Origin of the sequence: Rhodococcus sp. SG20037, assembly GCF_031763325.1 — a bacterium.
GTDB lineage: Bacteria > Actinomycetota > Actinomycetes > Mycobacteriales > Mycobacteriaceae > Rhodococcus_F > Rhodococcus_F qingshengii.
On the sequence record NZ_CP134497.1, the window covers coordinates 1,430,267 to 1,487,937 of the forward strand.

The following is a 57,671-nucleotide window of genomic DNA, read 5'->3' on the forward strand; positions in this document are numbered from 1 at the left end:
GGGTAATCTCGATGCAATCCGCGACTGGGGCTACGCGCCGGAGTACGTGGAGGGAATGTGGAGGATGCTTCAGGCCGACGAGCCGGACGATTACGTGCTCGCGACAGGCGGTAACTACTCGGTCAAGGATTTCCTGACGGTGGCCTTCGAGCACGCGGGTCTGAACTGGGAAGATCATGTGCGCTTCGACGAGCGCTATCTGCGGCCGACGGAAGTAGACGCGTTGATCGGAGATGCAGGTAAGGCGGAGCAGAAGCTCGGCTGGAAGGCGACTGTACATACCCCCGAGCTGGCTCGAATCATGGTCGATGCGGACATAGAGGCTCTGAAGTGTGAGGGCAAGCCCTGGATCGACCGCCCGAACCTGGTGGATTGGGAGCATGCCCGATGACGGGGGAGTACGCGCAGAAGTCCCTCGATCGGAACGATGCGGTGTACGTCGCGGGCCATCGTGGACTCGTGGGTTCAGCGATCTGGCGTCGTTTGGAGGCCGACGGTTTCAATCGCCTTGTCGGTCGCACGTCCGCCGAACTCGATCTTCGCGACCGCGGTGCCGTGTTCGAGTTCTTCGCCGCCGAGAGGCCGAAGAACGTGGTCCTCGCGGCAGCCAAAGTGGGCGGGATACTGGCGAACAGCACACTGCCGGTGGACTTCATCTCCGACAACCTTCGCATCCAGGTGAACGTGATGGACGCGGCGGCCGAGTTCGACGTAGATCGCCTGCTGTTCCTCGGATCATCCTGCATCTACCCGAAATTCGCTCCTCAACCGATTCGCGAAGAATATTTGCTGACCGGTCATTTGGAACCGACGAACGATGCATATGCCATCGCCAAGATCGCGGGAATCCTGCAGGTACAGGCTGTTCGAAAGCAGTTCGGGCGTCCGTGGATCTCCGCGATGCCGACCAATCTCTACGGCCCGGGTGACAACTTCTCTGCCAAGGGCTCTCATGTGCTGCCAGCCCTCATCAGACGCTTCGACGACGCGCGCCGTGATGGAGCTGCTTCAGTCGTGAACTGGGGCAGCGGGACGCCGAGGCGCGAGTTTCTCCACGTCGACGATATGGCGGATGCCTGCCTTCATTTGCTCGACCACTATGACGGAGCAGAACACGTCAATGTTGGTACAGGCGAGGACCAGAGCATCGCGGAGATCTCTGCGATCGTGGCGGACGAGATCGGGTTCGACGGCGAGATCGAATGGGATCATTCGAAACCTGACGGGACGCCGCGGAAGTTGCTTGACATCGGGAAGCTTCGAGATTTGGGGTGGCAGCCCAGGATTGATCTTCGTGCGGGGATCGCATCGACCGTGGAGTGGTATCGACAGAACGTCGATTCGATCAGGACATGAAGTACTACAGCATTATTCGACGTAAACTCGACTTCGACAGGCAGACATCGTTATGACTTCTCGTATTGCGGTATTCGGCACAGGCTACCTCGGGGCGACACACGCAGCTTGCATGGCCGAGTTGGGTCACGAGGTTCTCGGGGTGGATGTTGATCCGAACAAGCTCGCTATGCTCGAAGCTGGGGAGGTTCCTTTCTACGAACCGGGACTCGAGGAAGTACTGCGCCGCAACATAGCCGCGGGACGTCTTCGATTCACGGCTTCCTACGAGGAGGCCGCAGAGTTCGCCGACATCCACTTCCTCGGCGTCGGTACGCCGCAGAAGAAGGGGGAGTTCGCGGCCGACATGCGTTTTGTCGATTCGGTGATCGAGACACTCGCACCCCTCTTGACCAGGCCGACCGTAATCTTCGGGAAATCAACTGTGCCAGTCGGTACAGCAGAGCGATTGGGTGCGCGGGCACGGGAACTGGCGCCTGCCGGACAAGACGTGGAGGTGGCGTGGAACCCGGAATTTCTCCGGGAAGGCTACGCGGTGAAAGACACGCTTCACCCGGACCGGCTTGTGCTCGGGGTCGACCGCAATCGACCCGGACGTGCGGAATCGATTGCGCGTGAAGTGTACGAGCAACTCTTGAACGAAGGTATTCCCTTTGTTGTGACCGACCTTGCGACTTCGGAGTTGGTCAAAGCATCAGCCAATGCATTTCTGGCAACGAAGATCTCGTTCATCAATGCGATCTCGGAGGTGTGCGAGGCTTCAGGTGCGGATGTGACCGTTCTTGCCGATGCCATCGGCCATGACGAGAGAATTGGTAGGCGATTCCTCAACGCCGGAATCGGTTTCGGTGGGGGCTGCTTACCGAAGGACATCCGTGCTTTCATGGCACGTGCTGGTGAGCTGGGAGCAGATCAAGCACTCACATTCCTACGCGAAGTCGACAATATCAACATGCGTCGTCGTACTCGGATGGTCGAACTGGCTCGAGAAGCGTGTGGTTCTCTACTCGGAGCCAATGTGGCGGTTCTCGGTGCAGCCTTCAAGCCTGACTCCGACGACGTGCGCGACTCACCTGCGCTGAACGTTGCCGGGCAGATTCAGCTGCAAGGCGCTGCCGTCAATGTCTATGACCCGAAGGCGATGGGAAACTCGAAGGCGTTGTTCCCCACCCTCACTTACACTTCGAGCGCACTTGAAGCGTGTGCAGGCGCTGATGTCGTCTTGGTTCTGACCGAGTGGGCCGAGTTTCGAAAGTTGTTGCCGTCGGACCTCGAACCTGTCGTCCGCAAGAAGGTCATCATCGACGGACGTAACTGTCTGGAACCGACCACCTGGCGCGACGCAGGGTGGACCTACCGAGGTCTCGGAAGGCCGTAAACCGGTGAAACCTTCACGGAGGGTGGGTGTTGTAGGCATCGAGGGGAAGTGGCCGTGTGCCCAGGACCAAAGTCCGTCAGCGAGCGAGCTGTGGCCGGGGGAGATGCTGGGATAGCCGCTCGTGCATCACAGGGTGAGGGGCATGTTGCCTTGTTCGGTTGGTATGCATCAACTTCCGGCGGCAAGTTGCGTAGTTGGTCGTCGACGGACGTTGGTCCTACGGCCCGCTGTGGTATGTGACCCTTTCATGGTCGGCACAGTCGACTGACGATGTCTAGGAAGTTTCGAGGCTCCGTTGCGGTGGTGAAAAGACCAATGACGCAGTAGAGTTCAGCCTGGCTGCACGTTGTGTCTGCTCTGCGCGATGTGCGAGTGGGCCCGATGTCAGTGTCGCGGGTTTGTCAGTGTCGCGGGTTTGTCAGTGTCGCGTGTTCGCCACTTCCCGATCATGCATCGGCCAGGAAGTGAGATGTGTGAGATGCCGTGAAGGCCTCTCCCCCCTGGCTGTTTCGGCAAATACCTCGCGCTGTGACGCAGGGACACGCGATAGAAGATTGGCTGCCTCGTTCAGCCTGCATTGAGTGCAGCGGCTCGACAGCGGCTGTCGATTACTACTCGAAGACGTGATACGTGTTCGAGCCGAAGGAGATTCGACGATGGATGTACGGGACTACCTGAAGATTTTGCAGGCACGGTGGAAGATAGTCGCTGTCGTCACTGTGGTCGTGATCTTGGGCGCATTGGGCGCCTCGTTGATTGCCACGCCGATCTACCAGGCTTCCACGCGCCTGTTCGTGTCGACTTCTACCGGAACAACCGTGAACGAGGCTTACCAAGGTAACCAGCTCTCACAGCAGTTGGTCACTTCCTACGCCAAGCTCCTTACCGGCGAGACACTGGCACAGAGAACGATCGATTCAGTCGGGCCCGATCGACTCGGCGGGCTTTCCGCTGCGGAGATTTCGTCCAAGGTGACCGCCACATCGGCGCCGGATACAGTACTGCTCGATTTGAGCGTGCAAGATGCGTCGCCTGAACTGGCACGTGAAATCGCAAATGCGCTCTCGGACGAGTTTGTCGTGATGGTCAAAGATCTGGGTACGCCCGCAAATGGTGGCACAGCACCTGCGCGCGTCGTTGTCGAACAGCGAGCACAAACTCCCGCGGAACCGGTGTCGCCGAAGACTTCGCGGAACGTGGCGCTCGGTGCCGCGATCGGGCTTCTGCTGGGGATCGGGTTGGCTGTGGTGCGTGATCGCCTGGACAACACCGTCAAAGAGCGCAAGGTGGTCGAAGACATCGCCGGCGCGGCGATGGTGGGAACAATTCCGTTCGACAAGGAACGCGAAGTTCATCAAGCGATCAACTTCCACGAGGGCAACTCCGCAAGTGCCGAGGCGTACCGCGAGCTGCGAACCAATCTGCAGTTCCTGGCCGTGGATCGCCCACCGAGTGTCATCGTCGTTACGAGTTCTCTTCCCTCCGAGGGAAAGACCACGACTGCGGTGAACATCGCACTCGTGTTGGCCGAGGCAGGCAAGAAGGTGTGTCTCGTCGAAGGTGACCTCCGTAAGCCTCGCGTTTCGAAGTATCTGGGACTTATCGGAAGCGTTGGTCTGAGCTCGGTCCTGGCCGGGCAAGCAGATCTCGACGACGTACTTCAAGTCACGAGCAATGCTGACCTGACGGTTCTTGCCTCAGGTCCGATTCCCCCGAACCCGAGCGAACTTCTGGGCACTGACACTGCCCATGCGGTCTTTACCGATCTCCGCAGAAGGTTCGACTACGTCATCATCGACGCCTCGCCGTTGCTTCCGGTTACGGATGCTGCAGTTCTTTCAGCGCTGGCGGACGGTGCGCTAGTGATTGCTCGTCACGGCACGACGAAGAGGGAACAGCTGAGCAGGGCGGTCGGCAATCTCCACAGTGTGGGCGCGACGATTCTCGGTACTGTCATCACGATGACCCCGCTGAACGGTCGTGGTGTCTACGAGTACAAGTACTACTACGATTCCGATCCGGTTGTCGCTGACGTGGCCGTGGAAGGGTCCGTGGACAGCAATCCAGTCGGCGAACGAAAGGTCACGTCGACAGTCATCTGACCTGGTCGTACGGTAAATCCCGACGCCTCACAGGGCCCTCGAGCAAAGCTCGAGGGCCCTTCTCTGTGTGGTGAATCGGACGCAATTCTCTAGTCGGGTCCTCTGAGTCTGCGACGCGCAGTGCGGAATACGGGTTCATCGGCCGTCGCAGTAATTGGGTAGGCACGGGCATGCGGGATGTGACGCTGCGGTCTGAGCTGTCCCTGCTTGACCAGTGCCTCTATGACTGTCGATCTGGTTGCGCCCGACGGGGCCTTGGGCGTCTTGGTTGGAATCGCGTAGCGAGTGTGGCGGACCGCAGGCGGACCAGCCCGATTCGGCCTCGAGAGTTTCGCAACGCCTAGATGTCGATCTGGCATCCCTCGATGGATTTGGACAGCGGGTGCGGGGGTTGTCGGCCAGCTGCGACTCAGCATGAACGAGTTCTTGGCCGATGTCGGTGGTCATATCGGCCACGGGTCCGTCGGTCGGAGGGCCGGAAAGGGATAGCGTCGACTGCTCTGGGTGAGGCGCTCGCGTATGTCGGCGACCCGGTGGGGCTCAGTCGCGTCCTGGTTACCTGCGACGAAAGGAACCCGGTTTCGCGTAAGGCAATCGAAGCGTGCGGGGGTTTACTCGAGAGCGTGCGCCCAGCTGATCAGTTGTCCCGCAATGTCGGTTGTTCGAGAGACACGCTCCGCTACTGGGTGCGAACGAGCGTGTCGAGCGTCCGTTGACCCTACACGGCCACACACGTTTGCCATGGCCATAGCCATAGCCATCGGTAGCAGTCGCCCCGCTTTGCAGCCGAGCGGCTGCGCAACTCGCATGTCCCTAATTGGGCTGTGCTGCAACTATTTCAGGACATCACCGGCGATCGCTGGCGGTCCACACTCCTCCTTTTGCATGTCTGAATTCTCGGTGTCGCCCGATCGTAGGTTCGCGCAATGCCGGCCAGGAGTAGGTAAGACGCCCAGAGGCGAAGTGTCGAACAATCGTCCAGGGCTGAGTGGATGCTGAGCGCATCAAAGTATGGATTGCAGAGTGTTTACCAACCGCGTGCTGGTTTCCGTCCAAACGCGGAGCCCAAATGGGCTAGGCGATGAAAACTATAGGTACGCAATGGTAATGGTGAGCAATGCTCACTCCTTCTTGTCGGAGGGTGAATAACTGACGTCAATGCTGGCGTCGGGAAGAACTTCGGAAAGCGCTATTGCCACGCTGTCCGGAATGTGGCAAACTCCTCACTGGTACTGACCAGCTAGCCGAAGAGTTGCCAAGATGTGAGTCCTGGCAATATCGAGGCCGGCGACGTCAGCGGGCGAGGAGAAATCGCCGATCGTCCTGTGTTTGGGTTGTTAGTGGACTCTGCTTCAATCATGGGGTGTGAGCTGCGGCAATGCCGCAATAATAGACAGTTGGGCCGAGGCCTGACAATAGTCGCCGGGTTAACTGCAAGGCGCACGTAATGCGACCATACGCACTGAACGCAGCAATGCGGAGCAGTTGCTTCGCTGTCGAAGTTTCGGGAATCGGCAAGGCGGTCCGATGGACCTCGGCCGGTGAACATCTTCAGGCCGAATTCTGTGCATGGGGAAAGGTTTCTGAACACATGACGGTTCTCGAGATGGCCGCGCCCACGAAAGAGCGGCCACAACAACACCGACGAGTAACGCCGGAGAGGGCCGGTGGAGTTTCCGCACGCAGGAAATGGCAATCTGCGTATCTTGGTCGTCTGGCGATCACCGACACGATCATCGTTGCGGCAGTTGTGTTTCTGGCTCAATGGTGGCGATTCGGTAGCGACGCGGATGTCGTCGACGGTGAAGCATTCGGCCATTTCAGCTACACCGCACTGTCTTTCGCCCTGATTATCGGCTGGTTTGCCGTACTGACGGTATTTCGGACCAGATCTCCTCGTGTGATCGGAAGCGGCCCTGAAGAGTACCGATTGATCGCTGTCGGAACGCTCCGCCTGTTCGGACTGATTGCGATCGCCAGCCTTCTCCTTCACCTGGAGATCGCGCGCCTGTACCTTGCCGTGGCGTTTCCGATGGGATTGACCGCCTTGATCGCGAGTCGTTGGATCTGGCGACGGGTGATTGCTCGTGAGCGAGCCCGAGGTGAATTTCGAACTGCCGTACTTGTGGTCGGTGTGCGAGGGGCGGTTGTCGATCTTGCACGCAACCTCGAGCGCGACGATGCCCATGGATACCGAGTTGTCGGAGTCTGCGTACCCGGCTACGGAGGAGACGTGGGCGAAGTTGTCACAGTGAACGGTCGGGACATTCCGGTGCTCGGAGACGAGCACAGTGTCACCGACGCACTCGAACAGGTCGGTGCCGACACGGTGGCGGTGACGGCGTCGGAGCGACTCGGACCGGAAGGGCTGCGCAAGCTGGCCTGGGATCTCGAGCGCGATCATGTGGACCTTGTTGTCGCACCGGGGATTCTGGATGTGTCCGGGCCGAGGCTCTCGATGCGCCCGGTCGCAGGATTTCCGCTGATTCATGTCGAGCGTCCGCGCTATCACGGCGCACAGAAGTTCTCGAAGACGACCTTCGACGTTGCTTTCGCGGCGCTCGTGCTGGCCGTGATCAGTCCGGTGCTTCTGGCGGCTGCGATCGCCGTCAAGCTCACGAGCAAGGGTCCGGTTCTGTACAAGTCGGAGCGGATGGGGTTGGACGGTCAGCCGTTCCCCATGCTCAAGTTCCGCTCGATGGTCCAGAATGCGGATTCACAGGTCACGGCACTGATGAAGGAGAACGAAGGCGCCGGAGTGCTTTTCAAGATGCGAGACGATCCGCGTGTGACGACGGTAGGTCGATTCACGCGCCGATACTCGATCGACGAGTTGCCCCAGTTCGTCAATGTCCTCCGGCGAGAGATGAGTGTTGTAGGACCGCGGCCACCGCTTCGGCGCGAGGTCGAGATGTACGACGACGCGGTCAGTCGTCGGCTACTGGTCAAGCCCGGTGTCACCGGCCTGTGGCAGGTCAGTGGACGTTCTGATCTTTCGTGGGAAGACACTGTCCGCCTGGACCTTTCCTACGTCGACAACTGGTCGATGATGGGTGACGTCATGATCGTCGCGAAGACGCTCAAGGCGGTGGTGGGAAGTGATGGCGCCTACTGACAAGAAGGCGGTACCGGCGCCTTGCGAAAATGAGGCACCGAACAATCCGCTGATCTTGCGAACGACATTGGTGATCGCGGTCATCGGCGCGAGCGGAGCCTTTCAGGCGTACACGCAGAGGACAGCGCTCGGATCGTTGCTCGTACACGGTTCGGCCGTTCTTTCGGCGACAATTGCGTTGGTCTACTTCCTCGACCGGCGATACTCACGCAATACGACGTGGCCTGTCTTCACGCTTATGATCTCGGCCGGCGTCCCGGCAACCAGTTGGCACTGGTCGACACTGCCCCGGAACTCCGCCGTCGCCGGCATCGTCGTCGTGTGCCTGGCGATCACGGGAATCATCGTCGCCCGTGAGTTGACCTTCGCGGTGCGAGTGCGGACTGTTGCCCTCACCTTGCTGGTACTTCTCGTGCTGTCGCTGATGGTCGTGTTCCTCGATCCTTCGACTGGCATCGACGTGGACACCCGCGCCGTTGCTTATCGCGGAATCTTCACGCACAAGAACACTTTGGGACGAATGGCTGCCATCGAAGTTGTACTTGTCGGTGTCATGCTCATGCTTCCCGACGGCAAGCGTATTCCGTGGGTGGCGGCGCTGGCTGTCGCCGGCATCGTGTTGTTCGAGGCCCGGAGCCAGACCGGTCTCGTCGCTGCGGGGATTGCGCTGGCGACAATGCTTGCTCTGAGGTGCTTTCGACGGACACCGAACGCTCACCTCGCCTCGACTGTGATCATCGGCCTGTACCTCGGGGTGTCCGGCGCGATGAAGGTGCTCGGACCCGATGTCGCGGCGCTACTCTCGCGAGATGTCACGCTGACCGGCCGGTTACATCTCTGGACGGTATCCGACTACTACGCCGAACAGCGGCCTCTGCTCGGATGGGGCTTCGGCTCGGTGTGGGCGCCGGACAGTGCAGTGGGGCAGATGATTCGGTCAAAGCTGTCCTTTCCGGCGACCAGCGCACACAACGGAATGCTCGACATTCGGCTGCAGATCGGTTGGATCGGATTCCTGCTGCTGTTGGCCGGCTATTACCTGCTTCTGAGCACGGCGCTCGGGCGAGCCCGCAGCAGAACGGAGTACATCGCCGTCGTCGCGATCATGGTTCTCGTCTTCTCGATGGACTTGACGGAGTCGACGCTCTTCTTCGGCGCCATGTGGCTGATCGCATGGGTCTTCCTGGCGCCGTACGGACCCTCGACCCACCGCTCTCACAGTGCGGGCAACGCCGAGTTGTCGATCCGTGGGGTTCGTGCCGACAAGAACGACGCGTACAGGTTCGCTCCGGAGCGAAGAGGAGGTCACTGAGATGTACAAGTCGTTCGATGTAGCGCGTTCGAAGCCTGAAGTGAACCCGACGTCCACCGGTGGATTCACGCCGCCGAAAGCCTTGATGTTCCATGCGATCTATCGGAATCCGGGTGGTGAGGAGCAGAGCTTCGCCAACGAATCCAAGCTCCTGAAATCGATCGGATACGAGACGGTTCAGTGCACCACCGAGAATTCCAAGATCTCCCGGGGACCGTGGGCGGCAGTCACCGCAGTGTTCAGTCCTCGCGTACTCGTCGATGCGTTGCGCATCATCCGTTCGGAGCGCCCCGACGTCATCTACGTGAACAATCTCTGGCCGGCGTTCTCGGCTTCGTTGCTCGTGGCCTCAAGAGCCGCCGCAATTCCTACATTGCAGGCGGTTCGGAACTATCGCCTCGCCACACCGTCAGCCAAGTTGCGCGCAGATGGCACGTGCACCGAATGCGGTTCCACCAAATACTTCACGAGTTGTGTCCGCAACGGATGCTACGGAAACAGCCGACTGCAGAGCCTTGTCTGCTACCTGAGCGCTACGGCGGTCAAGCTGAGCGTCTTTGGGTGGAAGCAGCACAGGTTCGTCGCAACGAGCGCGATGACAGCACGTCTGGTCGAAGGACGACTGATCAGTTCTGGCCGAGTCGTGGTTCGTCCGAACTTCGGATTCGAAGAAAATGAACCCGAGTTTCGGAGCACTGATTCGGTTGTGTGCGTCAGCCGACTGACACCGGAGAAGGGCGTCCTGGATTTGGTGCGCAACTGGCCGCAGGGCGCTGGAAGTCCCTCGCTCACAGTTCTCGGTGACGGACCGCAGTACGGCGAGATCTCCAGCATAAGCGCAGCTCTCGACAACGTCACGCTGGCCGGATTCACTTCGCACGAAGATGTGATCGAGATACTTCGCGACAGTGCGGCGTCCGTGGTGCCGTCTCAATGGGCAGAACCGTTCGGACGCGTTGCGATCGAATCGATGTCGGTTGGCACCCCGGTGATCTACGCAACCAACGGTGCACTCGCGGACATCGTCGGACCGGGCGGAACGCCTCTCCATACCTTGGAAGAGTCGTCGATACGCGAGGCCCTCGATCGAATCTTCGGAGCGGACGATCGATCGGCGATACGCAGATCTGCTTATCGTCACTACTCGAATCGCTTCACATCGCGCAAAGCGGCGACGTCGATGCGTGAGCTCATCGACGAGGTGAGATCGTGAAAGATCGCACTCGGCATGTGACATTCATGGCCGATCAAGGGCTTTCGAGCGTCCTCACTTTTGTCGTTCTCACCTCGGTGGCACGACTCGGTGGTCCGATCGAAGTCGGCCAGGTTGCCGTGATTCAATCGGCGGGTCTGTTGGCACTGGCACTGGGGAGAGCGATCGGCGTCGACGTCTGGCTGTCGCGAGGGGCGGGGTCTGACGAGCGTGGACCGGCGTTGGCACCCACGATCGTGCTGGCGGCGGTATCGGTGACATCGGTGTGGGCACTGTTCGTGATCGCCGGCTCGGACTCGATGAATATCACGGTATACGCCTTGGCTGCAGCTGGTTTCGTGGTGTTGGACGTGATACGCACGATGCTGATGCACGACGGTGCGAGTTGGATCTCTGTGTCGATACAGATCGTGACACTCTCGTTCGTCCTTATTGCAGCTTTCCTGCTCGAGAATCTGACACTTGCACTCGTGACCTATACGGTCGGTGTCTTCGTCGCGCTCGCTCTTGGTCACGCATCCATGCGTCTGGTACCGCCGGTACCGTCGATCAGGTACTCGCGCACTCACCGATATAGATCCGTGCCGTTTGCGATCGAGATATTGATGGGATCAGCTGCGCAGCAGGCGATGTTCTTGATACTCACTGTGGTGGCGTCGATCTCGATGATCGGTGAGATCAGAACTGCCCAGACACTGCTCGGTCCACTGTCCTTGATGTTCGCGGGCATCTCGCCAATTCTGATGCGTAAGTTCGGCAGTGGTGTCGAAGCGATGAGCCCGAGCGAGTGCATGGCACTCGGCCGCCGAGTGGGCTTGCAGATCTTCTGGGTTTCGATCATCTGCGTTTCGCTGATCTGTCTCACGCTCGAGATTCGACTCTCGGGAGTGCGATTGATGGATCATCTGGTCGGGTCGCACTTTCCGAACTTGATACCGGTCATTCTGCTGTGCGGGTTGGCGGTGGCGTTCAACGGGATTCTTCTGGGCGTCGGTACCTCGATCCGCGTCGTGGACAAGACGGGAAACCTCAACAGATTTCGCGCCTTGCTGTTACCTCTGCAGTTTCTGATCGTTCTCGGGACGGGACTGACCGACAGCGCCGTACCCGTCGCAGGAGCATTGGCCGCGTCGGCGTGCGTCAGCGCGAGCGTCGCACTTCTGGTTTCGATGAACCGTGACGCCCGACCGAAAGTTGACCTCTCATGAAGAATCCCAGCGGCGTCGTAGTGGCGATTCTGACCTTCCGTCGTGAATCGGAACTGGCTGTCTGCATCGACAGCGTCCGGGCATCGATCCAGGCTTCCGGTGCCTCCGCCCAGGTCGTAGTAGGCGACAACGATCCGGAATCCACCACGCCGACGTATGTTGCCGACGGGATCGAACGACTGCATCTCGGATTCGGCGGGGTATCTCCGGCGCGACGTGCGCTGGTCGATCTCGCCCGTGCACGAGATCGTCGTTACATCGTCTTCGTCGACGACGACGAGTACGTCGATGTCGACTGGCTGTCGAATCTCCTCACCTGCGCCGCAGATTTCGACGCAGGTGCTGTGGCCGGTCCTGTGATTCCGGTGGGTCTGCCTGCCTCGGAACTTCCATTGCACACTCGCGTTCGCCATTCGACCGGCACCCCGGTTGCGTCTGCAGGCGCTGGAAATCTGTTGTTGGACCTGAAGGCTTTGAACGGCTTGAACTTCAGTGACGACTGGGATCTACCTGGCGGCGAGGACACCGAGTTCACGCTCAGGATGAGCGCCGGCGGTGTCCGGTTGGTGTGGTGCGACGAGGCGCTTGCGTACGAACCGGTAGACGAGGATCGGCGTCGGGATTCCTGGCTCTTCGCCCGGTATGTCAACAACGGACGAATCCTCGCGGTCTGTCAGGGACAGCTCGAGCTGCCACTGTTGGCGGCTCAGAGTGCCAAACGCGCTCTGCTCGTACTCGCGTCGGCGACGTTGATCCCCGTTGCCTTGATCAGTCCACGGATCAAGCGCGTGGTTCTCGACAACGGTGCACGCAACATCGGTTGGTTCTCAGAGCGATTCAGCCGCAGCGATTCTCGGACGCCGCGCGCACAGAGGCTGGTGGTAGCGCGATGACACGGTTGTTGATGACGGCATACGCCTGCGATCCGAATCAGGGGAGTGAATCCGGTGCGGGTTGGGCGCTTCTCTCGGCAGCTTCCGAACTGTGTGAGTCGATCACGGTGGTGACTCGCTCCGGTGAGGCTCCCGAATTGGAATCAGAGTGTGAACAGCTCGGTTGCGAAGTTCGTGTCGTGCGAATAGCGACTTTGCCCGCGGAAGAAGCCGGATCGTACGGTCGATACCTCCGATGGCTCTGGCACACCTCACTGTTCGTTCGGCGTGAAGCGGCAAACTTCGACGTCCTGCATCATGCAACGTTCGCCTCCGACTGGTTGCCCCCACCGGTGCTGTTCGGTGGAGCCGGCGGAGTACGACTGGTATGGGGGCCTGCCGGGGGCAACACCTACCCGCCGATGCCGCTCGCCAGGCGCATCGGTATGCGGTACCTGGCAACCACGGCAGTTCGGACCTGCTCCACGAAAGCCGTTCGGTCACTGACACACATCTTCATGTCCGGACGAGTCGACACTTTCATCGCGATGAACTCCGACAGCGGACGAGGCGCACCGCGGGCACGCAATGTCGTCGTCCAACCCAATTGTGTTCTGGACTACGACGGAATCGAGAAGCAAGCGGTACCCAGACCGAAACGAAGACTCTTGTTCGTAGGAAGACTGTTGCAATACAAAGGAATCGACCTGATTCTGGATGCGCTCGAGCAGCTGGGCACCGATTGGTCCATGACCTTTGTCGGGGACGGACCCGCCCGCGGGCGGATCGAGAAGTCGCTTCCGTATCGGCGCGGTCAGGTCACGCTTCGCGGATGGCGCGACAGATCGGAAGTGGTAAGCGAGATGGGGGCCTCCTCCGCTCTGCTCTTCCCGAGCATGCACGATTCGGGCGGCTGGGTGGCGGCCGAAGCGGCTGCGGTGGGCCTGCCGGTGGTCTGTTTGGATCTCGGCGGTGTGCCGACACTGGCAGGTAGGAACGCCGTGACGATCCCGGTTGCTCCGGCGTCGACTCTCGCCTCTCGTATCGCTCGATCGATTGTCGAGACCGAGCTTTCTCTCTTTGAACCGCAACGTGATTGGACTCGGTCCCGGTTGACATCGGTGTTGTCGCGCAGCTACGGCCAGTGCAATGAACGTCGACAAACGAACTCGGAAAAGTGGTGAGACAGATGAGCAGTCCGTTCGAGGTCATCGAGGTGGGTGGCATTCCGTTTGCCGCGACCAATCTCGAGAGAGCTACCGATTGGGTGGTCAACGACAGACGAGAGGGAGCCGGAACCGGAGTCTCCGTGAGGTTGTCGAATTCCTACTGCGTGTCGGCGGCGCACAGTGATCGCGACTACTCCGCGGTTTTGAAGGGTCCCGGTGTGAACTTCGCAGACGGAACCCCGGTCAGCTGGGTGATGCGCCTGATCGGCGGCACCGCCGATCACGTCGGTGTTCGACCAGTCCGGGGTCCGTCGTTCTTCGAGGCCACCCTGGACAAGGGACGCCGCTACAGCCTTCGTCACCATTTTGTCGGCACGACAGAAGAGACGTTGATTCTCTTGACGGATCGAGTCGAGGAGTTGTACCCGGGAATCAAGGTGGCCGGCACATATGCCCCGCCGTTTGCCGCGTTCAGCAAGGAGTTCGTCGACGACATCATCACGAAGATCGATCCGACGTCACCGGACATCGTGTGGGTCGGTCTGGGTGCGCCGAAGCAGGACTTTGTCACGAAGGCGATAGCGGATCGAACCGACTACGTGGCCGTCGGTGTCGGCGCGGCCTTCGACTTCTTGGCCGGAACTGTTTCGGAGGCACCATCTTTCGTCCAGAACTCGGGTTTCGAGTGGTTGTATCGACTTGTATCCGAACCCAAACGTCTGTGGCGGCGCTACCTGTTCGGTAACTCGACATTCATACGGCTGGCATCACGTGACATACGAAAAGTCTTCGGCCGTTTGGGGGGACGCGCATGAGCGAGATCAAGACTGCCGAGCGATTCGGAGGACTACGGACCACGACCGTGGTTTCGCAACTATCAGGCGGGCTGTCCCGCAACGGAAGGAACGCAGGATGAAACGCGCACTGATTACCGGAATCACGGGGCAGGACGGCTCTTACCTTGCCGAGTTGCTGCTCTCCAAAGGCTACGAGGTTCACGGACTGATCCGTCGATCCTCGACGTTCAACACTTCGAGGATCAACCACATCTACGTTGACCCGCACGATGCGGATGCTCGACTTTTTCTTCACTACGGTGACCTCAGTGACGGAGCGCGCCTGGTGACACTACTCGCGCAGATCAAGCCGGACGAGGTGTACAACCTCGCTGCGCAGTCTCACGTCAGGGTCAGCTTCGACGAACCCGAACACACCGGGAACACCACTGGCGTCGGGTCGATCCGACTACTCGAAGCGGTTCGGATGGCCGGACTCGACTGCCGGTTCTACCAGGCGTCGAGTTCCGAGATGTTCGGTGCCACACCGCCACCGCAGAACGAGGAGACACCGTTCTACCCACGTTCGCCCTACGGTGCGGCGAAGGTGTACTCGTACTGGATCACCAAGAACTATCGTGAGGCATACGGGATCTTCGCTGTGAACGGAATTCTGTTCAATCACGAATCCCCGAGGCGTGGTGAGACATTCGTGACGCGGAAGATCACGCGCGCGGTCGCACGCATCCAGGCAGGTATCGAGGATCATCTGTACATGGGCAATCTCGATGCGATTCGCGACTGGGGATATGCGCCGGAGTACGTGGAGGGAATGTGGCGCATGCTGCAGGTCGACGAGCCTGAGGATTTTGTGCTCGCCACCGGTGGCAACTACTCGGTGCGCGACTTCCTGACCGTCGCGTTCGAACATGCAGGTCTGAACTGGGAAAACCACGTTCGATTCGACGAACGGTATCTTCGGCCGACCGAGGTGGACGCACTGATCGGGGATCCGAGTCATGCCGAGCGCAAACTCGGTTGGAAGGCCGGCGTGCACACACCCGAACTGGCCCGGATCATGGTCGAGGCAGACATCGAAGCGCTCGAACACGAAGGGCGACCGTGGATCGACACTCCGGCACTTCCCGACTGGTCGGCGACGCGATGAGTGATTCATTCGCAGCGCGACCACTCGATCGAGGCGCACCGTTTTACGTGGCCGGCCACCGAGGTCTGGTCGGCTCTTCGGTGTGGCGACACCTGGAATCTGCGGGCTTCACCAGGTTGCTCGGAAAGACGTCGGCCGAACTCGATCTACGTGACCGGGAAGCTGCTTTCGATTTCTTCGCCCGCGAAAAGCCGACCAACGTGATCCTCGCAGCAGCAAAAGTTGGGGGGATTGCGGCGAACAGCACTTTCCTCGTCGACTTCCTGTCGGAGAATCTGCGCATCCAGGTGAACGTGCTCGACGCTGCCCTCGCACACGGCGTCGAGCGTCTCCTGTTCCTCGGATCATCGTGCATCTACCCGAAATTGGCACCGCAACCGATCAAGGAGGAATACCTGCTCACCGGGCATCTCGAGCCGACCAACGACGCCTATGCAATAGCAAAGATCGCGGGAATACTCCATGTTCAAGCTGCCAGGCGGCAGCATGGTCGCCCCTGGATCTCAGCTATGCCGACCAACCTGTACGGCCCGGGAGACGATTTTTCGCCGCACGGATCGCACGTACTTCCCGCCCTCGTTCGGCGTTACGACGAGGCGCAGTCGTCGGCAGTCCAGTCGGTTGTCAACTGGGGGAGTGGCAATCCGCGACGTGAATTCCTGCATGTCGACGACTTGGCGTCGGCGTGTCTGCATCTGCTCGACAACTACGACGGTGCATCGCATGTCAACGTGGGAACCGGCGAGGACCACACAATTCGCGAGATCGCCTCGATGGTCGCCACGGAGGTCGGATACACCGGCGAGACGCAGTGGGACACCTCGAAGCCTGCCGGAACGATGCAGAAACTGCTGGACGTGAGCATGATTCGGGAACTCGGATGGCGGCCGACAATCGGATTGCGCGAAGGAATCGCGTCGACGATCTCGTGGTACCGCGACAACATCGGTGCCGTACGTACCTGAATCACTTTTCCCATCAACACACTTCGCACACTCTCGAGAAAGCAGATCGAGCAACATGAGCACTCGCATAGCAGTATTCGGCACGGGATACCTGGGCGCGACACACGCGGCCTGTATGGCCGAACTCGGTCACGAGGTCCTCGGAGTGGATGTCGATGCGGCAAAGCTGGAGAAACTGGCAGCAGGTGAAGTTCCGTTCTACGAGCCAGGGTTGGGCGAGGTCCTACGAAACAACATCGATCGAGGGCGACTGAAGTTCACGTCGTCGTACGAGGAAGCCGCAGAATTTGCGGACGTGTTCTTCCTCGGGGTCGGGACGCCGCAGAAGAAGGGTGAGTTCGCCGCGGACATGGTCTACGTGGATGCCGTGATCGAGACTTTGGCGCCGCTGCTCACCAAGCCCGCGGTCATCTTCGGCAAGTCCACGGTACCGGTGGGAACCGCGGAACGGCTCGGTAAGCGCGCGCGGGAACTGGCACCGATCGGTGACAGCGTCGAAGTCGCGTGGAATCCCGAGTTTCTGCGTGAAGGATTTGCCGTCCAGGACACGTTGCACCCGGACCGACTTGTGCTCGGAGTCGATCGAAATGTCCGCGGTCGAGCGGAATCTGTTGCGCGCGAAGTTTATGCAGAGCTCATCGATGCGGAGATTCCGTTTCTCGTCACGGACCTTGCGACGGCGGAGTTGGTGAAAGCGTCAGCGAACGCTTTCCTGGCCACCAAGATCTCGTTCATCAACGCCATCTCCGAAGTGTGCGAGGCCGCTGGCGCCGACGTCACAGTGCTTGCCGACGCGATCGGGCACGACGTTCGGATCGGACGTCGATTCCTCAACGCGGGAATTGGTTTCGGCGGAGGGTGTTTGCCGAAGGACATCCGCGCCTTCATGGCTCGCGCCGGTGAACTCGGTGCCGATCAAGCACTGACGTTCCTGCGCGAAGTCGACAACATCAATATGCGCATACGTACACGCATGGTCGAACTGGCGCGGGAGGCATGCGGATCGCTTCTCGGTGCGAGAGTCGCAGTTCTGGGTGCCGCGTTCAAACCGGACTCGGACGACGTTCGTGATTCGCCGGCGCTCAACGTCGCGGGTCAGATTCAGCTCCAAGGTGCTGCAGTGAACGTGTACGACCCAAAGGCCATGGACAATTCGCGCGCGCTGTTCCCGACGCTGACCTACTCGGCAAATGCATTGGAGGCCTGCGAAGGTGCCGATGTCGTCCTGGTATTGACCGAGTGGCCCGAATTCTTGAAGTTGCAGCCGTCCGATCTCGATTCGGTGGTTCGCAAGAAAGTGATCGTCGACGGGCGCAATTGCCTTTCCCACGACGAGTGGCGAGGCGCAGGTTGGAACTACCGCGGACTGGGACGCCCGTGAGCACAGGACGTCTCGTCCGTCGCAGCTGATCTATATCGAAATGAGAAAGCCCGGTTCGCCCTCGCGGTCCGACCGGCAAAGACCGCTCAGACCCGCAGTGGACATGCGTGAGCCGAAGGAGACATCAAGATGGAAATTGTCGACTACCTGAAGATATTGCAAGCCAGATGGCGAATAGTCGCTGCTGTAACCGTGCTCGGAATCCTGGGAGCCCTTTGCGCTTCTCTTCTTTCGACGCCCGTTTACCAGGCCTCGACGAGGCTGTTCGTTTCGACGTCGGCGGGTACCTCGGTCAACGAGGCACTGCAGGGCAGTCAACTTTCACAGCAGCGAGTTCTGTCCTATACAAAACTCCTGACCGGCCGAACACTCGCACAGCGGACGATCGACGAACTGGGACCGAGGGTGGTCGGCGGGATGTCGGCTGACGAGTTGGCCTCCAAGGTCACTGCGACGTCGGCGCCCGACACTGTGTTGATCGACCTCGCAGTCAAGGACGCGTCACCGGAACTCGCACGCGAGATCGCGAACACTCTCTCATCCGAATTCGTGGCATTGGCAAAGGAACTGGAGACACCCGAGAACGGCGGAACACCGCCTGCACGTGTGGTCGTCGAACAGCAGGCTCAACAGCCGACTGTTCCGGTGTCACCCAAGACTTCGCGCAACCTCGCGCTCGGCGCAGTGGCGGGACTGGTTGTGGGGATCGCGCTTGCGTTGATTCGTGATCGACTCGACAACACGGTGAAAGATCGTCGAACTGTAGAAGAGATCGCGGGTTCGGCGATGGTGGGCACGATCCCGTTCGACAAGGACGTCGAAGTCAATCACGCGATCGCTTTCAGTGACGGAAGTTCCGTGAGTGCCGAAGCCTTCCGTGAGTTGCGCACCAACCTTCAGTTCCTCGAGGTGGACCATCCACCGCGTGTCATCGTCGTCACGAGTTCGCTTCCCTCCGAAGGTAAGACGACCACGGCCGTGAACATCGCTCTCGTCTTGGCGGAGGCCGGCAAATCAGTGTGCCTGATGGAAGGCGACCTCCGGAAGCCGCGAGTATCGAAGTATTTGGGATTGCTCGGAAGTGTCGGCGTCAGTTCGGTGCTCTCCGGTCAAGCGACGCTGGACGATGTGCTTCAGCCGACCGAGTTCGACGGGCTGACAGTGCTCGCCTCCGGACCGATCCCGCCGAACCCGAGCGAACTACTCGGCACGGACACGGCCAAACATGTTCTCGAGGAACTGCGGGCGCGATACGACTACGTCATCATCGACGCCTCGCCGTTGCTACCCGTCACGGATGCCGCGGTCCTGGCCGCGATGTCGGACGGTGCCCTGGTGATCGCCCGACACGGCTCCACGAAACGCGATCAACTGGCGCGCGCGGTCGGAAACCTACAGAGTGTGGGTGCGCACGTCCTGGGCACTGTCATCACGATGACGCCGTCTCGCGGACGCAATGCGTACGAGTACAGCTACTACTACGAGTCGGACAAGTCGCTACCGCAGTTGACCGCGGTGCCCGCGCTCAACGCTCACCGAAGCGAAGTCGGCTGAGCAGCGGGCCGAGGAGATCGGCGATCTCAAGTCCGATCTCGTGAAACACGTTCTCTTCCTTACCCATCGGATCCATGACGTCCTCGGGTTCGGTGGCACGAAATCGGGGTCTGGCGGCGGCGAGGTCCTCGACAGTTCCTGCATCTGCGAGCGAGCCCAACCGTGCGGCTTCTCGAAGTGTGAACGTGCGCTTGAGCCGCGCCGGAGCCATCGCCAGGACTTTGTCTCGCTGACTTTCGGTCATCGTGAGAATGAGGTCGGCGTCCGAGGCCAGCGCTGTTGTCATGCGTCGGGCTTGAAACTCCGTGGGGTCGCCGCCGAGCCCCGCGAGAACCCTCGCAGCAGTTGGCTCGATCGGGTGTCCGACCATCGCCCGGGTTCCGGCACTCGAGGCGGTGAATCCGGTGACCCCGGCTTCGGCGGCATAAGCACGTGCAAGGCGTTCGCCCGTGGGTGATCGGCAGATGTTTCCCGTACAAACGAAGAGAACGTGCATGGCAGAAGCATAGGTTGCACACGCGACGCACTCGTCGTACGCCCGATGTTGGTTTCGCGCCCACCTGGCGTACGCGTTTCGGAAAGTTCGGACGCATACCAACAACACATGAAGATGACCGTGTTCGGAACGGGATACCTGGGGGCGACCCACGCAGTGTGTATGGCCGAACTTGGCCACGACGTGCTGGGAGTCGACATCGACCAGTCCAAGGTCGACAAGTTGTCTCGTGGGGAGGTCCCGTTCTTCGAGCCGGGTCTGACCGACATGCTGGAGAAGAATCTGGCGTCGGGTCGGCTGCAGTTCACGACTTCCTACTCCGATGCCGCGGATTTTGCGGACATCCATTTCGTCGGTGTGGGGACGCCTCAGAAGAAGGGGGAGTACGCCGCAGATCTGAGTCATGTTCATTCGGTGATCGACATGTTGGCGCCGTTGTTGCGAAAGCCTTCGCTGATAGTCGGGAAGTCGACGGTGCCGGTAGGCACGGCAGCGGCTCTCGGCGAGCGGCTCCGAGCGACTGCGCCGGCGGGTGGCTCGGTAGAGGTGGCCTGGAATCCGGAGTTCCTGCGTGAAGGACACGCGATCGCGGACACCTTGAGCCCTGACCGGTTGGTTCTGGGGATCGATCGTGACCGGCCGGGAAACGCCGAAGGCCTTCTTCGCGAGGTGTATGTCGAGATACTGGACGCAGGGGTGCCCTTCCTCGTGACCGATCTGGCGACGTCCGAGTTGGTCAAAGGATCTGCGAATGCGTTTCTCGCGACCAAGGTGTCCTTCATCAATGCGATTGCGGAGGTGTGCGAGGCGACCGGGGCCGACGTCACGATGTTGGCCGACGCTCTCGGGTACGACGCTCGGATCGGTAGACGGTTCCTCAATGCGGGCTTGGGGTTCGGCGGTGGTTGCCTGCCGAAGGACATTCGGGCGTTCATGGCACGCGCCGGGGAGTTGGGTGTCGACCAGGCGCTGTACTTCCTCCGCGAGGTCGACAGCATCAACATGCGACGACGGACAAAAGCTGTGGAACTGGTGACGGCAGCCTGCGATGGCAGTTTGCTGGGAGCTAACGTGTCGGTGCTGGGAGCTGCGTTCAAGCCCGAATCCGACGATGTGCGCGATTCGCCTGCGCTCAACGTTGCAGGAATGATGCAGTTGCACGGGGCGGCGGTCACCGTTTTCGATCCGAAGGCAATGGATAATTCTCGCCGACTGTTTCCCACCCTTCACTACGCAACCTCCACGTCAGAAGCTTGCAGGAATGCTGATGTGGTCTTGATCGCCACTGAATGGGACGAGTTCGCCTCACTCGTGCCCGCCGATTTGGAACCACTCGTTCGGCGGCGGGTGATCGTTGACGCCAGAAATTGCCTCGATCCGGACCTGTGGCGCTCCGCCGGTTGGAACTATCGCGGATTGGGGCGGTAGGTCGAACGTCCAGGTAGCGAAAAAATAGCTGCGAGAAGGCCTTAGGTGAGATGCGCGAACCTCGCAGACCATGCCCAGTGGGTAGACTTCCGGCCGGGGAATGACGGGGTCTGGTGACGGAACCCGTCGACGGTCGACGAAGGTGGATCATGAACTTGGTTTTGGGTGTGACGGTGGGAGCCAGCGCTGTGCGTTTGGCGCGCCCGGGGACGCCCGACCACAGTGGTCCGGTGTTCCGATCCAGAGCGGTCGATCGAGGCCGCGAGATTCCCGAGGAAGTCGCAGCGGAGGCAACCGGCGTGGCCTTGACCGAGAATGCCGACCTCGGCAGCAATACGGTCGTCGCTTACCGGGATCAAGCGCAGGCCGGAGCACTCCAAACAGCGTTCGAACAGAAAGGCATCGACAACTTCGAGCTGGTTCCCGAAGTAGTCGCGACGCTTCGAATGCTCGAGGAGTCCGGTGCGTTGACCGACCAGAGCACACTCGTCGTCGTCGACATCGGTAGTTCTGGATCGACGATCAGCATTGTGGACAGGCAGATGCGGTCTACCGTCGTCACCGCCCGGTCGACGCGGGTCAGTGGAGATCACTTCGACGAGCTCGTCTACTCGGATCAGACCGTGCGTCGCCGTATAGCTACGCCGGCCGACCCGGGCGGCGATGCCGAACTGCAGGCGCGATGCCGACTCGCGAAGGAACAGCTGTCCTCACGAAGTGCGGTGTGCCTGCCCGGCCCCGGCGGGCTTCTCCTGCTGTCGCGGGAAGTTTTCGATTCGTTGGTCGTCACGTCGGTGGAGGCCTTCGCACGCGAGATACGAGAGGTCATCGCAACGTCCGGCCGTAACCCCGACGCGATTCTCCTGATCGGTGGCGGTGCACGCATTCCGATCGTGCGGGCGACCCTCGCCGCGTGGCTGGAGTGCCCCCTCATCGCGCCCGAGCAGCCGGAACTCGTGACTGCGCAAGGTGCTGCGCTGATCGCGGAGTCGTCGATGACGCCATCGGCGCGCGCGGTATCTGCCCCGGTTCAGGTTCCGGCTGTAGCGCCGATCTTTGCGCCGTATCCGATCCACACCCCGGCGGAGGTACCCGTTCCGGTTCAGGCGTTCAGCCACGGAGGGGTGGCAACGCTCGCGGAATCGGAGCGGCCGAATGCCTTGTCCGAAGCCGCTTCCGGTACGAAGTCCGTTCCGCAGGAACAGGTGCCGAGCCCTTACGCGGCGGAACTGCCTCAGCCGCGACCGAACCGACACGAGCAACGATTCGATCCGGCCGCAGATCTCGTGGTCGCCGACAGCGACCAGGCCACGGACGGATTCGGCACAGAACGTGACGCAGACACCGAGGCCGTGATGGTTGACGCCCAGGCGTACTCGGCGATGTACGAAGGCGAGGGACCCGGGGCAGGAACCGCACACCCGTCCTGGCTCGCCGGGACACAACCCGTTGAATCGACATCCAAAGAGCCGAGAAACCCGCTACGGTTCGCGGGCCTCGGCGCCGGTGTGATCGCGGCGATCGTGATCGTGGGGCTGGGATTGGGCTACGGAGGAAAGGTCTTCGATTCCGAGGACGCCGGACCCGTGGCAACCGAGGTGACCACGACGGCACCGACGACCACGACTACTCCGCCGCCGACGACCACAACGACCGCGCCCCCGACGACGACGGAGGAAGCCCCTCCGGTCGTCGAGGCTCCGCCAGTCGTGCAGGACACTTACGTGCCTCCCGCGCCCGCGCCCGCGCCCGCGCCGCCACCGCCGGCGATCTACATCCCGGGGCTTCCGCCGATTCTGTTGCCGGTTCTCCCACCGATTCCCGGACTCTGAGGCTCGCTTTCAGCGTTTGGAGTGTCGGCCACCTGACGTGGGGCCGGCCTTGACCGCGCTACCGGGCGGACGGGCGAGAATCACGGCGATGGCAGTGGTGAGTGGAACCGAAAGCGCCAGGGCTATTCCGCCGACCGCGGACCGTACGATTTCGATCGCTACAGCGTCACCGACCAGGACGTCCTGAAGAGGGCGCCCGCTGACGCTGAAGAGCAGTAGCAGTGGCAGCGCCCCACCCGCGTACGCGAGAACCAAGGTGTAGACCGTGCTGGCGATGTGATCACGTCCGACCCGCATCGCACCGCCGAAGACTTTTCGACGGGACGCATGCTTGTCGAGTTCGGCCAACTCGAATGCCGAGGATGCCTGGGTGATGGTGACGTCGTTGAGAACGCCGAGCGAGCCGATGATGAAGCCCGCCAGCAGCAGGCCGGTGATGTCTATGTGCTCGATATAGGTCTGAACATTGGTGTTCTGCTCTTCAGACAAACCGGTGAGGTGTGTCAGTTCAATGCAGAGGTAGGAGAGAACCGCGGCGAGCACCATGGCGGCAAGGGTGCCAAGCAAAGCAGAACTGGTCTTGAGTGAGACCCCGTGCGCCAGATAGAGAACCGCGTACAAGATCACCGCCCCGGCGACCAGCGCAACCGGTATCGCAGGCTTGCCGTCGAGCAGAGCGGGTAGGAGAAACCCGACGACTACGCCGAAGGCGATCACCAGGCCGACGAGTGCGCGCAGCCCTCTCCACCGTGCGACTGCGATGATGACGACGGCGAACGCGATGACGATCAACGCCAGCGGGAGCCCACGCGAATAGTCTTCGAAGGAGTACTGCGTGTTTCCGTTCGGGTCGGTCTGACGCACCAGGCGAATGTGGTCACCCACGCGAAGGTCCGGCTGACCGGCGCCCGGAATGACCTCGAGCAATGTCTTCGTTCCGGCATTCGGCCCGGATTCGATATCGACGATACTTCGCTGGCACTGGTAGGCGGAGGTAGGCGGCGGTTGCGGGGCACCGACGAATACCCTTCCGGCAGAGGAACTTCCGCAGTCACCGAGATCCTGCATCGTGACGGTGCCCGCCTCGGTTTCCACCGAGCTGCCGTCGGCATTCTGGAAGGGGAGTGGGACGGGAATGGTGTTCTTGTCCGGCCACAGTGCGACAGCTGCCGCGACGACGACCATGCCGATGACGACGAGCAACCCGATGACGACGCGTGATGCGGTGGGGCCGATCTGAATGGGGCCACCGTGGCCGTGGCCGTGACTCATCGGAAACTGAGTGTCGGACTGGGGATTTGCACCGGTGCAATGTTATCGGCTCCGAAGCGAATGGTCAGCTTCTGACGGCAGTGTCGGTGAAAGGCAGTGTCGCTGCAAGGCAGAGTCGGCGAAAACCGGTGCTACCGATGAGGGGTTGTGAAACTGGGATTGGTCGAGCTGGGTGGCGGGGAACAGGGGGGGTTGTCCCCGCCACCAACCTGGTATCCACAGGGGGGGGAGGGATACCAGGTGCTCGCGGCACCGAAGTGCTGCTAACTAATGTACCCAATTTCAAACCGATTTGGCGCGTTGTCCAACTACCAATTTCACAACGAATCACGTACCGATTGGACCGTTTTCACATCGGGGCAGGTCACTAAATAGTTAAAGAGTCAATCAAACCGCATGGTTTGCGAAAAATGTGACCAAGGTCGCACAAATGCCCCGCAGTTTTACGTTTACGGGGCATTTGTACAACGAATTGTTTACTCGATTTCAGCCGGATTCAGCGTGAGAATCTACTGTTTGTAACTGGTGAGGAAGTTGCCGAATCGCTCGATGGCCACGGCGAGATCTCGGGCCCACGGAAGGGTGACGATCCGAAGGTGATCGTGATTCGGCCAATTGAACCCGGTGCCTTGAACCATCAGGATCTTCTCCTGGAGAAGCAGGTCCTGAACCAATTTCTCGTCGTCGTGGATCTCGTAGACGTTCGGATCCAGACGAGGGAACGCGTAGAGCGCGCCGCGAGGCTTCACACACGAAACGCCCGGAATCATGTTCAATCGCTCCCAAGCGACGTCGCGCTGCTCGAGCAGGCGGCCGCCGGGCAGGATCAGGTCTTCGATGCTCTGGTGACCGCCGAGGGCGACCTGAATGGCGTGCTGTCCGGGGACGTTGGGGCACAGACGGGTCGACGCCAAGAGATCGAGTCCCTCGAGGAAGCCGGCCGCGTGATCCTTCGGGCCCGTGATCGCCACCCAGCCGGAGCGGTAGCCGGCGACGCGGTAGGCCTTCGAGAGGCCGTTGAACGTCAGGCACAGCAGATCAGGGGCAAGCGTTGCCAGCGAGATGTGCTTGGCGTCGTCGTAGAGGATCTTGTCGTAGATCTCGTCGGCGAGCAGCAGAAGCTGATGCTTGCGTGCCAGATCGACCAACTGCTGCAGAACCTCCATCGAGTACACCGCACCCGTGGGGTTGTTCGGGTTGATGACGAGGAGAGCCTTGGTCTTGTCGGTGATCTTGGATTCGATATCGGCGATATCGGGATTCCAGTCGTTGGCCTCGTCGCAGAGATAGTGGACGGGCGTGCCTCCGGACAAGCTCGTCATCGCAGTCCACAGGGGATAGTCCGGTGCTGGGATCAGAACCTCGTCGCCGTTGTTGAGGAGGGCCTGCATGGTCATCGTGATCAGCTCGGAAACACCGTTGCCGAGGTAGATGTCGTCGACGTCGAGCTCGGGGAAGCCGGGAACCAGCTCGTAACGCGTCACGATTGCGCGCCGCGCCGACAGAATGCCCTTCGACTCCGAATAGCCCTGTGCATAGGGCAGGGCGGCGATCATGTCCCGCATGATCACATCGGGGGCGTCGAATCCGAACGGTGCCGGGTTGCCGATGTTGAGCTTGAGGATCCGGTGTCCTTCCGCCTCCAACCGGGCGGCATGCGCGTGTACCGGTCCACGGATTTCGTACAGGACGTTCTGGAGCTTCGACGACTGCTCCAGCTCGCGCTGCGGCTGACGGTGGCGGACGGGTTCTGGTGTGCTCACGAGTTACATGATTCCACCACTGTGCAAGTGCATTGTCGGGGACCGTGTCGCACGCCCCGTTGGCTATTGTCGAGCGATGACCCCCAGCGAGCAGATTGCAGCCCCGTACGGATCGTGGACTTCTCCGATCGGAGCAGCTGATCTGGCTGCAGGTGGGCACCCTGTCGAGGGTGGACGATACGTCGGTGACGAGATCTGGTGGGCTGAACTTCGTCCGACCGAGGGTGGTCGGACCTCGATCCGTCGATCCGGTCTCGACAACCAACCCGTCGACATCCTCCCCGCGCCGTGGAACGCGCGTACCAGGGTTCACGAGTACGGCGGTGGCGCCTGGACGGTCACCGAGTCCGGAAAACTGGTCTTCAGTGAATTCTCCGATCAACGGGTGTACATCCTCGAAGGAGTCACTCCACGGGCTCTGACGCCCGAACCGGCGTCGCCGGCCGCGTGGCGATACGCAGACCTGCAGATCGTGAACGGCGAGGTGTGGGCGGTTCGGGAAGCGCACGCGGAGGACGGGGCGATCACTCGCGATATCTGCGCGATTCCGCTGGACGGTTCCGGCAACATCCGCTCGATCGTCGGCGGCTCGGACTTCCTCTCGTCACCGAGGCTTTCGCCGAGTGGAACCAAGATCGCCTGGATCGCATGGAACCATCCGCAAATGCCCTGGGACGGTACCGAACTGCGGGTAGCTCCACTCGTCGACGGCGTCGCTCAGGCGTATTCCGTGCTGATCGGCGGACTTGAAGAGTCCGTCCTGCAGCCGGAGTGGATCACCGACGACGAACTCTACGCAATCAGCGATCGCAGCGGCTGGTGGAACATCTATCGCGTCGGCGGCAAGATCAGCCCGATTTGCCCGGTGAACGCGGATTTCGGTGGCCCGCAGTGGCGCTTCGGTGGGCGCTGGTTCGTCGAACTCGGCAACGGGCACCTTCTCACCGCACGCACCGTCGGAACCGACACGCTGGCGGTACTCGACCCGGCGTCGGGGGAACTGCGCGACATCGCGACCCCGGGTGTCACCAGCATCGGCCTCATGCAAGTTCGCGGCGATCGGTTACTGCTCATCTCGGGAGGCGCGAAACTGGCGGGCGCGCTACGTGAACTGGACCTCGGTACCGGCGAACTCACCGAAATCCGTTCGTCGGTCGAAGAATTGCCCGAGTCTGCCTACCTTCCGGAAGCGCGAGCCGTCGTGGCTCACGGACACGGGCGAGAAGTTCACGCCGTTGCGTATCCGCCGCGCAGTCCGCGATACAAAGGGCTCGACGATGAACGACCGCCGTATGTCGCGTTTGTTCACGGTGGGCCGACGGCGCACGTCGCACCGGCCCTCAACCTCGTCTACGCCTTCTTCACCAGCCGCGGAATCGGCGTCGTCGACGTGAACTACGGCGGGTCGACCGGTTACGGACGTGAGTACCGTAATCGATTGCGTGGTCAGTGGGGTGTCGTCGACGTGCAGGACGTCGTCACCGCCGTCAACGGGTTGGCCGAGCAGGGGCTTGCCGATCCGGCCCGCCTTGCCATCGAAGGCGGATCCGCCGGTGGTTGGACCGTTCTGGCCGCACTGACGACGTCCGACGTGTTCGCTTGTGGTGCTTCCTATTTCGGCGTGGCCGAACTGGACCTGTTCGTGCAGGAAACTCACGATTTCGAATCGCGTTACGTCGACGGTTTGATCGGCCCGCTGCCGGAATCTGCCGACCTGTACGCGGAACGTGCTCCACTCAACAACGTCGACGGGTTGAACTGCCCGGTGTTGCTTCTCCAGGGTCTCGACGATCCGATCGTGCCACCCTCGCAGGCGGAGCGATTCCGGGATGCTCTGGTGGCCAAGGGCATTCCGCACGCGTACCTGGCCTACGAGGGTGAATCTCACGGATTCCGCAAGCAGTCGACCATCATCAGCTCACGCAACGCCGAGCTGTCCTTCTACGGGCAGGTGCTCGGATTCACTCCACCCGGCATTCCGACGCTCGAGCTGTGGAAGCCTGCGATCAGTAGCTGACGGCCCCGTGGCTGCGCGCGAAGGCCGCCAGGATCCGACTTGCCACCAGTGACGGGGTCGACAGGTCGGCCCACGTCCACCTCGCGACCTCCCACCCTGCGTCACGGAGTCGGTCTTCGCGGAGCTTCTCGTTCCAGAGCGCGTCCTCGGGGCTGCGACCGGCGGGCACCAGTCGGCCGTACTTGATGCGGCCGTCGAACTCTCCGATGGTGCGCTGCTCACGCCACAGGAAGTCGACGCGGCCGGCGAACCCTCGAGCGTCGTGGATGTCGACCTGGGGTTCGGGGAGCGGCAGGTGTTCGTGCAGGAACAATGCGAGGCTCCGTGATTCACCGACGCTTTCGATACGGGAGTCCATCGCGGTGAGCGCGTGGAGCGCATGTCGATGGCGCGGATGGTTCGGGCTGAGTGCCAGCGAGGCTGCAACCGCGTCCTTGGTCAACCTTGAACGGTGCAACGCTGAATTGCCCACGACGAGAGCCTGTTCGAAAGTGAGTGTCCTCGCGAGATCCGCAACAGTTCGTGCCGGAGTCGTGACGCGCAGCCCATCGACTTCGGTGATCTCGTTGTCCGCCAGCCATGTCGAGTGCACATGACGTCGAGCGGACTTTCGGCCACCACCTCGCCGGTTCCGGGACAGGTGAACGACGTCGAGCGGAGTGTTCCAGAGTTCGAAACCGTGCAGAACCGCAGCCGAGACGTGGCTGACAGTGGCACCGGGTGAAGCGGCGCAGGCCACGGCCTCTGCCCGCAATCGATGTCGTCCGTATGCGTCGAGGCGGGACAGGTGGCCGCTGTCCACGTACGCACCACGATGGATTCTGGCCCAGGTTCCACTAGCGCAGGCCTGTCGGATCTCGGCATCGGTGCGACCGATCGACAGTTGGTCCGGCCTGCGGATGATATGTGTCTGTTCCCCCATGTCGATCGATCTTGCTGCGCCCGGCGATGGAAAGGAAGCCGTGACCCCGGGGGTGTGGATAGCCGTGAGTGAACACCACTTGTCCACAGTTCGAACCGGTTTCGCGTCGCTGGAGAGGGTGTTCGGTATGGGGAAACGGTGGCAGGTTCCCGGTGTCGCGCTCTAGGAAACCCTTGCGTCCGGAGCGTTCGCGTGCCAGGCTGTTCAACTATGACTACAGGAAAGGCGGACACCGCCACCGTCTCGTGAGCGCCGCACCGATTCGCTCGTCGGCATCACATCGAGCGACATTGCCCGAGAACTTCAATCTCTTCGATGAAGACAGTCTGGCCCTGGAAAAGATCCGCGACGTGTGGCTGAAACGCGGATTGTGTACTCGTCCTGCTGATCGAAACACCGCAGAAGCCTCTGTCGCGCAACTGTATCGACGCTCCGGGCTCCCGAAACCGGAGTTCGTCTGGGTCCCGTCGCCGTCTGCTGGTTCGGACCTGATCGTCACCGAAGGACTGTCGACCAAGATGTCATTGGACGGCACCGGCCTCGACTGCGCTTCCGGGTATATCGCGAGCATGTTTGCGGCTTCGCGCCGACGCATGGACGCGCGAATCGAATGTCGGAGAACTGGCTGGCAGATGGAACGCCGGCAGGGGGAGCGCCTGATCAGGGCGTCCATTTGGGAATCGTTGCACACCACGCTGTTCGACGGCGTCGCAGCTGCGATACGAACGATGTTGACCCCGGTGGCCGGGGAAGTGACCTGGTACGGGCAGCAGGACGCACATCGAATCGCGTACTACGACACATGCCATCGATTCGGTCTTGCGACCTTCCGCTCGGAAGACCGTGAACTCCTCGACGTGCAGACCGCACTGGCTGACTCGACCGGGTGGTGGTGGGCGTTCGACGACGTGTGCATCATGGCGGAACGACCCACTGCCTTACATGCCGAACCGATTCCGGGCAGCGCGCAGGGGGCACGGCGCTTGCATCATTCTGATTCCCCCGCAATCGAATTCGTAGACGGTACAAAGGCGTTCGTTCTACACGGAGCGATCGTTCCAGACTGGGTGGTGCTCGACCCCACCGCCGAACGCATCGCACACGAGCGCAATGTAGAGATCCGTCGATGTGCAATCGAGCGGATCGGGTGGGATTCCTACATCGAGCTGGCGGGCCTGACACTGGTCGACCAAACCGACGATCCCGGTAACGCCGGTTGCCTGCTGCAGCTCTACGCGTCGCCGGAGGGCTGGGGTCGAAGTGGACGGATTCTCCTCGCGGTCAACGGTTCTCTCGAACGCGACGGGCATCGGCGTCGATACGGCCTTCACGTACCCGGATGGTTTACCTCCGCGTTGGATGCCGCCGGATGGACTTACGGCATCACCGGTACCGACTATTCCCGTCTCGTTCGTCGAACCTGAATCTCGAACCCTCTACCCTCAATCCTCAAACCTTGGGTGATACTTATGAACTCGAACATGACCTTGTCCGCTCTCACCAGCCTCACCGGCCTCGATGTCTTCGACTACCTGGACCAGGAAGTGTCCATTCCTGTGATCGACGGACTTCAGGCGCAAGGCGATCTCATCGTGATCCCGTTTTCGCTGCTCGCAAATATCGTGGCGCCTCTGCCATGGACACGCTCTGTGAGAGTGCCGCTCTCCGGCGTGGAACTGCTGCGAAGTGCGGCGGGAGGGAACCCCCACAGTCTGGTTGCAGACGAAGGGGAGTGCACGTGGTCGACGCCGGTGAAAGATGCTCGGGGCCTTGCACTCGGCGTGCTTGACACCCGGGTGACCGCGTACCTCATCCACCCGGAGCACGGCGCGACCGGCATCGCTCCGGGACGATACGTCATCGGCCGGCAGCAGGAAAGGGGCGTCGGGCGTGCGCGCGGTGCGGTGATGCTTGTCGCCGATTGACACGCCGGCCTCGAGTTGGCGGGGGAGTGAGCACCACTTGCACAGGGCGAGCACCGGTTTCCGTGTGCTGGACGGTGTGTCGGGTCGAGGGAAAGGGTGCTCGGTCGGCAAAGGCTCCCGCACAAACACGAATGCCCTCACCGTGACGGTGAGGGCATTCGCGTGTGGTGCGCTTACTTCTTGCGGCCAGGAGCCTTCGCGCCGGCCTTGAATCCGAGTCCGCCTGCCTTGGGGGCGGGCGGCGCGGCAGCAGGGGCCGGAGCTTCCGCGGGTGCGGACGCCTCAGCAGGCGCTTCAGCGGGTTCTGCCTTCACAGGTTCGGCCTCGGGAGCCGGGGCCTCTGCAGCCGGCGCCGGGGCCGCAGCGGGAGCTGCCTTCCGGGCACCGGGAGCCTTTGCGCCCGACTTGAATCCGAGTCCGCCGGCCTTGGCAGCAGGCGGAGCCTTCGGGGCTTCCGCCTCGGCGGCCGGAGCCTCTGCCGGTGCAGCCGGAGCCTCTGCCAGAGCCTCTGCCGGAGCAGCAGCAGGTGCTTCAGAAGCAGGAGCAGCCTTTGCACCAGGAGCCTTGGCCCCACCCTTCATCTGCAGTCCCTTGCCGCCGGGTGCCTTGGCGCCGGACGCCAGGCCCAGACCCTTCGGCTTGGCGACGGGTGCAGCAGCTTCGGGTGCAGCAGCCTCAGCAGCCGGAGCTTCCGCTGCCGGCGCGGCAGCGGCCTTTGCTCCGGGTGCCTTGGCGGCGCCCTTCATCTGCAGTCCCTTGCCGCCGGGTGCCTTGGCCCCGCCTGCCAAGCCGAGACCCTTGGGCTTTGCGACAGGTGCTGCCGGTGCAGCAGCTTCGTCAGCGGGAGCTTCCGCGCTTGCGGCGGGAGCCGCCTTCTTGGCGCCGGGAGCCTTGGCCCCGCCGGCCATTCCGAGCCCCTTGCCGGGTGCCTTGGCGCCGGGAGCTTTTGCACCTGGTGCTTTGGCGAGGCCCTTCATGGCCAGACCCTTGCCTGCCGGTGCAGCCTTGGCTTCCGGAGTCGCGGCAGCTTCCTCGACTTCGGCGACCCGATCCTGCTCGACGGTCTCAGCCTTTGCCTCAGCAGCGACCGGTGCCTTCTCGCGCGGGATCACCTTGATGTTCTCGCCGAGCTGGGCGGGATCGAGACGAGTGACGGAGTTCAGCATCAGCTGCGCGACGTCGACGACCTCGACGCCTTCGCCCTGGCCTTGCTCCTGGCGGGCAGTGACGCCGTCGGTGAGCATGACGCGGCAGAACGGGCAACCCGTGGCGATCTTCTTGGGGTTGGTGGAGAGCGCTTCGTCGACGCGGTCGACGTTGATGCGCTTGCCGATGTTCTCTTCCATCCACATGCGAGCACCACCGGCACCACAGCACATGGAACGTTCGCCGTGACGCGGCATTTCGACGAGCTTGGAGCCTGAGGCTTCCATGAGTTCACGGGGAGCGTCGTAAACCTTGTTGTGGCGTCCGAGGAAGCACGGGTCGTGGTAGGTGACGTCTTCGCTCACGGACGCAACCGGGATCAGCTTCTTCTGGCGCACCAGACGGTTGAGCAGCTGAGTGTGGTGCACGACCTCGTAGTCGCCGCCCACCTCCGGGTACTCGTTGCCGAGGGCGTTGAAGCAGTGCGCACAGGTGACGACGATCTTGCGCTTCTTCTGCTCGATACCGTCGAAGACCGAATTGAGCATCTCGATGTTCTGCATCGCGAGCTGCTGGAACAAGAACTCGTTGCCGGCACGACGTGCGGAGTCGCCGGTGCAGGTTTCGTCGGCGCCGAGGACCATGAACTTCACTCCCGCGGTGGCGAGGAGTTCGGCAACGGCCTTGGTGGTCTTCTTGGCACGGTCTTCGTAGGCGCCGGCGCAGCCGACCCAGAAGAGGTACTCGTAGTCCTCGAAGCTGTCGGCGTCCTTGCCGAAGACGGGGATCTCGAAGTCCATCTCGTTGATCCAGTTGAGGCGATCCTTGGAGTTCTGACCCCAGGGATTGCCCTTGTTCTCGAGGTTCTTGAACAGGCCGGCGAGCTCGGAGGGGAACTCCGATTCGATCAGGACCTGGTAGCGACGCATGTCGATGATGTGGTCGACGTGTTCGATGTCGACGGGGCACTGTTCGACGCAGGCGCCGCAGTTGGTGCAGCTCCACAAGGTTTCGGCGTCGATGACCGGGGCCATCTCGCCTTCGACGGTTTCACCGACGAGCTTGCGGTCGGCCTCGAGGCGTGCGGCCTCGGGGATGGCTGCGAGGGCGCCTTCCTTGACATTGCCTTCGCTGTCGACGAGACCGATCTCGTCGCCGCCCATGTCCTTGCGTCCACCAGCGAGCAGGTACGGGGCCTTGGCGTAGCCGTGGTCACGCAGCGACATGATGAGCAGCTTGGGAGAGAGCGGCTTTCCGGTGTTCCACGCGGGGCACTGGGACTGGCAACGACCGCACTCGGTGCAGGTGGTGAAGTCGAGCCAGCCCTTCCAGGAGAAGTCTTCGATGTTTCCGGCGCCGAGAGTGTCGGTGTCGGGGTCGACGTTCTCCATCGTCAGGACTTTGCCCTTGGACATCATGGGCTTTGCCGCGCCGAGCGCGACGGTGCCGTCGTCTTCACGCTTGAAGTAGATGTTGAAGAACGCCGAGAAGCGGTGCCACGCGACGCCCCAGGTGATGTTGCGGCCCACGATCGCGAGCCAGATCATGCCGGTCATCAGCTTCACGAATGCGAACACCGAGATCATGACGGGGCTGGCGGGAAGCAGTTTCGCGACCTGCATGGTGAAGAAGTCGGTCCACGGGTTGGCGTGACCGTAGGTCGCGATCTTGCCTGCCTTGACCATGATCATGCCCAGGCCCTCGAGCAGGACGATGCCCTCGATGACGTAGGCAGCCTTGAAGTTGGAGCCGCCGAAACGGGACAGGCGTGCAGGCAGACGCGGGTGGTTGAGCTGACGGATCACGATCAGCGTGGTGATACCGATGACGGTGCCCAGGCCGAGGATCTCGTCCCACAGGTGCCACGCCCACGTGTTACCGAAGATGGGCCAGTGGAATTCGGGGTTGAACGTCTGGCCGTAGGCCTCGAACCACAGCAGGAACCCACCGAGGAAGCCGACCATGACGAGCCAGTGGGCCCAGCCGACGCTGCGGAACTTGTTCATGCGCGTGTGCGCGATGAACTCGATGATCATCTGCTTGAAGCGAGGGAAGAACGGGCGCCATCGATCGGGTGCCGACTGGCCGATGCGCACGGTGTTGAACATCCTCAGCGCGCCTGAGAGGAAGATGTACCAACACACCAAGCTCAGCAGAGCACCAATCGTGCCCAACGTAATCGTCAGGGCATTCATGTCGCGGCCTTTCGTTTCAGGGCGACGCGTCGGCCACCTCGGGACAGCCCACTGATACTAACCTGCGTTATGTTACCCGCCAGTAACTAGCATTACCAGCCTGTAGGTACCGGCTGGTAACCGCTCGTGGCCTGGAGAGATCGATCTTCTGCGTCGGACGGGCTGGGCCAGACGCAGACATGTCTGGTCGTCACGTTAGGCGGTGCCCGTCAGGTGTCCATCTGTCAGGCAGCCCTAAGTCGGGTTCCGAGCAGGTGAGAACAACCGACCGGCTGTTATCGTTACGCCCGTCACGCACAGGGGAAACGGGTGGTGTGAGTCATCGACTGACGCCCGCCCGATCCCGGGGAGGATCAAAAATGTTCATTCGAAAAGCTGCGGCCGTCGCAGCGATGACCATTGCCGCTACGGGCATCGCTGCAGGTACTTCTTACGCAGCTCCGGAGACGTCACCCGACGTTTCGTACACCGCCGAGGTCGTCGACCAGGCCGTTGTCACCACCATCGACGCCGGAGCATTCCGGGTCTCGGGCGACGGAACTCACGTCGACTTGCAGAACAGCCAGGGCGCAACTCTCGTGAGCCTTCCGCTCGCGTTCAACCTCGGCGACGTTCAGTTCCCGTTCGACGAGACCGTCAGTGAGGACGGCAAGACCCTCACCCTCAAGCCGAACCTGGACCCGGCCAGCTCCAAGCCGAAGTCGGTCGCTGCCGAGTTCACCCCGGTTGCTTCGCCTGACGAGGATCAGAAGGCAATCGAGAAGTTCCAGTCACAGCTCGGGCTTGCCACGCAGATCGGTAGCCTCACCGGCACGATCGTCGGGGCGGTCATCGGTTGCATCGTGGGTCTGCCCGGCCTGGTCGTCGGCTGCCTGCCCGGCATGGTCACAGGGGCCGGTATCGGTGGAGTCGCCGGTACCATCCTCGCCGGCGGCGGAACTGCCGTCGTCGCGGGCTTGGACCTGATCAAGGTTCTGAACGCTCCGGCTGGAACAACTCTCTTCCAGTAGAACGTCACGAACGCCGAAACGGGCGCCACACCTTCAGAAGGTGTGGCGCCCGTTTTGCTGTCTCGAGTAATGCGTGTGATCAGTAGTCGCGAACCTTCAGGCCTGGGTTGGCGGCGAGGATGTCGTTGATCGGCGTCGCGTACTGGGTCGGGGCTTCTTGCCCGAACAGTGTCTCTGCCTGAGCGATCTCGCACAGGGGAGAGGTGGCGACGTTGGACGCACTCGTGATGCCCACTGCCAACGTTCCGGAGACGATCGGGCCACCGCTGTCACCCTGCAGGACGCAGATGTTGGTGGTGAAGCCGTTGTCGAGGGTGTGATCCAAAACCTTTGCGACGCGGTTGACGCCGGTGACGACGCCGCAGCTGAAGCCTGTGGTCGATCCTGCCTTGCAGACCGGGGCGCCCACGACAGGATCGGCGGTACCGGTGATGTTGACCGAGCGGTTGAACGGGACCCGCACGCTGTTGTTCTCGAAGCGGTACTTCGCGTTGTCGTCGATGTTGATGATCGAGTAGTCGCGCCCGTCGAAGCTGCTCTTGGCGAAGTACCCGACGCGGGGCCCGGTCTGGTTGTTCACCATCGGGAAGACCTGGCTGGAGTTCGAGGTGCCGGCAGCGGCACGGTTGGGATCGCAGTGACCGGCGCTGATGTTGACTGTGCGTCCTGAACCGTCGGTGCCGTTGAAGCCGAATGAACAACGCAGTCCAGTGTTACCGGAGGTTGCGCCGAAGGCGTCTCCGCCCAGTGCAGCGTCGCCGGTTGCGGATCCGGTTGCGGGGATGAGGTCCGCGACGATCGGGGGAACCAGTAGCGGAGCAGCGGTATGGACGACGGTCCGCTTCAGGAATTCAGGCAATTCGATGCCGGCGGCAGGATCGGCCGTGAGGGCGACTCCGTTGCCGACGACGTCGACGGCGATGCCACGCACGAGGTCTGCGACCTCGGCAGGCTGCGAATCGAGCCAGGTGTTGAGTGCCGAGAGTTGACCTTGCAGAGCCTGCTCGCTCTGCGCGACGTCCTTGACCTCGAAACCGGCCTTCTCGGCGGCCTCGCGGGCAGCATCCTTGTCGCGACCGTCAGCGAGAGCGACGATGCCCTTGCCGAGGTCGTCGAGCCACACTCCGGCAAAAGAGTCGGGAAACTGGACGCGCGCGATGGCGGCGAACTCCGCGAGCTTCTGCGCGAGTTCGGAACGCGAGACGAACTGGTCGGGCGTCAGCGCCAAGTCGTGCTGTAGGGCTTCGGCGAGTTCGACGGGCAGATGGGCTGCCTGATCGGATACCCCGGATTCGTTCGGTTCTGCGTTCGCGACCGCGGTAATCGGTCCGAGGAGCAGCAGCGCGGCCGAACCGAACACTGCGGCGCGACGTGCGATGGAGCTTCGCATGTGGGCCTTTCCACTTCGTTGACCGCGTACCACCCCCCTGGGAGCACACGGATACGGCTCACGGACTTGTGGTGAGCCGATCACAGTCGACCATGACTATATGGGTTCGAACGCGCTATTCCCACCCGTTACATGAGCAGACAGCGCTGACCCCGACCGACAACAGCACTGTGCCCGCCGATCGCGAAACGGATCGGCGGGCACAGTGTGTGAATCAGTGGTTGGTCAACCTGCAGTGCGGACGCGGATTCCGGCACCGACACCGCCACCGGAAGCGCGATCTGCCGCGTCGAGGATGTCTCCGACCGGAATACCCAGATTCGAGGTTCCACCGGAGGTCGCCAGTACCAGGTTCGCTTCGTTGCAACTGGGTGCTCCGCTGCTGTTGGAGCCGCTGGTGATGCCCAGAGCCAAGGTTCCGGAGACGATGGCGCCGCCACTGTCCCCGGCGAGGGTGCACGCGGTGCCGGCGAATCCGCGAACGGTTCGTGAATCACCGTCCGCCATGACCAGTTGAGTTTCGACGCGATCGGCTGCCACGACACCACAGGTGAAGGACGACGTCTGGCCGGACTTGCAGATGGGAGCGCCGATCACGGGACGTGCTGTTCCGGTGATCGCGAGGGTGGTCCCGTTGGCACCGCGGACGGCAGCACGGTCGAGGCCCGCGTCGATGCCGGACTGGTCGAACTTGATGACCGAGTAATCGAGATCGCCGGCGTTGTTGCCGACGGAAGACTGTGAGAATGCTCCGATCAACTGACTGTCGTCGACGTTCGCGTGATTCGGCAGGTAGACGGGCGACTTCGAACCCTCGGCCGGATTGCAGTGTCCGGCACTGATATTGAGAGCATTGTTCTGATCGTCGACGGCGTTGAACCCGAACGAGCAGACCGAGATGTTCTCGGTCGGTGTCTCGCGAATGGGGCCTGTCGACGTGATGTAGGTATCGCCGCCGAGTGCTCCGGGATCAACCGATCCGCCACCGCCCGGGCTGAGAACGATCTTGGTGTTCTCGAGCAGGGTCGGAAGATTGAGCGCCTGCCCGACGGGGCTGTTCGCGACGTCGATGACGACCTGGTTGTTCAGGACGTCGATAGTCGCCGAATTGACTGCGCGTGAGATTTCCTTGGGCAGCCCGGCAATCCATCCGTTGACGTCGGCCAGCGTCTTCTCGAGGGTGTCGGCGGAGACGGGGGCGACGTGCGTGCGGTAACCGTCGTCGGCCGCGATGCGTGCAGCTTCGGTGGTGGTGACGGCTACGACGGGTTGACCGTCGAGTCCCATCCACGAGCCGGCGTAGTCGCCAGGGCGCTCGGACTTGAATTCCTGGGCGTATGCACCGAGTTCCTGAGCTTTGGCAGCGCGGTCCAGATACTCCTGTGGGGAGATCTTCAGATCGCGTGTGATCGCCTCGACCAGCTCAGCCGGAAGCTGATCTGCCCCGAGCTGTTCGACATGCGTGTCGGAGGCGGGCTCTGCCGATGCCGTCGTGGTGAATGGAGCTGCGAGCAGTAGTGCCGAGGCGCCGACCACAGCGGTGCGGATCGCCAACGAGTTACGCATGAAATCCCTTCAAGTCCCCGGCACCGAGCCGGTAGGTACCGCACCCACCATAGGGGAAAAGTTTCGACGAGGAATATGTGCCTGTTGTCGGCAAGTCGAATTATTCTGTCTAACTTGGCATTCCGGGTCTCGGGGCCAATGGCATGACGGGCATGTCGGGATTCGGAACCACCGGATCGGTTGTGTCGGTCGGGTTGGACGGCTGCGTCGGCGTTGTCTGTGTATCAGTGGGGTCGGTCACGGCGGGAGTGTCCGGGGTATCCGGATCGACCGGATCCAGCGGTCCGACGACCGGCGGCAGGTTCTCGATCCGAAGGGGATCGATCTGGATGGTGATCGGCGATCCCTGTTGCGCGGGGACGTTCGCCGTAGTGGATTTCTCTGTACCGGTGCCCGGACTCACCGGAATGGGCTGGGATTCGGATGAGGTCGATTCTGCTTCGGATGCCCACGACTGCGCCGTCGGCTGCGCGCCGAGAGCGGGTACTTCCGGTGGAGGTGAGGTCGCTGATTGCGTGCCTGTCCCGGATGAACTCGTCGGGGTGGCAGCTGTGTCCGTCCCGGGGGACAGGGAAGATTGTGCGTCGAGAATCCTGGGTGCTGAAATGGTCGGAGTGTGTCCGATGATGACCGCGGCCGCGCAACCCGACACCGTCAGAAAGACTGCGGCGGCTGCTGCGGCGATGATCGGTCGGCGCTCCGACCGCCATTGGCGATTCAGCCAACCGTCGATGCTCGGTTCTTTCGTGACCGGTGCCTCCACGCCGGATTCCGGCTCCGGTTCGATCAGAGCGAACGGCGGAAACTCTTCGGGGGTGTCCTCTGGCTCGGCAAAATCGGTTGGCTGGGGTTCGGGACAGGTAGAGGTGATCGAGAAGGGTGCGGCCAACGCTGCGGCTCCGCGAGCAGCACGGTCGTCGGCGTCAGGATCCGCGAGCCAAGCCGCAGAGGCTTCATCTTCTGAAATCAGTTCGACGCCGTCGAGATTCATGCTGTCGAGTGCGCCGCGCAGTACGTCGATTGAATCGCTCGACCAACCCGCGGGGATCACCGCAGAGATGTTCAGGTTCTGATCGGTGAGTGTTCGGACTTCCTTGACCAGGCAATACATCGCTGTCGCTACCAGTTCCTCCCCTCGCGTCATGTGCTCGGAGAAGTTGTCGGTATCGTCGGTGCCGACCCTGTCGAGGAACCCGCGCAACCCGGTGGACCCCGCCGCGGTTCCGCCTAGCTGCACGGTGCCGTCGGGGGCGTGGTGCAGAACCGATTCGCGTTCGAGGGTCACCAGCTCCGAGTCAGGTCTCGCGATCGCAGCAATGCTTCGTTTGTTGCCGACGGCGAGTCCGACTCCCCACTTCATAGCGATCCCCGTTTCACAGTTACCGAACTTTGCTCGGCAGGCATGTCCTGATTCCTGTGAAAACTATCACTTAAACGGATATATGCAACCCTCTGGACAATATGCAGCTAACTACTTGTTCGGCGGTGTCATGCTGCGAAGGATGGTGAGCAGTTCCGAACGAGACTGCGCCGCGACGCGCCGCTTGATCCGTGCGACATGGTGCTCGACGGTTTTAGCGGAGATGTAGAGGCGTTCGCCGATTTCCCGATACGTCAGTCCGACGACGACGAGTTCGGCAACTTCTTGTTCGCGCTCGGTCAACACCGACGGTGGCGCCGCACTTGTGGCGGTATCGGTTGCACTTGTCTCGGCCGTCGACGTTGTGCGTAGCGAGCGCGCAACGTGGAGCAGTGCCGTGGCCGATTTGGTGTCCGGGGTGCGCAGCGCTGCTTCGCCGGCGAGGCGAGCGGCGTCCCACGGGAGTCCGATCCGACTGAGCGTTCGTGCGGCGGCTTCGACACCGTCTGCGTCGACGTTGCCTTGCATCAGTAGGAGCCACTGGCGTCCGGCGATCGCCAAACCGGCTGCGTAAGTGTGAGTTTTGGCTGATTCGGCGAGTGTGTGGGCGTGTGGGAGGAGATCGGCCGGCGACTGCGAGAGGATCGACGCCTGGACGCCGTACCAATGCAGCGGCGACGACCACAGCGGCGGCTCGCCGAGCGCGCGGAGGAGTGAGCGCGCGTCGTCGACGAGATGCTCGACCTGCTCGGTCTCCTCGAGCCGTACTGCCGCAAGCCACAGTTCGCCGATGGGAAGCAGATTGAACAGATCAACGCTGCAGGACGAGAGGGTGCCTGCCGCGCCCGACCAAGCTCGACGCAGCTGGGCGAGATCGCCGGAACGCCGAGCGAGACCCACGATCAGAGCATGCAGAAACAGTGCGTCACGCTCACGGAGGGGGCCGCGGACTACCTCCTGCGGTAGGTCTTCGAGAATCGTGTCCTGCCCGCGGACCATCGCGATCCAGGCGCCGAGAAGGTGAAGTCGCGCCCACGTGTGGCTGCTTGCGTCGTCGGCGGCGATCGCGGACGTGACGACAGCGGCGGCCCGTTCATGGGCGCCGTTGTGCAGGAGTGCGAGAGCTACCAGCGCCGGGGCGGAATCAGGCTGGAATTCAGATGTGTCGGCTCCGCCGGGGAGCGAGAGTGCGCGCGACATCGTGTTGAGCGCACTCGGTGCGCTCCCGGTGACCGATTGCATCAGTCCGTTGGCCAGTGTGGTAGCGCCGACCGTCGAGCTCGACGGTGATCCGGTGTGTCCGGTGAGCGCCGCGTTCGCGTCATCGACCTTGCCGATGCCGAGGAAAGTGATTGCGGCGAAGGGGGATTCGTTTCCGGTGCGCCCTGGCCCCAGCCAGGTGTAGAGATCTGCAGCGGCGCCGAGTTGGCCGCATGCTGCGGACGAAGCTGCGCGGATTCGCACCGCCGCAGCCAATCTCGCGTCGTCGAGATCGGGTGCGGCGATGACGGAATCGGCCAGACGGCAGGCAGTGTCGAGGTCACCACTGCGAGCCGAGACCTGGGCGTACAGCAGCGTGTCGGCCACGCCGAGAGGCTCGATCGAATTCACGCGGCGAAAGAGATCTGCCGCGACCGCCGGCGTGCTCGCCTCGACTGCGTCTCGTAGTACACCCGTGAGATCGCGGTGGCGGATTCCGGAGTCGAAAAGTCTTCGTGCTGTGTCGATATCGAGGGTTCTCGTGTGTGCGCGTGATTCGACGATTCTGATCAGCTCGCTGCGGATACGCCCGGTGCTCGTCGACTCGGCGAGCACGCTCGCGACGAGTGGTGATCGCGAACCGAACAGTCCGGTCGCCAGTGCCCGGTCGAATGCAGCTGTGAGGCTGAACTTCTCCTGTCCCAGATCGAGCTCGAAGGCGTCGATGTCCGGGACGGCGAGTGAAACTTCGAGGATCTCGCGCTCGATCGGATGCAGAGCGGTGACCTGGTGGAGGATGTGTGTGCGTATGGCGTTCGGCATTTCCAGGCGGCCTGCCGAGGCGGCGGCGAAGTACGCTTCGATCGCCCCGAAGGAACCACCGGACAGATGCTCGAGCGCCACCACGGCGCGGTCGTCGAGCGGGACTCTTCGCTCGGCCGCGATCTTCCGAATATCGTTTCGGTTCAACGGGTTCAGATGCAACACGGTGCCGAAACTCGAGATGTTCGAGTAGATCGGTGCGAGTGGTGGATCGATCCGATCGGAGGCTACGACAACTCCGAGGTCGTCACGTTGGACAAGCTCTTTCAGGGCACGGATTTCATCGGAGGTCAGAGCTTGCGCGTCCGCGATCACCACAATCGCGTCGGCGGGGACGTCATGCGTGACTGCGGTGACCACGGGCTTGTCACCCGATTCGATTCGCTTCCGTACAACCCTCGTCACTTGGGGCCGAGCGCTGGCATCGGTCCCGGTGACGAATAGGCGCAGTGGCGATGCAGTCAGGTCGACGTCGCGCAAAAGTCCTGCGATGAAAGACGATTCGGTGCCGTTGTCACGGTTCATCGAAAGACCGCCGGTCAGCGGATCGGTGCGGTGACGCCGCCGACGACACCACCGACCACGTTTCCGACACCACCGACGACGTTACCGAGACCTCCGACCACGCCGCCGACTCCGTTGCCGACACCGTCGACCAGACCGCCGACTCCGTTTCCGATGCCGGTCGCAGCGTCACCGACACCGGTCCCGACGCCGGCTCCAGGCGCGGGTGCGGGTGCGGGTGCCGGGGCGGGAGCAGGTGCGGGCGCCGGGGCGCCGGGTGCGGCAGGCGCAGGCGCCGACGGAGCGGTCTCGCCCGGTGCGGGCGAGGATCCCGCCGGTGCGCCGGCAACCGGAACTGCCCCCGGCGCCGTCGTCGAGCCGCCTGCGGCAGCAGGAGAACCGGGCTGATTGCTTCGAGTGCCGTTGTTCGCAGCCGTGGATCCGGTGCCTGCCGCTTCCGCTGCCGTGGTGCTGCCGGGAGTAGAGCCCGCGGTGGTCGAAGCGGTCGAGGAGGTGGACTCGCTGGTGGTGTTCGCCGAACTGGACGGAACGTTGATCTTGTCCATGGCAGTTCCGATTCCGAGCCCGCCTGCGGCGAGCACGATGAATGCTCCCACCACTGCAGCAACGACGCCGACCCTCGACGAGCGTCGAGTCGCCGTGTTCTCTTCTTCGGTCGGCTCGGCAAGCAACGGAGTGGAGAAGGCGGGAACCGGTGCGGGCTTGCGAGACGGCTCGGCGGGAATCACTGCAGTGGCGGCGGCCGGTACTTGCGAGTCTCTGGCGTCGAGTGCGAGGGCCGCGGCGCCGGACGCCGCGCTCGACGCTGGATCGGCGTCGGCGATCACCGGGACACGAAGCTCCGCCGACAGTAGTTCGGCGACAAGGGGAATGGACGAGCTTCCGCCGGCCAGGACAACCTGATTGACGTCACTGGACTCGACGCCGGCAGATCGCAGGCTTTCGCGAACCAATGCCACCGATTCGATGAGGGCGGGCCGGATCAGATCTTCGAGTTCGGAACGAACGAGTCGAACGTCGCTGACGGCACCGGGAAGCGCCACGCGGGCAACGGTTTCCGTCTCGGTGGAAAGTTCCTCCTTGGCTGCGCGGGCATGCTCGCGCAGAGTTTCCAGCGCTGCAATCGTCTCGGGTGCAAAGGGATCAAGGGTTGCGAACTGGTCGGAAACCGCATCGAGCAGGTGAACGGTGACGAGGTGATCGAATTCGTCGCCGCCGATGTCCTCGCTGCGCAGCGGCTTACCGAATATCTCGCTTCGTCCGTCGGTCGTGGACATCATCGTGACGTCGAGCGAGCGAGCACCGAGGTCGTAGACGACGGTCAGACCGTCGCTGACGACAGTTCCGGAAGCGGCGAGCCACGCCATGACGGCTGCGGGTTCGGCGACGAGAGTCGCCCCGTGAACCCCGGCGTCGTCCAGAGCGGACTCCATGGTGCGTGCTGTGTGGCGGTTCCACCCCACCGGGTGAGCCAGGACGACAGTTGGCCCTTCGTTGCCGCCTGCCTGGTCTACCAGTGCGCCGACAGCCGTCGCCGCGAGAGCCTCGCCGCGGTACTCGGTACCGTCGGCGGAAAGTATCGGAATCGGGTCTCCGACGCGCTCGACAAATCCGGTGATGACGGATCCGTCGTCCAATTGCAGCGCACTGGGTAAGCGGACCTGTTGCGTTTCACCGGTCGAGCCGTCGGTGACAGCTACGAGAGTGGCCGAACCGATGCTGATGCCGAGCCCTGCCGCCATGAACGAACTCCCCTGGTCGTGGGCGACAGAAGGACTGTCGCGGTTGTCTGCGATGTCGGTTTCAGGACCTAGATCGTTACCGGATCGGAGGCGTCGCGACGAAGTAGGGGACCGATCCCCTAATCGGGGCAAATCCCCTATTCCGACCGGGCGTAGCCCAATGGGGGGCTTCCCCACCTGTCCCTGGAGAAGAGGGGGGTGCTCCCCGTTGGCCCCAGTCGCAAAAGTTCTTAGCGTTGATTCCACTCGCTACCTCTGGCAGCGCACCAGTTTCCGGACCACCGGCAACTACCCACCGGCAACAACCCGGTCAACGAACTTCAGGAGAACCCGCCATGGCAACGAACGCCGTACTCGAATTCATCCTCGGGCTACTTCGTGACGACGAGGCAGCTGCCAACTACTGCGCCAACCCGACCGCGGCACTCGATGCTGCCGGTCTGTGCGACGTCAGCCCCGCCGACATCGTCGCGGTCGCTCCGCTGGTCGCCGAGTCCGGACTCTTTGCCGGTGGCGGCGCCGACCTGTCCGCGATCGTCAACGCCGGTGCGTCCGCTGCCGGTGCAATCGGCGGCGGTCTCGGACTCGGCGGTGGTCTCGGTGGTGGACTCGGCGGTGGTCTCGGTGGTGGCCTCGGCGGCAGCCTGGGTCTCGGCGCCGGTGCAGGAATCGGAGTCGGAGGCGCCCTCGGCGGCCAGTTCGACCTGGTCGGCGACTTCGCAGCAGCCCTCAGCGCTGCGCTTGCCATCGGTGGCGAGATCAGTGCCGAACTCGGCGCAGCCTTCGGCGCTGTGATCGAAGCCGGTCTCGGTTTGGGCGGCGCACTCGATCTCGAAGGAGCTCTCGATCTGGGCGCACAGCTCAGCGCGGCTCTGGGCGGCGCCCTCGGTGTGACCGGCGGCCTGACTGCGGAGCTGGGAGCAGCCCTCGACGCCGCGATCGGCGCAGTCGGCGGACTCGACCTGACGGCAGGGCTCAGCGGAGCTCTCGCACCCGTCTTCGCCATCGGTGGTGACCTCGGAGCTGATCTCGGCCTGGCTCTCGGTGGACTCCTCGGCGGCGCAGCAGACCTCAGCGGTCTCCTTGACATCGGCGGCGAACTGGGCGCGAGCCTGACCGGCGCACTGGAATCCGCTCTTGCACTCGGCGGCGGCCTGGATCTCGCCGGCGCTCTGACAGGCGACCTCAGCACGGCATTGTCCGGCGCGCTCTCGGGCGTCCTGGGAGCCGGCGGCACGATCGGCGCCGATCTGGGTGCATCGCTCGGTGGCGTCCTCGGCGCGATCACGGATGTCAGCGTTCTCACCGATATCGCGGGCGGCCTCGATCTCGGTGCTGCCCTGAGTGGCGCCCTCGGCGGAGCACTCGGCGTCGGCGGCGGTCTGGAAACTGCATTGGGCGGCGCACTCGACGCAGCACTGGGTCTCGGCGGCGGACTCGACCTCGACGCCGTACTCGGCGGCGGCGCAGACCTCGGCGCGCAGCTCAGCGCGGCACTCTCCGGCGCCCTCGGTGCCGGGGGAACGGTCGGAGCCGACCTGGGTGGCGCACTCGGTGGACTGCTCGGGGGAGCACTCGACCTCGAAGGTGGTCTCGGCGCAGACCTCGCGGCAGCTCTGGGCGGAGGCGCGAATCTGTCGACGGCCCTCGAGGGTGTTCTCGGTTCGGCACTCGGCGTCGATGCCGGGCTCGCGGGCGGTCTCGGCGGCGCTCTCGACGCAGCGCTGGGCGCAGGCGGACTTACCGGAATCGACCTCGGTGGTGCACTCGGTCTGGGCGGTGAAGCAGGCTTGGCAGCCGGTGTCGCTGCGGCTCTCGACACCGCCCTCGCAGGTGCAGGCGGCTTGGGTGCTGTCGGTTCCGTGGGCACGGACCTGACCGGCGCGCTGGACGGTGCGCTGGGCGCGGGCCTCGGGCTGGGGGGCTCTCTCGACAGCGTTCTCGGTGCCGAAGGTGCACTCGGTGGAGCGCTGGACACGGCACTGAACCTCGGCGGAATCGACACCGGTTCGATCGGTGCCGACTTGCCCTCCGTCGACCTCGGCGCTGTGAACCTCGGCCCGATCTCCGCTGAACTGCCTTCCGTCGACCTCGGAAGCATCGCGGCAGAAGGCCTGAACCTCGGCGGTGTGACCGGCGACCTCGGAGCAACTGTGGGCGGCGCGCTGGACGCAACAGCAGGTCTCGACGCAACAGCAGGTCTCGACGCGGCCACGAACGCTGCGGCCGGTTTGGGTGGGTCGCTCGGCGGCGCACTGAACGGCGTCACCGATCTCGGTGGATCGCTCGGCGGGGCTGTCGGAGCAGTCACCGACGTGACGGGTTCGATCGGTGCCGACGCAGCCGCAGCTGCCGGTGGCACAGTCGACGGCGGCGGTACCGTTGGCGGCGGCGGAGTCGCTGACCTGGGCGGATCCCTCGGTGGAGCAGTGAGCGGAGTGTCCGATCTGACGAGTTCGTTGACCGGTGCGCTGAACCCGTGGTCGTCGATCGATGCGACCGATGCTTTCGGTTCGGGTTCCACTTCGGGTCTGAGCGCCGATACCGAACACTCGCTCTTCGCCGAGGATTCGGTTGCAGCGCCGGTCGATCACATCGACCCGGTAGCGGTTGTCGATCACCTGCATCCCTGATCTGCTGACGCAGGAACTGAAATCGGTCAAAATGACCTGATGTAACAAATCCGGCCCTGCGTGCGCTATGCGTTCGCAGGGCCGGATATTCGAGTCGGGAAGAATTGCGGGTCAACGTAGCTCATGAGTGATTCAGCGAGTCAGGTAAGCAGCCGGAAGGCGCGCGTCGCGTCGTCGACGGCGTCGTTGCTCGAACGAACAGCCGTCGTGGCGAAGGATTTCGGGCGCACGGATCTGGTGCGTCGACTCGAGAACGCTCAGGTGAGGGTCAACGACCCGCGTATTCGCATCGTGGTGGTCGGACCCCTCAAGCAGGGCAAGAGCCAGTTCGTCAATTCTCTGCTCGGCATCGACGTGTGCTCGGTCGGTGACGACGAGACCACGGCCGTGGCGACGGTAGTTCAGTACGCGGAGACCGCGGTCGCCGAACTGATTCTCGCCGATCCGGGTGCGGCGCCCATTCGGGTGCCCCTCCCGCTCGAGGAACTCATGGGGATCACCCCGGCCACGCCTCGCGCCGAAGGGCGTGAGGTTCTGCGTGTGGAAGTGGGTGTTCCCAGTCCGCTGTTGGCCGACGGTTTGGTTCTGATCGACACCCCCGGTGTCGGCGGTCATGGAAATCCTCATGCTGCAGGAACATTGGGATTGATCACTGCGGCCGATGCAGTGTTGGTTCTGTCGGACTCCAGCCAGGAGTTCACCGAACCGGAGCTGGGATTCATCCGCCAGGTCGTCAATCTGTGTCCTGCGGTAGCCGGGCTGATCAGCAAGACCGATCTGTACCCGCACTGGCGGCAGATCTTCGACGCCGATCGCGGACATCTCCAGCGTGCCGGGTTGGATCTGCCGCTCATTCCGATCTCCTCGGTACTGCGCTCGCACGCGCTGAGGCTGGGGGACAAGGAACTCGAAGCGGAATCCGGATTTTTGGACCTCTATCAGTTCTTGCGGGACAACGTCGTTGCGCGTGCCGAATCGAATACTCGACGCGCAGTTGCGATGGATGTGCGTTCTGCGGCAGCGCATCTGACGTTGGAGATGGGCAGTGAGCTTGCGGCGCTGAAGGATCCGTCGACCGCTCAGGCAGCGGTCGCGGGACTGCAGCGTGCCCGGGCAGCGGCCGAGGAACTGCACAAGAAGACCTCACTGTGGCAGCAGAGCCTCGGTGACGGCATCGCAGACCTCGCCGCCGACATCGATCACGACCTCCGGGACCGGTTGCGCCGGGTGACCCGCCAGGCCGAGGAGACGGTCGACGAAGGCGATCCCGGTAAGGACTGGGACGTCGTGGGGGAGTGGCTCGAACAGGAGATCGCCACCGCGATCGGTGACAACTTCGTGTGGGCGCATGATCGCGCACAGTGGCTGGCAGAAGTTGTGGCGCAGCACTTTGCGGAGACCGGTGACGTCGCGCTCCCGCATCTCGACGTCGCCGACACCGACGGTTTCCTGGAACCGGTCGGTGCATTGGCGGACCTCGAATCCGGCCGAATCGGCATCACTCAGAAAGTCCTGGTCGGCATGCGCGGCTCGTACGGCGGCGTGCTCATGTTCGGCTTGATCACCACGATGATGGGCATGGCTCTGGTCAACCCGATCTCCATCGGCGCCGGGGTTCTGCTGGGCACCAAGGCTTATCGTGAAGACAAGCAGGCTCAGGTGCTCAAGCGTCGCGCTGAGGCGAAAGCGGCCATCCGACGGTTTGCCGACGACGTCAGCTTCCAGGTGGGCAAGGAGTCGAAGGACCGCCTGCGCCTGGTGCAGCGGCTGTTGCGGGATCACTTCACCGACATCGCCGAGCAGGCGTTGCGCTCGATCAACGAATCCCTCCGCGCCACTCAGGAAGCCGCGCAGTTGGAATCGAGTGAACATGCCGCTCGGATCAAGCGTCTGGAGACCGACATGCGCGTCGTCGCGGAGCTCGACGCCGTTGCCGGAACGCTGATCGGCGAAACTCCCGCTCCTGCCTCGGCAAAGGTGACCAACGCATGAATGCCACGACCACCGTGACCGCAGTGGAGTCGGCACACGCCCTGATCGACCACGCCAGACGTGCCTACGCCGATCAGCCGCAGACGCGCGCCCAGTTGGAAGAATGTGCGGCCAGGCTCGACGAGCCACTCCGGGTGGCGCTCGCCGGCTCCCTCAAAGCGGGTAAGTCGACGCTGCTCAATTCGCTTGTCGGACAGGATATAGCGCCTACCGACGCGACGGAATGCACACGCGTCGTCACCTGGTATCGGAACGGGACGACGCCGCAGGTGACCGCGACGGCCGAGAACGGTGCCGAGTTCAACGTGCCGGTGACGCGCCGCGACGGCAGGCTCACGTTCGATCTGGGCGAGTACACCGCAGACTCGGTGGACCGCATCGACGTCGACTGGCCGTCTTCGGCATTGGCTCGTACGACGATCATCGACACACCGGGCACCTCGTCGCTCTCGACCGAGGTCTCGGCCCGCACCTGGGACATGCTCGTTCCCGACGGCGAGGCACCGGGCGCGGATGCAGTGGTCTACCTCTTGCGGGCTCTCAACGCCAGTGACATGCAGTTCCTCGGGAAGATCGCGGATCACGTGGGCGGAGAATCCGGGCCACTCGGAGTGATCGGAGTGCTCTCGCGTGCCGATGAGGTCGGCGCAGGCAGGCTCGACGCGTTGTCTTCGGCGAAGGACGTCGCGGCGCGATTCGCCGAGGAGTTGGAGCGAACCGGCCTGTGCCAGTCGGTGGTTCCGGTGGCAGGTCTACTCGCGCTCGCTGCTCGGACGATGAGGCAGAGCGAGTTCGCGGCCTTCTCGGCGCTCGCGCAGGTTCCGGCCGAGGATCTGAGCCTTGCACTGCTCTCCGCGGATCGCTTTGCCAGGCAGGACAGTCCGCTGCCGGTCGATGCGGCGATGCGGGCGCAATTGGCCGATCGGTTCGGGCTCTTCGGAATTCGCCTCGCCGTGACGTCGATCAAGTTGGGGGCGACCGATTCACCGTCCCTGGCGGCCGAATTGTTGGAGCGCAGCGGCCTGGACGAACTGCGTCAGGTGATCGACGTTCAATTCGGGCAGCGGGCAGATCAGCTCAAATCGCACACGGCGCTGGTGACGCTGGGAAGAATCCTCGAAGCCGATCCGAGCGAGGAAGGCGATCAGATCGCGGCGGAGGCGCAACGGTTGCTTGCCGATGTTCACGGCTTTCACGAACTTCGCCTGCTCGGGCGTCTTCGTTCGGTACACACGGATCTGCCACCCGACGACCTGGCACAACTGCAAAGACTGATCGGCGGCTACGGAATCCGGGCAAGTGACCGGTTGGGCTGCGAACCGGAAGAATCGCCGGAGGTGCAGCGTGCGCGGGCCACGGCGGCTGTCCGCAGATGGCGCGAGTTGTCCAGACATCCGCTCTTCGACAGGTTCACCTCGCGCGCCTGCCTGGTCGCCGCCCGCAGCGCCGAGGGCGTCCTGGCTGAAATTGTGCCCGAATAGGGACCCGTTCACTATGCGAGCGCCGGACGAGGGTTCTATCTTGAGTTCGGGATGATCCGGACATAACTCCCAGGTTCGGGTCCCACCTCGATGGGAGCACGCGCATGGCGAGTGACATCAAGTCCGCTTCACCGGATCGAGCCACCCTCGTCCTGGGGACGCTCATCCTGGTCGCTGCGGTCGCGAACCTCAATCTCTCGGTCGCGAATGTCGCTTTGCCCGATATCGGGCGGGCTTTCGACGCCAGTCAGACGCAACTGAACCTGATCGCGGTCGGCTACTCGCTGGGCCTGGCCGGAACGGTGCTCTACCTGGGGGCCTTGGGAGACCGATACGGCCGCAAGATGTTGCTGGTCACCGGCATGGCGCTGTCCATTCCGGCGTCGATCGTGGCGGGATTCGCCGGGAACTTCGAAGTGCTGTTCCTCGCTCGGATAGTCGGAGGCGTCTCGGCAGGTCTGGCGTTCCCGACCACGCTGGCAATCATCACGGCGTTGTGGGCCGGACCGGCACGAACCAAGGCGATTGCCATGTGGTCGGCAATCGGTGGCGCGATTTCAGCACTCGGTCCGATCGTCTCGGGGGCGCTGCTCGAGCAGTTTCACTGGGGTTCGGTCTTCTTCGTCACCCTTCCCTTGGCCCTTGTGGCACTGATCTGTTCCCTGGTGTTGGTTCCCGCTCACGTCAACGAGACGACCGAGCGAGTCGATCACCTCGGCGGCATAGTGTCGATCGTCTTCATCGGGGCGCTGGTGTTGTCCATCAACTTTGCGCCGGTGAAGGGTTCGGGCACGTTGGCTCTGGTGCTCGGGGCGATAGCAGTTGTCGCGGGTATCGGGTTCTTCCTGCAACAGCGACGCGCGGCCAATCCGCTGTTCGATCTTCACGTAGCTGCGCGCCCGACGTTCTGGGTCGCGGCGGTGGGTGGGTTGGTCGTGTTCGGTTCGCTCATGGGCGCGATGTTCATCGGCCAGCAGTTCCTGCAGAACGTCCTCGGGTACTCGACGCTGGCAGCCGGTGCGGCGATCATTCCGGCTGCGCTGGCGATGGTGATCGTCGCGCCGCGCTCGGCGACCATGATCGAAAGGTACGGCGCCCGCGTCACGCTGCTCGCCGGCTACCTGTTCGTGGTTCTCGGGTTGTTCGTCGCGCTGTTCCTGTGGAACGAATGCACACAGTATTGGCAGGTCGCGCTGGCCTATGCGCTTGTCGGCATCGGCGTCGGTCTGGCCGGCACACCGGCATCGCGTTCGCTGACCGGATCCGTTCCCGTGCACCGCGCTGGTATGGCGTCGGGAACCTCGGACCTGCAACGCGACCTGGGCGGCGCCATCATGCAGTCGATTCTCGGCGGAATACTCACGGCCGGGTACGCAAAATCGTTGGGAAATGCGATCTCGTCCTCGCCGAACGCATCCGAAGTGACTCCCGAAACTCAGGCCGCGCTCACCAAATCCTTCTCCAGCGCCGAAGTTCTCGCGGAACGCTACCCGCAATACGCGGACCAAATCATGACCGCCGCCAAAAACGCCTTCCTGGACGGGGATACAAACGCCTACATCGCGGCGATCATCATCGTGTGTGCCGGTGCCGCGGTGGTGACGTTCTTCTATCCGCGTCGCGAGCGCGAACGAGTCCTGCTGGCGCAGTACGCGGCGGAATCCGATCTAGCCGCGGAGAAGAGTTGAGCGCGCTCTGGTAGTGATGAGGGATGCCACAGCTACTTCACATCGATTCGTCCGCCGAACTCCACCACTCGACCTCACGTGATCTGACCGCACTGTTCGCTCAGCAGTGGTCGAAGAACAGTCCGGATCACACGACGGTGACGTTGGACCTGCACCGGGATCCCTTGCCGCACCTCGCGGACGCGGCCCTGCACTATGCACCACGCTTGCGAGTCGAGGGCGAGATTCCGGATCCCGCCGCGGAAGCACTCCAGGCTCGGGTCATCGAGCAACTTACCGCTGCAGACGTCGTCGTGATCGGTGCGCCGATGTACAACTGGTCGATCCCGTCCACGTTGAAGGCGTGGATCGACTACGTACACGTCCTGGGGACTACGGTCCCTTTCGACACGCGTACTCAGCCTCTGGCAGGTAAGCCGGTGGTGATCGTCTCCAGCCGCGGAAACACCTATGCGCCGGGCTCGGGAAACGAGGCCAACGATCACACCGTCCCGCCACTCGTTCAGGTGCTCGGGGTGTCGATGGGAATGGATGTCTCCGTCATCACCGCGGAACTGACTTTGGCGCAACGTATTCCGGCAATGGCACCTCTGATCGAGCAGGGTGACGCGAGCCTGCGTGCTGCCCGGGAATCGTTGACCGAGCTGGCCCGTACCTTGGGGGCCTGATCAAGAAGTTCGACCGGGTTCAGGTGAGAGACGAGATCATCGACGCCACGTCTGACGGTTCTACGTCGTAACCGGGGAAATAGCAGCACACTTCGTCGGCATGTTCGCCGAACCGCCGCCGAATCTCGGTGGCGCACTCTTCGGGAGTGCCGACGACGGCGAGTGTGGTCAGCATCGGATCGGTGATCAGCGACGCCATCTCGGTGTAGCCACCTCGCTTCGACAGGGCATTGAGTTCCGGTTGGACCTCGCCCCACCCTTCGACGTCGAGCACCGGACGGTATGCGGGCGTCGAACCGTAGAACGAGAGCAGGGCTCGGACGCCTCTGGCGGCCGCGGCAAGTTGATCGTCGCCGCGGCCGACGCCGACGATGACCTGCGGGATGATCGTGAATTCGTCTCGGGTGCGGCCGGATTCGCGAAGACCTGCATCGACGGCCGGAAGTGTTCGTTCGAGGAAATGACGTTGCGTGTGGAACGGCATGACCAGTAGTCCGTCGGCCACCTCGGCAGCCGTCCTGGTCATCACCGGTCCGAGCGCACCCATCAGGATGGACGGCGGCCCATAGGGGTTGGGGCCGGGATCGAACGTCGGAGGCATCAACGTGTGGGTGAAGAACTCGCCGCGGAAGTTCAGCGTCGAGGTGTTCTCCCACGCAGTGAAGATCGCCTTGACCGCTGCGACCGTCTCCTTCATGCGGGCCGCCGGACGCGACCACGTTGCGCTGTAGCGTTTTTCGATGTGCGGTTTGATCTGCGATCCGAGACCCAGTCGAAAGTGGCCGCGACTGAGCAACTGCAGGTCGTTGGCCGAATGCGCCAGATGCATGGGACTGCGGGGGAATGCGATGGCGACGTTGGTCATCAGGTCGAGGTCGACGGCCGATGCTGCTTCGACGAGCGGGAAGAACACGTCGTGTGGTCCCTCGAACGTGAACAGGCCACCGGCGCCGGTCTCCGCGAGTTCACGGCTACGAGCAGCGCCCGCGCCCGGCGCGGAGTCCAGTTGTACGTGAACCTTCATCGGCGTCCCCGCAGCCAGGTGCTGACACCGGGAGCGAACGGAGCGATCGCCGCCACCGCGACCAGGGCGCAGTAGAGAATCGGGCCCCATCTCAGAACTCCGGCGCCGATGTCTGCTGCGCCGTCGACCAGAGACATGAAGCCGAGTCCGGCCGCGATGCTCACGACTCCCACGATCGCCGTCATCACCCGCCCGGCGTTCTTGCGTGCGCGGAGGAGTTGAAGGCTCATGAGTGCGAGCAGGACCAGGACGAGAGCGCCGCCGCCGCTGCCCGCGAGTACGACGGTCACGGCATCGGAGATGTCGGTGGACGAGTATCCGGGATTGTCGCGCGCAGTCGATTCTTCGAGAGCCGACCGGACGTCGTCGAGGCTGGTGACTACCACTCCGGCGATTCCGGCCAGGACGACGAACGAGCCGATCCAGGCAGAGGTAGACAATGTCACGGCTTTGGGTGTCTCGTCGCTCGCTGCAGGTCGGAGCGGCCGAACCGAGACGTCGGGTCGCTCGGGTGCCGGGCGTGGAGGTGACGGGCGAGGAGGTCGCGCGGGAGAATTGTCGGGATCGGTCACCGGCCGATCGTAGCCATTCGGAGAGATACGGAAGTGATGTGGCGCACTTTTCCGGCTTTTCGGGGAAGGCGGGAACAAATCTACGTGGGCTGTAGTTGACCATTTCGACAAGCTTGAGCGCCCTCGGCTCAACTTCAAGTTGACTCCCGGCCACGGTCGGAGGCAAACTTGAGCGGAGGACGCTCACCAAGCGAAAAACTCGCGGTCATGTTCGAGATCAACCACTCGGGCAGAGAACCGCAGAACGAAAGGTAGGAACACTATGGCTCGTGCAGTCGGTATCGATCTCGGTACGACCAACTCGGTAGTTGCAGTGCTGGAGGGCGGCGAGCCCGTAGTGGTCGCCAACGCCGAAGGCTCACGTACCACCCCCTCGGTGGTCGCATTTGCCAAGAACGGCGAGGTTCTCGTCGGTCAGCCCGCGAAGAACCAGGCAGTCACGAACGTCGACCGCACCCTCCGCTCCGTCAAGCGCCACATCGGCACTGACTGGAACGTGGAAATCGACGGCAAGAAGTACACGCCGCAGGAAATCAGCGCCCGCACGCTCATGAAGCTCAAGCGTGACGCGGAGGCTTACCTCGGCGAAGACATCACCGACGCCGTCATCACCGTCCCCGCGTACTTCGAGGACGCACAGCGTCAGGCAACCAAGGAAGCCGGCCAGATCGCCGGCCTCAACGTCCTTCGTATCGTCAACGAGCCCACCGCGGCTGCACTGGCATACGGACTCGACAAGGGTGACACCGAGCAGACCATTCTGGTCTTCGACCTCGGTGGCGGCACCTTCGACGTCTCCCTGCTCGAAATTGGCGACGGTGTCGTCGAGGTTCGCGCAACCTCCGGTGACAACCACCTCGGTGGCGACGACTGGGACGAGCGCGTCGTCGCTTGGCTGGTCGACAAGTTCAAGGCTCAGAACGGCATCGATCTGACCAAGGACAAGATGGCCCTGCAGCGTCTGCGTGAGGCTGCGGAGAAGGCGAAGATCGAGCTCTCCAGCTCGCAGAGCACCTCCATCAACCTCCCGTACATCACGGTCGACGCGGACAAGAACCCGCTCTTCCTGGACGAGCAGCTCACCCGCAGCGAGTTCCAGAAGATCACCTCGGACCTGCTCGATCGCACTCGTGCGCCGTTCCAGGCAGTGATCAAGGACAGTGGAATCGCCGTCAAGGACATCGACCATGTCGTGCTCGTCGGTGGCTCCACCCGTATGCCGGCCGTCTCCGATCTGGTTCGTGAACTGACCGGTGGCCGTGAGCCCAACAAGGGCGTCAACCCGGACGAGGTCGTCGCCGTCGGCGCCGCACTCCAGGCCGGTGTGCTCAAGGGTGAGGTCAAGGACGTTCTGCTCCTCGACGTCACGCCGCTTTCCCTCGGCATCGAAACCAAGGGTGGCGTGATGACCAAGCTCATCGAGCGCAACACCACGATCCCCACGAAGCGTTCCGAGACCTTCACCACCGCTGACGACAACCAGCCTTCGGTGCAGATCCAGGTCTTCCAGGGTGAGCGCGAAATCGCTTCGCACAACAAGCTGCTCGGCTCCTTCGAGCTCACCGATCTGCCGCCCGCCCCGCGTGGCGTTCCGCAGATCGAGGTCACCTTCGACATCGACGCCAACGGCATCGTGCACGTGACGGCGAAGGACAAGGGCACCGGCAAGGAAAACACGATCAAGATCCAGGACGGCTCCGGTCTGTCCAAGGAAGAGATCGAGCGCATGGTCAAGGACGCCGAGGCTCACGCCGAGGAAGACAAGGCCCGTCGCGAAGAGGCAGAGGTTCGCAACCAGGCCGAGTCGCTGGTCCACCAGACGGAGAAGTTCGTCAAGGAGCAGCGTGAAGGTGAGAACGCGGGCAAGGTCTCCGAGGAGATCCTGACCAAGGTCGAGGCAGCGGTCAAGGACGTCAACGACGCCCTGGCAGGCACCGACATCGCTGCAGTGAAGACCGCAGTGGAGAAGCTGGGCACCGAGTCGCAGGCTCTGGGCCAGGCCATCTACGAGGCTTCCGCTGCAAACGAGGCCGGAAACACCGACGGCGCAGGCAATGACGACGACGTCGTCGACGCCGAGGTTGTCGACGAGCCCACCGACTCGGACAAGAAGTGACCTCGGACAACCCCGAGAACAACCCGGTCGACCCCGAGACCGGTGCACAGGGAGAGGCGGCGGGGGAATCCCTGCCGCCGCTCGACTCGGAAGACACAGGGGTAGTTCAGGAAGCAGAGTCGATCGTGGAGGAAGCATCCGCCACCGATCAGCTCGCCGAACGGACTGCGGATCTGCAGCGACTTCAGGCGGAGTTCACCAACTACCGTCGTCGCGTCGAGCGTGACAAGCAGGTCATCAAGGAAACCGCGCGGGCTTCGGTCATCACCGAGCTCATCGGAATTCTCGACGACCTGGATCGCGCTCGGGCACACGGTGACCTCGAATCGGGTCCACTGCGTGCACTCGCAGACAAACTCAACACGACCCTGACGGGTCTGGGTTTGACCGACTTCGGCAGCGAGGGTGACGATTTCGATCCCGCACTCCACGAAGCGGTGCAACATGAAGGCGAAGGCCACGACCCCGTACTCGGGACGGTCATGCGCAAGGGATACAAGCTCGGCGACCGGGTCCTTCGGACCGCAATGGTGGCCGTGACGGACCGGGTAGGCGACAAGCCTGCAGACGGTTCAGAACAAGAAGCGAAGTAAGAGTGAGAGGAGGAGACGCCCAGTGAGTCAACGGGAGTGGATCGAGAAGGACTTCTACAAGGAGCTGGGCGTCTCGTCCACCGCGACGGCCGACGAAATCAAGAAGGCGTATCGCAAGCTGGCTCGGGATCTTCATCCCGACGCCAACCCTGACGATGCGAAGGCCGAAGAGCGTTTCAAGTCCGTCAGTGAAGCTCATGCCGTTCTGTCTGATCCGGACAAGCGCAAGGAGTACGACGAGGCTCGGCGCCTCTTTGCCAGCGGCGGCTTCGGCCCCCGCGCGCAGGGCGGCGGCGGATTCAACCCCGGCGCTGGTGGTTTCGACATCAACGACCTGTTCGGCGGCGGGGCCGGTGGGCAGGACTCGGGTCTCGGAGACATCTTCGGCGGATTGTTCAACCGCGGGGGAGCGGGCCAGCGAACAGCTGCGCCCAACCGCCCGCGTCGAGGCAAGGATCTCGAGACCGAGACGACGCTCGCCTTCCGTGAAGCAGCGCTCGGTGTCACCGTCCCTCTTCGTCTGACCAGCCCTACGTCGTGCACCACGTGTCACGGCAGCGGCGCAAAGCCAGGCACCAGCCCGCGAGTGTGCCCACATTGCAACGGAACCGGCGTGGTCAGCCGGAACCAGGGCGCCTTCGGATTCAGTGAGCCGTGTGACGATTGCCGGGGAACCGGCTCGATCATCGACTCGCCGTGTGAAGACTGCCACGGTAGCGGCGTC

The 57,671-nt window shown here is 62.7% G+C and carries 42 protein-coding genes (2 of these 42 running past the window's edge); 30 read left to right on the forward strand and 12 right to left on the reverse strand.

The window, feature by feature from the left end; translation table 11 throughout:
• The 16 genes from gmd (RHP72_RS06695) to RHP72_RS06765 form a co-directional block, all read left to right on the forward strand.
• On the forward strand, positions 1-391 hold the final stretch of the coding sequence (gene gmd / locus RHP72_RS06695; protein ID WP_003943737.1) for a GDP-mannose 4,6-dehydratase. It extends 641 nt beyond the left edge of the window; the window shows 391 of its 1,032 coding nt (coding positions 642-1,032); its start codon lies beyond the left edge, outside the window; it ends in the stop codon at positions 389-391.
• Positions 388-1,356, forward strand: a complete 969-nt coding sequence (locus tag RHP72_RS06700; protein ID WP_007726619.1) for a GDP-L-fucose synthase — start codon at positions 388-390, stop codon at positions 1,354-1,356. The genes gmd (RHP72_RS06695) and RHP72_RS06700 overlap by 4 nt, the downstream gene beginning before the upstream one ends.
• Before the next feature lie 52 nt (positions 1,357-1,408).
• The gene (locus RHP72_RS06705) at positions 1,409-2,734 is read left to right on the forward strand and encodes a UDP-glucose/GDP-mannose dehydrogenase family protein (protein WP_007726621.1); all 1,326 of its coding nucleotides are present in this window, start codon (positions 1,409-1,411) and stop codon (positions 2,732-2,734) included.
• 656 nt (positions 2,735-3,390) lie between these two features.
• Positions 3,391-4,836, forward strand: coding sequence for a polysaccharide biosynthesis tyrosine autokinase (locus tag RHP72_RS06710; protein WP_007726623.1), 1,446 nt, complete (start codon positions 3,391-3,393; stop codon positions 4,834-4,836).
• Positions 4,837-5,201: 365 nt separating this feature from the next.
• Complete coding sequence (locus tag RHP72_RS29400; protein WP_075832471.1) at positions 5,202-5,552, forward strand: GNAT family N-acetyltransferase; 351 nt, start codon at positions 5,202-5,204, stop codon at positions 5,550-5,552.
• Positions 5,553-6,427: 875 nt separating this feature from the next.
• Positions 6,428-7,951: a sugar transferase gene (locus RHP72_RS06715; protein ID WP_311094485.1), complete on the forward strand. Its 1,524-nt coding sequence runs from the start codon at positions 6,428-6,430 to the stop codon at positions 7,949-7,951.
• Positions 7,938-9,263, forward strand: coding sequence for an O-antigen ligase (locus RHP72_RS06720; protein ID WP_063314869.1), 1,326 nt, complete (start codon positions 7,938-7,940; stop codon positions 9,261-9,263). The genes RHP72_RS06715 and RHP72_RS06720 overlap by 14 nt, the downstream gene beginning before the upstream one ends.
• A 1-nt stretch (position 9,264) precedes the next feature.
• Positions 9,265-10,476 carry a glycosyltransferase family 4 protein gene (locus RHP72_RS06725; RefSeq protein WP_209907884.1) on the forward strand — a complete coding sequence of 404 codons (1,212 nt, stop codon included), beginning with the start codon at positions 9,265-9,267 and terminating at the stop codon, positions 10,474-10,476.
• Positions 10,473-11,684, forward strand: coding sequence for a hypothetical protein (locus tag RHP72_RS06730; RefSeq protein WP_311094486.1), 1,212 nt, complete (start codon positions 10,473-10,475; stop codon positions 11,682-11,684). The genes RHP72_RS06725 and RHP72_RS06730 overlap by 4 nt, the downstream gene beginning before the upstream one ends.
• Positions 11,681-12,577, forward strand: coding sequence for a glycosyltransferase (locus RHP72_RS06735; RefSeq protein ID WP_311094487.1), 897 nt, complete (start codon positions 11,681-11,683; stop codon positions 12,575-12,577). Before RHP72_RS06730 ends, RHP72_RS06735 begins: the two co-directional genes overlap by 4 nt.
• A complete protein-coding gene (locus RHP72_RS06740) occupies positions 12,574-13,740 on the forward strand; it encodes a glycosyltransferase family 4 protein (RefSeq protein WP_192712049.1) in 1,167 nt (388 codons plus the stop codon). Before RHP72_RS06735 ends, RHP72_RS06740 begins: the two co-directional genes overlap by 4 nt.
• A 5-nt stretch (positions 13,741-13,745) precedes the next feature.
• Positions 13,746-14,540 (forward strand): WecB/TagA/CpsF family glycosyltransferase, encoded by a 795-nt coding sequence (locus RHP72_RS06745; protein ID WP_209448414.1) that lies wholly within the window; start codon positions 13,746-13,748, stop codon positions 14,538-14,540.
• Positions 14,541-14,637: 97 nt separating this feature from the next.
• Positions 14,638-15,669: a GDP-mannose 4,6-dehydratase gene (gene gmd / locus RHP72_RS06750; RefSeq protein ID WP_007726640.1), complete on the forward strand. Its 1,032-nt coding sequence runs from the start codon at positions 14,638-14,640 to the stop codon at positions 15,667-15,669.
• Positions 15,666-16,634: a GDP-L-fucose synthase gene (locus tag RHP72_RS06755; RefSeq protein WP_311094488.1), complete on the forward strand. Its 969-nt coding sequence runs from the start codon at positions 15,666-15,668 to the stop codon at positions 16,632-16,634. Before gmd (RHP72_RS06750) ends, RHP72_RS06755 begins: the two co-directional genes overlap by 4 nt.
• A gap of 55 nt (positions 16,635-16,689) precedes the next feature.
• Positions 16,690-18,015, forward strand: coding sequence for a UDP-glucose/GDP-mannose dehydrogenase family protein (locus RHP72_RS06760; protein WP_311094489.1), 1,326 nt, complete (start codon positions 16,690-16,692; stop codon positions 18,013-18,015).
• A gap of 129 nt (positions 18,016-18,144) precedes the next feature.
• Positions 18,145-19,569, forward strand: coding sequence for a polysaccharide biosynthesis tyrosine autokinase (locus RHP72_RS06765; protein ID WP_311094490.1), 1,425 nt, complete (start codon positions 18,145-18,147; stop codon positions 19,567-19,569).
• Here the strand turns inward: RHP72_RS06765 and RHP72_RS06770 are convergent.
• Complete coding sequence (locus tag RHP72_RS06770; RefSeq protein ID WP_058038968.1) at positions 19,541-20,065, reverse strand: protein-tyrosine-phosphatase; 525 nt, start codon at positions 20,063-20,065, stop codon at positions 19,541-19,543. The genes RHP72_RS06765 and RHP72_RS06770 overlap by 29 nt on opposite strands.
• Positions 20,066-20,173: 108 nt before the next feature.
• Here RHP72_RS06770 and RHP72_RS06775 point away from each other — a divergent pair, with 108 nt between their 5' ends.
• Positions 20,174-21,493 carry a UDP-glucose/GDP-mannose dehydrogenase family protein gene (locus RHP72_RS06775; RefSeq protein WP_073512917.1) on the forward strand — a complete coding sequence of 440 codons (1,320 nt, stop codon included), beginning with the start codon at positions 20,174-20,176 and terminating at the stop codon, positions 21,491-21,493.
• A gap of 149 nt (positions 21,494-21,642) precedes the next feature.
• The gene (locus RHP72_RS06780; RefSeq protein WP_245361408.1) at positions 21,643-23,325 is read left to right on the forward strand and encodes an Hsp70 family protein; all 1,683 of its coding nucleotides are present in this window, start codon (positions 21,643-21,645) and stop codon (positions 23,323-23,325) included.
• Between the two features lie 9 nt (positions 23,326-23,334).
• Here the strand turns inward: RHP72_RS06780 and RHP72_RS06785 are convergent, their stop codons facing one another.
• Together RHP72_RS06785 and RHP72_RS06790 are read right to left on the reverse strand one after the other, a co-directional pair.
• The gene (locus RHP72_RS06785; protein WP_003943628.1) at positions 23,335-24,597 is read right to left on the reverse strand and encodes a YibE/F family protein; all 1,263 of its coding nucleotides are present in this window, start codon (positions 24,595-24,597) and stop codon (positions 23,335-23,337) included.
• A 509-nt stretch (positions 24,598-25,106) separates the two neighbouring features.
• On the reverse strand, positions 25,107-26,360 hold the full coding sequence (locus RHP72_RS06790; RefSeq protein ID WP_003943683.1) for a pyridoxal phosphate-dependent aminotransferase: 1,254 nt from the start codon (positions 26,358-26,360) through the stop codon (positions 25,107-25,109).
• Between the two features lie 76 nt (positions 26,361-26,436).
• Here RHP72_RS06790 and RHP72_RS06795 point away from each other — a divergent pair, with 76 nt between their 5' ends.
• Positions 26,437-28,377 carry a prolyl oligopeptidase family serine peptidase gene (locus tag RHP72_RS06795; RefSeq protein ID WP_042452248.1) on the forward strand — a complete coding sequence of 647 codons (1,941 nt, stop codon included), beginning with the start codon at positions 26,437-26,439 and terminating at the stop codon, positions 28,375-28,377.
• On the opposite strand, the gene RHP72_RS06800 is transcribed toward RHP72_RS06795, so the two are convergent.
• The gene (locus RHP72_RS06800) at positions 28,367-29,299 is read right to left on the reverse strand and encodes a hypothetical protein (RefSeq protein ID WP_042452245.1); all 933 of its coding nucleotides are present in this window, start codon (positions 29,297-29,299) and stop codon (positions 28,367-28,369) included. The genes RHP72_RS06795 and RHP72_RS06800 overlap by 11 nt on opposite strands.
• A 245-nt stretch (positions 29,300-29,544) precedes the next feature.
• On the opposite strand from RHP72_RS06800, the gene RHP72_RS06805 reads away from it, so the two are divergent.
• Both RHP72_RS06805 and RHP72_RS06810 read left to right on the forward strand, forming a co-directional pair.
• The gene (locus RHP72_RS06805; protein ID WP_076948789.1) at positions 29,545-30,723 is read left to right on the forward strand and encodes a DUF6745 domain-containing protein; all 1,179 of its coding nucleotides are present in this window, start codon (positions 29,545-29,547) and stop codon (positions 30,721-30,723) included.
• A 45-nt stretch (positions 30,724-30,768) separates the two neighbouring features.
• Entirely contained in the window at positions 30,769-31,224 is a 456-nt protein-coding gene (locus tag RHP72_RS06810; RefSeq protein ID WP_081558761.1) for a hypothetical protein, read from the forward strand.
• 173 nt (positions 31,225-31,397) lie between these two features.
• On the opposite strand, the gene RHP72_RS06815 is transcribed toward RHP72_RS06810, so the two are convergent.
• On the reverse strand, positions 31,398-34,565 hold the full coding sequence (locus RHP72_RS06815; protein WP_073512914.1) for a (Fe-S)-binding protein: 3,168 nt from the start codon (positions 34,563-34,565) through the stop codon (positions 31,398-31,400).
• 359 nt (positions 34,566-34,924) lie between these two features.
• Here RHP72_RS06815 and RHP72_RS06820 point away from each other — a divergent pair, with 359 nt between their 5' ends.
• Positions 34,925-35,575: a hypothetical protein gene (locus tag RHP72_RS06820; RefSeq protein ID WP_076948790.1), complete on the forward strand. Its 651-nt coding sequence runs from the start codon at positions 34,925-34,927 to the stop codon at positions 35,573-35,575.
• Between the two features lie 79 nt (positions 35,576-35,654).
• Here the strand turns inward: RHP72_RS06820 and RHP72_RS06825 are convergent, their stop codons facing one another.
• The 5 genes from RHP72_RS06825 to RHP72_RS06845 form a co-directional block, all read right to left on the reverse strand.
• Positions 35,655-36,965: a S1 family peptidase gene (locus RHP72_RS06825; protein WP_054187117.1), complete on the reverse strand. Its 1,311-nt coding sequence runs from the start codon at positions 36,963-36,965 to the stop codon at positions 35,655-35,657.
• A 225-nt stretch (positions 36,966-37,190) separates the two neighbouring features.
• Positions 37,191-38,531 (reverse strand): S1 family peptidase, encoded by a 1,341-nt coding sequence (locus tag RHP72_RS06830; protein ID WP_311094492.1) that lies wholly within the window; start codon positions 38,529-38,531, stop codon positions 37,191-37,193.
• A 109-nt stretch (positions 38,532-38,640) separates the two neighbouring features.
• Positions 38,641-39,891 (reverse strand): hypothetical protein, encoded by a 1,251-nt coding sequence (locus RHP72_RS06835; RefSeq protein ID WP_218694968.1) that lies wholly within the window; start codon positions 39,889-39,891, stop codon positions 38,641-38,643.
• Between the two features lie 111 nt (positions 39,892-40,002).
• Positions 40,003-42,438 (reverse strand): LuxR C-terminal-related transcriptional regulator, encoded by a 2,436-nt coding sequence (locus tag RHP72_RS06840; protein ID WP_311094493.1) that lies wholly within the window; start codon positions 42,436-42,438, stop codon positions 40,003-40,005.
• A gap of 14 nt (positions 42,439-42,452) precedes the next feature.
• Positions 42,453-44,180 (reverse strand): Hsp70 family protein, encoded by a 1,728-nt coding sequence (locus tag RHP72_RS06845; protein ID WP_311094494.1) that lies wholly within the window; start codon positions 44,178-44,180, stop codon positions 42,453-42,455.
• A gap of 335 nt (positions 44,181-44,515) precedes the next feature.
• Here RHP72_RS06845 and RHP72_RS06850 point away from each other — a divergent pair, with 335 nt between their 5' ends.
• The 5 genes from RHP72_RS06850 (at position 44,516) to RHP72_RS06870 (ending at position 52,642) form a co-directional block, all read left to right on the forward strand.
• Positions 44,516-46,813, forward strand: coding sequence for an IniB N-terminal domain-containing protein (locus tag RHP72_RS06850; RefSeq protein ID WP_064688866.1), 2,298 nt, complete (start codon positions 44,516-44,518; stop codon positions 46,811-46,813).
• Positions 46,814-46,936: 123 nt separating this feature from the next.
• Positions 46,937-48,805, forward strand: coding sequence for a dynamin family protein (locus RHP72_RS06855; protein WP_064688865.1), 1,869 nt, complete (start codon positions 46,937-46,939; stop codon positions 48,803-48,805).
• On the forward strand, positions 48,802-50,286 hold the full coding sequence (locus RHP72_RS06860; RefSeq protein ID WP_042452229.1) for a dynamin family protein: 1,485 nt from the start codon (positions 48,802-48,804) through the stop codon (positions 50,284-50,286). The genes RHP72_RS06855 and RHP72_RS06860 overlap by 4 nt, the downstream gene beginning before the upstream one ends.
• Before the next feature lie 104 nt (positions 50,287-50,390).
• A complete protein-coding gene (locus tag RHP72_RS06865) occupies positions 50,391-51,974 on the forward strand; it encodes an MFS transporter (protein WP_311094495.1) in 1,584 nt (527 codons plus the stop codon).
• A 23-nt stretch (positions 51,975-51,997) separates the two neighbouring features.
• On the forward strand, positions 51,998-52,642 hold the full coding sequence (locus RHP72_RS06870) for an FMN-dependent NADH-azoreductase (RefSeq protein WP_007726694.1): 645 nt from the start codon (positions 51,998-52,000) through the stop codon (positions 52,640-52,642).
• A 19-nt stretch (positions 52,643-52,661) separates the two neighbouring features.
• Here RHP72_RS06870 and RHP72_RS06875 read toward each other — a convergent pair whose 3' ends face one another.
• Together RHP72_RS06875 and RHP72_RS06880 are read right to left on the reverse strand one after the other, a co-directional pair.
• Entirely contained in the window at positions 52,662-53,666 is a 1,005-nt protein-coding gene (locus RHP72_RS06875; RefSeq protein WP_214924348.1) for a TIGR03617 family F420-dependent LLM class oxidoreductase, read from the reverse strand.
• A complete protein-coding gene (locus tag RHP72_RS06880; protein ID WP_039972689.1) occupies positions 53,663-54,238 on the reverse strand; it encodes a hypothetical protein in 576 nt (191 codons plus the stop codon). The genes RHP72_RS06875 and RHP72_RS06880 overlap by 4 nt, the downstream gene beginning before the upstream one ends.
• Positions 54,239-54,500: 262 nt before the next feature.
• Here RHP72_RS06880 and dnaK point away from each other — a divergent pair, with 262 nt between their 5' ends.
• The 3 genes in view from dnaK to dnaJ are tightly spaced (at most 22 nt apart) and all read left to right on the forward strand, a layout consistent with a single transcriptional unit that may run on beyond the window.
• Positions 54,501-56,354 (forward strand): molecular chaperone DnaK, encoded by a 1,854-nt coding sequence (dnaK, locus tag RHP72_RS06885; protein ID WP_003944365.1) that lies wholly within the window; start codon positions 54,501-54,503, stop codon positions 56,352-56,354.
• A complete protein-coding gene (gene grpE / locus RHP72_RS06890) occupies positions 56,351-56,947 on the forward strand; it encodes a nucleotide exchange factor GrpE (protein ID WP_003944430.1) in 597 nt (198 codons plus the stop codon). The genes dnaK and grpE overlap by 4 nt, the downstream gene beginning before the upstream one ends.
• Before the next feature lie 22 nt (positions 56,948-56,969).
• On the forward strand, positions 56,970-57,671 hold the 5' portion of the coding sequence (gene dnaJ / locus RHP72_RS06895) for a molecular chaperone DnaJ (RefSeq protein ID WP_003944329.1). The gene runs 471 nt beyond the window's last position; only the first 702 of its 1,173 coding nucleotides appear in the window; it begins with the start codon at positions 56,970-56,972; its stop codon lies off the right edge, out of view.

Bases quoted from the DNA above. Each gene is read 5' to 3' on its own strand.
- RHP72_RS06735 (WP_311094487.1), top strand. From the start codon at position 11,681: ATGAAGAATCCCAGCGGCGTCGTAGTGGCGATTCTGACCTTCCGTCGT.
- RHP72_RS06815 (WP_073512914.1), bottom strand. From the start codon at position 34,565: ATGAATGCCCTGACGATTACGTTGGGCACGATTGGTGCTCTGCTGAGC.
- RHP72_RS06705 (WP_007726621.1), top strand. From the start codon at position 1,409: ATGACTTCTCGTATTGCGGTATTCGGCACAGGCTACCTCGGGGCGACA.
- RHP72_RS06825 (WP_054187117.1), bottom strand. From the start codon at position 36,965: ATGCGAAGCTCCATCGCACGTCGCGCCGCAGTGTTCGGTTCGGCCGCG.
- RHP72_RS06795 (WP_042452248.1), top strand. From the start codon at position 26,437: ATGACCCCCAGCGAGCAGATTGCAGCCCCGTACGGATCGTGGACTTCT.
- gmd (WP_007726640.1), top strand. From the start codon at position 14,638: ATGAAACGCGCACTGATTACCGGAATCACGGGGCAGGACGGCTCTTAC.
- RHP72_RS06810 (WP_081558761.1), top strand. From the start codon at position 30,769: ATGAACTCGAACATGACCTTGTCCGCTCTCACCAGCCTCACCGGCCTC.
- RHP72_RS06720 (WP_063314869.1), top strand. From the start codon at position 7,938: ATGGCGCCTACTGACAAGAAGGCGGTACCGGCGCCTTGCGAAAATGAG.
- RHP72_RS06765 (WP_311094490.1), top strand. From the start codon at position 18,145: ATGGAAATTGTCGACTACCTGAAGATATTGCAAGCCAGATGGCGAATA.
- RHP72_RS06855 (WP_064688865.1), top strand. From the start codon at position 46,937: ATGAGTGATTCAGCGAGTCAGGTAAGCAGCCGGAAGGCGCGCGTCGCG.
- dnaK (WP_003944365.1), top strand. From the start codon at position 54,501: ATGGCTCGTGCAGTCGGTATCGATCTCGGTACGACCAACTCGGTAGTT.
- RHP72_RS06845 (WP_311094494.1), bottom strand. From the start codon at position 44,180: ATGGCGGCAGGGCTCGGCATCAGCATCGGTTCGGCCACTCTCGTAGCT.
- RHP72_RS06715 (WP_311094485.1), top strand. From the start codon at position 6,428: ATGACGGTTCTCGAGATGGCCGCGCCCACGAAAGAGCGGCCACAACAA.
- RHP72_RS06830 (WP_311094492.1), bottom strand. From the start codon at position 38,531: ATGCGTAACTCGTTGGCGATCCGCACCGCTGTGGTCGGCGCCTCGGCA.
- RHP72_RS06780 (WP_245361408.1), top strand. From the start codon at position 21,643: ATGAACTTGGTTTTGGGTGTGACGGTGGGAGCCAGCGCTGTGCGTTTG.
- RHP72_RS06740 (WP_192712049.1), top strand. From the start codon at position 12,574: ATGACACGGTTGTTGATGACGGCATACGCCTGCGATCCGAATCAGGGG.
- RHP72_RS29400 (WP_075832471.1), top strand. From the start codon at position 5,202: ATGGATTTGGACAGCGGGTGCGGGGGTTGTCGGCCAGCTGCGACTCAG.
- RHP72_RS06710 (WP_007726623.1), top strand. From the start codon at position 3,391: ATGGATGTACGGGACTACCTGAAGATTTTGCAGGCACGGTGGAAGATA.
- RHP72_RS06800 (WP_042452245.1), bottom strand. From the start codon at position 29,299: ATGGGGGAACAGACACATATCATCCGCAGGCCGGACCAACTGTCGATC.
- RHP72_RS06860 (WP_042452229.1), top strand. From the start codon at position 48,802: ATGAATGCCACGACCACCGTGACCGCAGTGGAGTCGGCACACGCCCTG.
- RHP72_RS06725 (WP_209907884.1), top strand. From the start codon at position 9,265: ATGTACAAGTCGTTCGATGTAGCGCGTTCGAAGCCTGAAGTGAACCCG.
- RHP72_RS06820 (WP_076948790.1), top strand. From the start codon at position 34,925: ATGTTCATTCGAAAAGCTGCGGCCGTCGCAGCGATGACCATTGCCGCT.
- RHP72_RS06875 (WP_214924348.1), bottom strand. From the start codon at position 53,666: ATGAAGGTTCACGTACAACTGGACTCCGCGCCGGGCGCGGGCGCTGCT.
- RHP72_RS06870 (WP_007726694.1), top strand. From the start codon at position 51,998: ATGCCACAGCTACTTCACATCGATTCGTCCGCCGAACTCCACCACTCG.
- RHP72_RS06755 (WP_311094488.1), top strand. From the start codon at position 15,666: ATGAGTGATTCATTCGCAGCGCGACCACTCGATCGAGGCGCACCGTTT.
- RHP72_RS06700 (WP_007726619.1), top strand. From the start codon at position 388: ATGACGGGGGAGTACGCGCAGAAGTCCCTCGATCGGAACGATGCGGTG.
- RHP72_RS06775 (WP_073512917.1), top strand. From the start codon at position 20,174: ATGAAGATGACCGTGTTCGGAACGGGATACCTGGGGGCGACCCACGCA.
- RHP72_RS06840 (WP_311094493.1), bottom strand. From the start codon at position 42,438: ATGAACCGTGACAACGGCACCGAATCGTCTTTCATCGCAGGACTTTTG.
- RHP72_RS06760 (WP_311094489.1), top strand. From the start codon at position 16,690: ATGAGCACTCGCATAGCAGTATTCGGCACGGGATACCTGGGCGCGACA.
- RHP72_RS06745 (WP_209448414.1), top strand. From the start codon at position 13,746: ATGAGCAGTCCGTTCGAGGTCATCGAGGTGGGTGGCATTCCGTTTGCC.
- RHP72_RS06770 (WP_058038968.1), bottom strand. From the start codon at position 20,065: ATGCACGTTCTCTTCGTTTGTACGGGAAACATCTGCCGATCACCCACG.
- RHP72_RS06785 (WP_003943628.1), bottom strand. From the start codon at position 24,597: ATGAGTCACGGCCACGGCCACGGTGGCCCCATTCAGATCGGCCCCACC.
- RHP72_RS06865 (WP_311094495.1), top strand. From the start codon at position 50,391: ATGGCGAGTGACATCAAGTCCGCTTCACCGGATCGAGCCACCCTCGTC.
- RHP72_RS06850 (WP_064688866.1), top strand. From the start codon at position 44,516: ATGGCAACGAACGCCGTACTCGAATTCATCCTCGGGCTACTTCGTGAC.
- RHP72_RS06835 (WP_218694968.1), bottom strand. From the start codon at position 39,891: ATGAAGTGGGGAGTCGGACTCGCCGTCGGCAACAAACGAAGCATTGCT.